A 52,842-nucleotide genomic window follows, 5' to 3' on the forward strand; every position below is an offset into this window, starting at 1 on the left:
GAGTGACTAGAGAGCCTGCTACGCGGGCTTTCTACGTCCTGATTTAATTGACGCAACATAAGTCTGCAAGTTGCACGGCGTCCCTCGATGAAGCCGTGCGGCCACGCAACGTGGTGATTGAGTGCGCGTCGAGAGGTTGGGCCGAGGTCAGGCCAGCTGGAAGATCTGACCTTTTCAACAGAATCGGCCAAATGCGGACATAAATGCGTGTCAACTCATGACTCACGGCGGCATCTGTCTGTTGAGAATCACCAACGGCCACGTGTTGGGCGGTGAGCAATGGCTCCAGGCTATCGACCGTGTGGCGTTGGCCAGTCTTCATACCGTTTGATGGGGCGATCGTGATGTCGTCCTCAGGTTCGCTGGTGTTGCGATAGAGGATTGGGCTGCGTTGGATGTTGCATTGGGATGCTCAACGACTGTTCGTTGGTATTTTGCCGCAGAACATCCCCTGAGATATCTCCCGTATATCGCTAGTCATGAAGATCGCTGCCGCGCGTAGTTCCTTGCTTATACTGAGTGCTCCCACTGAAGGGGCGCTAACAATAGGTGAGAGCTGCATGAGATCTGCTTCGAAACGTCCCAATTCGTTGCCTGAGCGAGATGGGATCACTCCAAGTCATCTACGGTTTCCCGTGGTAGGCATCGGCGCTTCCGCTGGTGGGCTCAATGCATTGAAGACTTTTTTCGAGCAGATGCCTGCCAATAGCGGCATGGCATTCGTTGTTGTGCTGCACCTCTCACCCGACCATGAAAGCGTGGCCGACCGCATGCTCCAGGCGTCGACAGACATGCCAGTGCAGCAGGTCAATGATGCGCTCCCCATTCAGCCCAATCATGTGTACGTCATTTCACCAGCCAGCCAGCTATCGATGAACGACGGCTATCTTCGGCTGACGTCTTCTCGGCGGCCATTTGGCATCCATATCGCCATTGATCTGTTCTTCCGCGATCTGGCTGATGTGCACAAGGAATATGCCTTTTGCATCGTGCTTTCTGGGACGGGTAGCGATGGCGCCGTGGGGCTGTCGCGTATCAAAGAACAAGGTGGTGTGACAATCGTACAAACCCCCACTGATGCCGAGTTCGACGGCATGCCCTTGGCGGCTATTGCTACAGGTTTGGTCGATGTGGTGCTGCCTGCGGCAGAAATCCCGCACAAGCTTGTAGAACTGTGGGAGAACTCGCAGTCCATCAAGTTGCCGCCTCCGCACGATATACGACTCCCAGCGGACATTGCGGAACCTGACCGTGCTGAAACCGAGCACGCTCTGCAGGATATCCTGCTGCTGTTGCGAACTCGCAGCCCGTGCGCCCTGCCTGTGAGGACGGCACGAGTACTGATCAGCGAGATCGATGCATCGGGGCGTTGACGCTTGACCGGACTATGGCGGACAGCACGGAAAGACGTGCGGATCTATTCATTCATTTCGCGTTTTATGCGCAGCCAATCCTCATAGGCGGCTCTACGCGTTTCATCGGCCAATGTTTTGGCTTCGGAAAAGCGCTTCCAGACGCTTTCATTTCCAAGTTCGTCCTGAATGATTTTGTAAGCAGCGTCGTCCAACTTATCCGCTTGTCGAAACATGGCCGTATTGGCAGCGATCTGCTCATCCCATTGGCATTCATTAGACAGGTGCTTAACTCTGCTCATTTTGCTGTTCCTCTTCCCAAATTACAGCTGACGTTTTTCGCCAGCAGACCCCAGTCACTCCGTTTTATTCCGCCATGGGTCTTGAGAAGCGTTTAAGCGGTGGGCGACCCGGTTTGGGGATAGGGGCAATGCCGGCATCACAGCTCGCCTATTGCCAGGCGTCGGCATTAGTCATCGTCTGCGCTCGGATCACGAAAGACTTGGGCCGCCCTTGGAGCAAGTACTCGATTACAAAAAACTCCACCTTACTCATGCGTACAATTCCTTGGCTTTGAGTAGGTGATGTTGGGCGACAAAGAAGATTCAAAGAATTGGCTGACCAGTCTTAACGATTCGCTCAACGGCCCCGTCCAATTTATTGCCTATGCAAACTTCCATGCCGCCGGTCACCCGGCGGCGTTATGTCCCGAAACGGTCGATGGTCTGCAATAGTTCCTACACGAGTACGCGAGCGTCGGTTGTGTCGTCGGCCTCAGGTACAGGCGTGTGTGGTTCGCCCGGCGTCAGGATGACTTTCCTGCAATCCTACGCTGGAACGCTGCCGACCTGCGAATTGGTCACGGTCTGCTAGGCAATGAGCAGAATGTCGGATGGTTCGAAATCCTACGCTTCCGCCACTAATTTTCATTAAAGCCCTGATATTTCAGGGCTTTTTTGTATCTGATCGTTTTCAGCCCATACCCTAGCCCATACTTCGGGCGCTGGCTTTCAGTGAGCGTCACTGGATTTTTCTGCCCAACGGTCTCGAACCTCTGGGCGTGCGAGCGCGTTTTTCAAAGCAACCCGCAAGCATCAAGGCTGTAGCGCTTCACTGGGCGAAGGTTATGGGTCGACCAGTGCTACGCTAGATCACCTAGCACTGGTAATTACCTTACTGTCTGTTAGGAGCGCTTGGAAAATTCCGCAATCCAAGCTTGAAGCGCTGTGAGGTCAGCCTCAAAAATTTAAGGTCAACGGCGCTGCTAGGCAGTTCGTCCGACTGGGCATGCTCGAAGACTGAATAACGTGTCATCAAATCATCGATGAATACGCAGTCCTCAATGCTTACCTTGGCGATTTTATGTAGCTTCCCCTGAGTATTGATTGCACGACGGAAGCGGCCTACCACATCCGCAAGCAAAATGAACTCGACGGTTTTCTCCACAATAATCCTGAAATCACTGCAAGCGCTTTTCGCTAGGATTTCGTAGCTATCGACTTCGGCGTTCTCTTGATGCTTCGTCAGGTGCTTAACCGTGTGGTCGATCAGGTATTTCACAGCATTAGCTGGTTTGGCGTCGCGGGCACTTTGGGTCGCCACGATACCGGCGGTTTTGTCCATCCTGCGAAGCGAGATCAGCGTTGGCTTGATAGTAGGAACGTCGGGGATTTTTGACAATTTGTCAGTGACAGAATCCACTAGCGAAACCAGCGAAAGTCTATGGGTGAAAATGATGACCTGCCTCGTATGCGACAACTGCACGAGGCGCTCCACGACTTTCTCTTCGAAATCCTGGTCTAGTGATGAGATCGGATCGTCAAAGATAAAGGGGGCCAGCTGATTAGAACCTGTGGTATCCGCCAAGAACGCGGCGAGTGCAGCTATTCGAGTCTCGCCCTCACTTAGAATGTACTCTGGACCATGCGCACCGTGAGCCCCCACCAGATTCAAACCGAAAGTGATTTTTCCCTTGCCCCCGGATTTGCTTTGCGGTGAAACGGGGATGCGGTGGCCGCCCAAAAGCTTAAGTTCTTTAACAAACCGAGCCTGATAGCCAGCATCCAGTTCGGTTTTGGCAAGCTCATTTTTCTTCGTGGTGAGCGAGTTGGTCGCAGCCGAGCGTGATGCTTTGTCTAGAGAGGCAACTGCTGTGAGGCGGGTTTTCTCGGTGACAATCGAGGATTTGTTCTGATGAAGCCATTGCTTCGCCTGAAGCGTGAGGACGCGCTGATGCATGGCCTGGCGGTGCTCATCTTTCTGAAGTGCAGCGAGGCTTGCCTCTTCAGTAGCCAGGGTCGCGGACTTCGTTTTCACAGCCTCATTGATCTTCGACCAGTCAAAAAGGTGCTGACCATCGAGGGGTACACCCTTGGCAATTTGCTCGATCCGCGTCCTCAGTAAGCTGAACCAAGATTCAGCTTCCGCCTTTTCGAAGCCCAAGGTGGATATTTGCACGAGCCAATCAGCCTGGGAGGGAAGGGCGGGGACACGACGCCTGCGTTCGTTTAAAGCTGTTTCGGCTGTCTTTGCCGCGGTCTCTAGGCCGTCGGTGACAAATTTTTCAAATCCGGCCAGTCGTGCCTTCGCTGCATCGTCTAGAGCTTGATGGCAAAGAACGCATCGTGAGTCATCTGACACGTTCGGGAATGCGGACTCAGGATACGCCGCGGCAGCGGAATAAGCGCGAGCGTGCTCCCACATCTGCTGCCACGTTGCCGAGCCGACACCCTCCAGTTCTGCTTTCCCGAATATAGCGGCCGCAGCCTCTTCACTTGCTTTACGTGACTTCACGGCTTTTTCATTCAGGCCGACTAGCTCAAGCGCGGCAGCATCATTTGAACCTAATTGCAGCGTGGACATCGATGTTTCGATGCTCTTCAGAGCTGTTTTCTCTTTGCCAATCGCCTGGATTCGACCAGAAATATTTTTCTCGGCAAGGAGTGCTTCCTTCTCGATCCTTTCACGGGCAAGCTCCTCGGTATATGAGCATTCTTTATCAATGCTTGACGACGGGGTCGTGCTTTTGAGGGCCTGCAACCATTTCGCTTCGGCCGTGACCGAAAGGGCACTTGGCAGGGTTGGGAGGGCCCCTTTGAGTTTTTCTCTTTCTCTGGTCAGCTCTGCGTTGACTGCATCGGCAGTGGCGATGAGCGCCGACACAAATTTCATGCGACTCGGTTCATAGCAAGCTTCAGTTCGCCCCATGTATTGTTGTGCGGCCTTGCTGTCGAACACCTGCGCTTGACGCAACGCTTTGTGGGGGCCGCTTGGAATGTCCCACTGGACGTCAACGGATTTCCCGTCAATTGATACTTTGAATTGAGCACGGCAATCCGTAGGGTTGGGATCGAAGACGTTGCCCCGTATTTCATCCTTGGATCGTGAGCCGCAAATCTGCTTTAGCAGCCGGGCAAAGCCGCTTTTACCAGTGCCATTCTGGCCGTAGATGACAGTCAGGTTCGAGCTACCAAACGGGAGATTGGCCCCGGCTTTGATGGCGTTGAGACCATGCACCTCCAGGATTTCATCAATCCTCACTGGCGGTCGGGTTGCGGCCTGGGAAAGTGTGCCAGGCACTACGCTTAGAAAACCTGGGTCAGGCTGGCCCTTAGCTTCCAGCTGGCAGAGTCTTGACAGCTCCTTAATTTTCCCTTCATTCAGCTGGCGCTTCGTGTCGATCATCATACGCGCAGCAGTCTGCAGCCACTTCGGACGACCATTTAGCCAAGACTGTTGCCGCTGACCGAAAACTGACCCAGTAGAGGCTGTTCTGCCGACTGAAAACTGACCCAGGTGTTCAACTGCTTCTGCTCACTTTTCGAGCAGGAGAACACAGGGTGATCAGCATGGAAATGTTGGGAAAAATCCGGCGGATGTACTTCCGCGACAAGCTCTCGCTGCATCAGATAGCCAAGCGTACCGGGTTGTCGAGAAACACCATCCGAAAGTGGGTCAGAGCGCCCGAAGCCACTCAGCCGGCGTACCAGCGGTGCGCAATTTTCAACAAACTCAGCCCATTCCACGACACGCTAGAACAGGCGCTGAAAGCCGATTCGTTTCGGGCAAAGCACAACCGCAGAAGCGCCAAAGCACTTTTCGAACAGATCAAGGCTGAGGGTTATGACGGCGGCTACAGTCAGCTCACGGCGTTTGTACGCTCTTGGCGAGGCGAGCAAGGCAAGTCTTTACGCGCTTTTGTACCGCTGACTTTTGCCTTGGGTGAGGCCTTTCAATTTGACTGGAGCGAAGAAGGTCTGCTGATCGGCGGCCTGTTTCGACGCATCCAGGTCTCCCACATGAAGCTGTGCGCCAGTCGCGCGTTCTGGTTGGTTGCGTATCCCAGCCAAGGCCACGAGATGTTGTTCGATGCCCACACCCGCTCTTTTGGTGCGCTTGGCGGAGTTCCGCGTCGCGGCATTTACGACAACATGAAAACGGCTGTCGACAAGGTCAACAAAGGCAAAGGCCGCACCGTCAATGCCCGGTTTGCTGTCATGTGTGCCCACTACCTGTTCGACCCGGACTTCTGCAACGTCGCCTCGGGTTGGGAAAAAGGCATCGTTGAAAAGAACGTCCAAGACAGCCGTCGGCGCATTTGGATCGACGCTCAAGACTGCATGTTTCACACTTTCGAAGAACTGAATATCTGGCTCGGTCAACGCTGCCGGTCGCTCTGGCGCGAGCTGGTGCATCCGCAGTACAGCGGGCTGACGGTGGCCGAGGTCTTGGAGCTGGAGCGGGTTGAAATGATGCCGATGCCGACAGCGTTTGATGGCTACGTCGAACGTACCGTGCGGGTCTCCAGCACCTGCCTGATCAGCGTGGCGCGAAATCGCTATTCAGTGCCATGTGAGCGCGTCGGCCAGTGGGTCAGCAGCCGTCTGTATCCTTCGCGAATCGTGGTCATCGCCGATGAAACGGTGATTGCCAGTCACGAGCGCCTCTTTGATCGAGACCAGGTTAGTTTTGACTGGCAGCATTACATCCCGCTTATCGAACGCAAGCCCGGTGCACTGCGTAATGGCGCGCCATTTGCCGATCTACCGAAGCCGCTACTGCTTCTCAAACGGGGACTGAGGCGTCACACCAACGGTGATCGAATCATGATGCAGGTACTGGCTGCTGTGCCTATCGCCGGTCTCGAACCGGTGCTGGTGGCGGTGGAGCTGGTACTTGAGTCGGGAAGTCTGAGCGCCGATCACATCCTCAATGTCCTTGCCCGCCTGACCTCCACTGCACCACCTCCCTGCGTGGAAACCAGCCTGCAACTCAAAGTGGCGCCTGTTGCCAATACGGCGCGCTACGACCGGCTCCGTACGACCGATGAGGAGAATCGCAATGCGTGACTTAATGACAGAACTCAAAGAGCTGCGCTTGCACGGCATGGCCGGTGCTTGGGAAGAACTGGTCTCTCAAGGAACAGCCTCGACGGCTTCATCGAAATGGCTGCTGGAACATCTGCTCCAGCAGGAGCAGGCGGATCGCGCGGTGCGCTCGGTGAACCACCAGATGAACATGGCCAAACTCCCCATGCACCGTGATTTAGCGGGCTTTGACTTCAGCGCTTCCAGCGCTGATGCCCGGTTGGTAAGCGATCTATCCAGCTTGGCGTTCACTGAGACCGCGCAGAATGTCGTGTTCATCGGCGGCCCTGGAACCGGGAAAACACACCTGGCCAGTGCCTTGGCGGTATCCGGAATTACGGCCCACAACAAACGCGTGCGCTTCTTTTCCACGGTGGATCTGGTGAATCTGCTGGAGCGTGAAAAGTACGATGGCAAGGCAGGGCGGATCGCACAGGGACTGCTTCGCACAGACCTGGTGATACTTGATGAGCTGGGGTATTTGCCCTTCAGCCAGAGTGGCGGCGCTCTGTTATTTCACCTGCTGTCCAAACTGTACGAGCACACCAGCGTGGTTATCACCACCAACCTTAGCTTCTCAGAATGGTCGAGCGTATTTGGTGATGCCAAGATGACTACAGCGTTGCTGGATCGGCTGACACACCACTGCCACATCGTCGAAACGGGCAACGAGTCTTACCGCCTTCAACACAGCACCTTGGCCGCCCAGACAAAGATCAAATCACGAGAACGAAAGCGCAAGGATGGAGATGATATCGAGGACGATCAGCCGTTTTGATTCGCGTCATAAACGCCCTGCTGCATGCCTACATGTGGTGGGGCTTGATGCATCGTCAACCGGAACACGGCTGCTAAGCTTATCCACAATTGCTGGGGCAAAAATCAGCAATCCGTCCTGGGTCATTTTTCAATCGGCAGGGTGGGTCAGTTTTCAATCAGCGCCGACAAGCCAAGACTCAAAATCGTCCATCACTACCGGTTCTTGCTCAAGCGTCGACATGCTTCCTATCCCACGGCTAAATCTGTGAGATTAGGCGTAAGGTGGCTTTTGGCCAGTATTTGGCTGCTGGTTTGGCGACTAAAATGTAACTTGGAAAGACTCGCGTTCAGAAATAGCTTCCTAGGGACGCTTTCGCCGTTTGCACCCGCCATATGTTAATGTGCCATCATCAGACTATTTCAAGGAAAGATCTTATGGGATGGAAAGGCACGCTCAGGTCAATGCAGGCTTCAGCACGTCGTGCGGAGCGCAATTCACATCGCCGGCAGCGCGAATTGGAGCGCCAACACAAAGAGTACGCGCGCATGGAGGCCCTTGAGCAGGCAGCCTATGAGGTGGAGGTTTACGAGAACCACGTCGAGGTCTTGCTTTCGGTGCACAAAGATTGCGGTGATGTCATTAACTGGAAGTCCCTGCTGAACAGTGTTGAGCCTAGGGAGCCATCTCTGGACGTTACCGCTGAAGCAGCAGCATCTGATGCACTAGCAACCTATGCGCCTAATTTTTTGGCCCGCCTACTCAGACTCGAAGCCCGACAGCGCAGAGCCCTGAGTCGCAAAGTGGAAGAGGGGAAAGCTGAAGATCTGCGGCGTTTTCAAACGGCACATTCCGATTGGCGCCAGGCTCATGCCAACTGGGCTGATGAACGGGAGCTGGCGCACCGCATTATTAACGGTGACAAACAAGCCAAACTGGATGCGATCGAAGCGTTCGAGCCATTCACCGAAATCGCTCATCTGGGCTCGGGTATTGAGTTGATTGTCCATGAGTCCGGCTTAGTGGAGGCCCGGCTGGCTATTCATGGCACGCACGTTATCCCGAGCGAGATTAAGTCACTCCTGAAAAGCGGAAAGCTGTCCACTAAGGCCATGCCGATCGGCCGTTTCAATGAGCTGCATCAAGACTACGTATGTAGCTGCGCGCTGCGTGTAGGTCGAGAGCTGCTGGCGATCCTGCCTGATGATTTGGTGATGGTGACGGCACTCGATAACGTGCTCAACAGCTCCACAGGCCATTTGGAAGAGCTACCGATCTTGAGCGTAGCTTTCTCCCGAAACACGCTGGATTCGCTCAACCTTGATGCCATTGATCCGTCTGAAGCAATGAAGAACTTTGTTCACAGCATGGCCTTCAAGAAGACCCAGGGTTTCTCAGCCGTCGTTGCACTGGATGCCAGGAGTTTCAATCTGCAACGCGCTTGAATGCAAGCCCGGTGCAGCTAATGTCACAGCTAGCTGCGTCGGTACCCTCAGGAGGCCTTACCTCGTTCACCCATTGCCTGGATCGGCATCTCGTAAAATGCACGGGAGACCAAAGGCTCATTACTACTCCTGCTAGAAGCGCTATCATCCCGCCACCAGCTCAAGTGGGGGCCCTCTTGATCGGGCATTCGCCTGCACCCCCTGAGCATCTGAGACAAGGAAGGTTGCGCATGGACGAGCTCGTTCAACACGTCACCCCACAAGAAGAACCAAAGCCGAAAGAGTTCAAGATCCTCGCTACCTTGGTATCAAAGCTCAACCTTGCAGACTTCCAGAATGCGATTCCGGTTATCCATGAGCTACGCCTCTCGAACGAAACGAGTGAGCGTTACCTCAACGCTACGCTGACGCTGACCTCTTCACCGGAAGTGTTCAAACCGAAAACCTGGCGTATCGAAGAGGTAGCGCCCGAGTCGTTTCGATCCATTCCTGGCCTAGACCTCATTCTGGATGGGCCTCTGCTGAGTAGGCTCACAGAAGCCGAAATGTCTACGTTCTCCTTCACATTGGAGGCGGATTGCAACGAGGCGGAAAACGGTCGCAAAGTGATTGCTCAGCTCGAGCAGGTCGTTGAGCTACTGCCCCGCAATCAGTGGGGTGGGTTAAGGCATATCCCAGATATGACAGCTGCGTTTGTTCAACCGAACGATCCGGCTGTGGAGCGGCTGCTTAAGCAGGCTGCTGAATTGATGCGCTTGAGTGAAAAGTCGCCCGCTTTGGATGGTTACAGCGGTGGGCCCAAGCGGGCTTGGCAACTGGCGTCAGCCGCATGGGGCGCAGTTGCACGCATGAAACTGGATTACTCCTTGCCGCCGGCCAGTTTTGAGCAATCCGGTCAGAAAGTGCGTAGCCCGAGCCAGATCGCAGATTCCGGCCTGGCCACTTGCATGGATCTGACCCTCTTCCTATGTGCAGCATTGGAGCAGATCGGCCTTAACCCGGTAATCGTTTTTACTCGCGGTCATGCTTTCGCGGGGGTTTGGCTGAAACCAGAAGAGTTCACCACCACCTTAATCGACGACGTTTCGACTGTGAGGAAGAGGGTGAAGCTCAAAGAGCTTGCTCTGTTTGAGACTACGTTGCTCACTCAACCATCGATCCCTCCCTTCGCCTATGCAGTTGAACGTGGAGCCAAGCAGATCGATGAGGAGGCTGAGTCCGAATTTGAAATGCTGCTTGATGTACGGCGTGCCCGCCTGCAGCGCATCAAACCGTTGGCCAGCTCCGAAGCGCAGATTGCCCGAGTCGTTACGACTGATTTGGACGATGGGCCAGGCCTTCTCATTGAAGATGGCGATGATATCCCCGATGAGATCGTCAACGTTGAAGTCGAAGACATTGCCAAGCTTAGCCCCAAAGACAGGCTAGAACGTTGGCAGCGAAAACTGCTTGATCTCTCGTTGCGTAACAATTTGCTCAACTTCAAGTACGGGAAGAAGGCGCTCAAGCTTGAGGCCCCGGATCCTGGCGCTCTCGAAGACATTCTTGCCAGCGGACAGTCGCTGAAGCTTCTGACGCGGCCTGACCTCATGGATGGAGCTGATCCACGTGAGAAAGAGCTGTATGAACAGCGTGAGCGTGAGGATGTTCGCCGGCGTCATGCAGAGGACGCCCTGAAGCGTCGAGAGGTGTTTGTAGCTCTCACCAGCCGTGAGATGGACGTGCGCTTGACCGAGCTCTATCGCGGCGCTCGTACAGCACTGCAAGAGGGTGGCGCCAACACGCTGTTCTTGGCTGTCGGTTTCCTGAAGTGGACGCGAGAAGATAAGGCCGGTCAAAAGTACACTGCGCCCCTGGTGCTGATACCAGTCAGCCTTGAGCGTAAGAGTGCGCGTTCTGGTTTTTCGATCGTGCTCCATGACGATGAGCCTTGCTTCAACCCTACGCTGATCGAGATGCTTCGACAGGACTTCGAACTGGGCCTGGGGTCGCTCGAGACCGAGCTACCTCGTGATGACTCGGGGTTGGACATCGTCGGCATCTGGAGGCGAGTAGGTCACGCTATCAAGGACATTCCTGGATGGGAGCTGTCCGAAGATGTGACCTTGGCCATGTTCTCTTTTGCCAAGTACCTTATGTGGAAGGACTTGTCAGAGAACGCCCATCACCTACGGCAGAATTCTGTCGTTCAGCACCTTCTTGATACACCTCGGGACTCGTTTGCATCGGGTACACCATTCCCGGATGCAAAATTCCTGGATCGTGATTACGGCCCTGCAGATGTGTTCTGCCCACTGCCATCTGATTCGTCCCAGCTTGCCGCGGTCATGGCTGCATCCAAAGGAAAGGACTTTGTGCTGATCGGGCCACCTGGTACCGGTAAAAGCCAGACGATTTCAAACATGATTGCTCAGTCGATCGCTCAGGGTCGGCGTGTGCTGTTTGTCTCCGAGAAGATTGCCGCTTTGGACGTCGTCTATAGGCGTCTTCGTGAAATCGGCCTCGGAGAGTTCTGCCTCGAGCTACATTCCAGTAAAGCCCGCAAGGCTGATGTATTGGCTCAGCTGCAGTCAGCCTGGGAAGCTAAAGGGGAGGTGGATGTGGATGCGTGGGAGGTCGAGGCTCAGCGGCTGGCCTCTATTCGCGACAGCTTGAACATCTATGTAGAGCGTCTCCATAACCGATACCGGAACGGTTACTCCGTATACGATGCGATCGGTACCGTTACCTCCGGTACTGACGAGCCAATAGCGAGCTTGAATTGGCTGTCGCCTGAAACTCATGACCAGAAAGCAATGCTGGACATTCGTGAGCTCGGCGACCGTCTTGAGGTTAACGCTCAAGAGGTGGGTTACGAAAATCTCGGCGGCCACGCTCTTTCCGGGATCGGTCAAACAGAGTGGTCTCCGCATTGGAGGCAAGAGTTTGTTCAAGCAGCTCGTGATGTGCTGCCTTCGGTTCTAGAGGCACAAAAAGCGATTCATCGCTTCATCGAATTGGCAGGGCTGCCGACAGTTCCCCACACACCTTCGCCTCTTGAAGGTCTGTCGACTCTTTCTTCGGTGCTGCCCACCGCAGCTGGTCATGACTGGCGCTTCGCTTTGTTGCCGAACGCTCGATCAATTGCACAGCGCTTAACGGATGGCTGTAACTGGATTGAGGAGCACCGGGATCTTACTTCCAAGCTGTCTGCTATCTGGCCTGCCAGAGTCGCGGGTGATGCCAGGCGTGCGATGGATTTGCTGAGTCAGCGCAGGTCGACTATGGGCTCCCTGGGTGCTGCTTGGGCTCCAGCCGTAGTGGAAACGCTTCAAGATGCGCTTTCAAAATTCTCAACAATCAAAGAGCTCTCTGATCAGCTCTCCGTAAGCTATAGCGAGTCGGTAGAAGGGCTCGAGGTCGAAAACCTGCACCAAGACTGGCTAAAGGCTGACGATGCCATCTGGCCTAAATCCTGGTTAGGCAAACGACGCGTTACGGCCTCACTTGCTGCTGTGCAGGCCGCTCCTGGAGAAGCGGACGTAGCGAAGGATCTTTCGACTTGGATCGAAATCCGTGCCGTCAGAAAGTCGATTGACGAACTCCAACCGGGAGCCCAGTGCGCCGATGTTTGGAGTGGGGCAAAGACCAACCCTGGCCACCTATCGCGTGCCATTGCCTTCCAGATCGCTTTGTCTAATCAGTTGAGCAATTCCGGGTGGCACGACGAGGGGTTCGAAGCCATCGAGCAAGGGCAGCTTGGCGAAGCGCTGAAGGCTCAACTATCCCGCATGCGCGCTATTGTTCGCCTCGACGGTGAGTTGGCGGAGTTCACAGAGCTTGCGAGTCAGACTGCGGAGCTTTGGAAGGGCCTCGCTACTGAGACCGAAATACTTACGGCAGGGTTGCAGTTCCAGTCTGAGCGACGCGAGATTGAAGAGCGTGGGCGTCTAACCGATGACCATCCTCTTGTGGAGGAGGGACGTTGCGGGAACGTTTTGAAGAATGACGTTGTTCTGCTCAAGAAGCGGGGCATCCTGGAGCGAGATTTGGCAGACCTTTCTGACCTGCGAGAGGTTGTTCCACTTTGGAATGATTTGAAGACAAAGGTGGACGACGCACGTCAGGCTGTGCTGTTCCAGGGCCAGATTGCGGTAGCTTTGGCCAAGCTAGCCGAGAGCCCGGAGCAAATTGCAGGGTTCAAAGGGCCACTCAATGCGTTGCTTGGCGACGGGAATGCTTTGCTCGAGCCTGAAGGCTCCATCATTCAGTCGGGGATTTCCCTTCGTGACAAGCTGAAGAATGTGGAGGCGCGGTCGGCTCACTTGACGGCCGTTGGCCAATTCACCGAGATAACGGTAGCAGCGAACTCAGAGCTTTCGCTCGAAGAGCTCAAGCAGAACTGTGAGCTGATGGTGGCTTCCGAGCCTCGCCTGAGAGCCTGGTGCGCCTGGCGCAAAGTCCGCGATGAGGCGTATGCAGTTGGCTTAGCTCCGATCGTGGAAGCTATGGAGAGCGGCGCCATCACCGCGGGCAAGGTGCGTCGTGTGCTTGAAGTGAACTACGCTCGCTGGTGGCTTAACGCGACCGTCGACAACGAGGCCGTCATCCGCACCTTTGTCAGCGCTGAGCACGAACAACGCATTCGCGATTTCCGAGCGTTGGATGATAAGTTCATCGCCTTAACTCGTGACTGGCTGCGCGCGCGTCTGTGCTCTGAGCTGCCTAGCCAGGAGAGCGTAACGCGTTCATCGGAGTGGGGGTTGTTGCGCCATGAGATGAACAAGAAGACTAGGCACATGCCACTGCGCGAGTTGATGAGCCAAGCGCCAGGTGCACTAACCAAGCTCACACCGTGTCTGCTTATGAGCCCGCTGTCGATCGCCCAGTATCTGCCATCTGATACGACACCGTTCGACTTGGTCATCTTCGATGAGGCATCCCAGATTCCTGTGTGGGATGCGATTGGGGCGATGGCTCGCGGTCGCCAAGTCGTGATGGTGGGTGACCCGAAACAGCTGCCGCCGACATCGTTCTTCGGGCGTGCTGAGTCTTCATCGGAAGACGAAGACACTGAGGCAGATCTGGAAAGCATCCTGGACGAATGCATCAGTGCAAACCTCCCGACTCGCAACCTTAACTGGCACTACCGTAGCCGTCACGAGAGCCTCATCGCATTCTCGAACCAGCGCTACTACAAGTCGGAGTTGGTTACATTCCCGTCGCCATTTACAACCGACAAAGCAGTCAAGCTGCATCCCGTTGCCGGTATCTATGACCGAGGCGGTTCGCGCACAAACCGCATCGAGGCACAGGCGCTGGTAACCCACCTTGTCGCTCGGTTGAAATCGCCAGCCTTCCGCGAGTCTGGCCACACCGTAGGTGTTGTGACCTTCAACGGCGAGCAGCAAAAGTTAATTGAGGATCTGCTCGACGAAGCCTGCCGTAAGGATCCGTCCCTGGATAGCTACTTCTCTGAGTCGCTGCTTGAGCCGGTGTTCGTGAAGAACCTCGAGAGCGTACAAGGCGATGAGCGAGACATCATTTACTTCTCGATCACCTTCGGTAAGGACGCAGCCGGGCACACCTCGATGAGCTTTGGCCCGATGAACGAGAAAGGTGGAGAACGTCGACTCAACGTAGCCATCACTCGAGCACGTCAGGAGCTTGTCGTGTTCTCGACCACTCGCCCCGAACACATGGATCTGTCTCGTACCAAGAATGAAGGTGTACGCGATCTGAAGCACTTCCTGGAGTTTGCTGAGCGAGGGCCGCAGGCCCTGGTTGAAGCTGATCGAGGAAGCGTTGGTGGCTTCGATAGCCCATTCGAGAAAGCAGTTGCGGCTGAGCTTTCCAAGAAAGGCTGGCAGGTCGTTACCCAGATCGGCGTGTCGTCATTCCGCATTGACCTCGGCATCGTGCACCCTGATTCGCCAGGTCGATTCCTTGCCGGCGTTGAGTGCGACGGTGCTACCTACCATCGCAGCGCGACCGCTCGTGATCGAGATAAGCTTCGAGAATTCGTTCTGCGTGGGCTGGGTTGGGAGATCGTGAGGATCTGGTCGACGGACTGGTGGATTGACGCTGCGGGCACTGCAGAGAAGGTTCATCATAAACTCATGGCTTTGCTGGAGTCATCGCGTGCCAAGCAGGCTGCAATCGATGCTGCCGAGGAAGCAGAGCGACTCAAAACCGACGCTGCCGTTGCCGAGGTGATTGAGGTGGTGGAGCAAGTGAGCCAAGTGATCACGGGCGAGGAGGGTATTCCTGTGGCCAATGACCCGACTGGCGCCTTCCAGGAGCTCAAATACGCGAAGGTGGCCACCGTTGAGGCCGCTGCTGAATACGTAGCCTATGTACCGGCAGACTACCCAGTCTATCGTGAGACAGATCCTACTCAGGCCGTGGATGGCGTGAGCCCTGACCATTTCTTCAATGCCGCCTACACGCCGATTCTGCAGAGCATGATCGCCCACGTTGTAAACGAAGAAGGCCCCGTACTCGACAGCGTGCTGTCCCGACGCATCGCCCGGGCACACGGATGGGTTCGTACAGGAGCGCGTATTCGTGATCGCGTTGATCAGATCGCGCGTGCTCACTTCAGGTCTCATGAGGAAGAGCAACTGGGGACCTTCTTCTGGCCAACCAACCTCGATTCAGCTATTCCGCCGTCCTGGTGACGATGACTCCGTGCGCAGCCTGGCGGAAATCTGCCTGCAGGAGTTGTCTGCGCTTGTGGGTGAGATGGAAGCAAAGGGGCATGCGGCTGAGGCCTTGATCCACGCCGTCGCCAAGGAGGCGGGTGTTATGAAGCTCGCACATGCTGGCCGCTCGCGAATCGAGAAGGCCATTCGTCATCACAGGAATGATTAGATTAAGGTGCCCATGGTTTGATTGTTCAAGCCATGGGCTACTTAAGGGAATTGCGTTGGAGGTTTACCTGACTAATGTAAGAAACGGATTGTCCGCCGGTGACTCTTGGGATATCGCTGCCTTACCGCGCAGGAGGTAGCCATTGAGTGAGCTCGTTTTGCGAGGACCTTTAACCTTGCAGGTCCAAATGTTCTGGCCATTAGGCTTTTTAAGATGGACATCCAGTTTCTCAAATTGATGTTGTAGAACACGCCAGGAATCGCTCTTAGGGGACGCTTCGGCCGAGTCTGGATGCTCAGCTACGTAGCGTTGGAAAATGCCCGGCGTTACTAGGAAAAATGTGCCGTCCACGGTATGGACCATGGCCTTGCTGTCGTTGACCACTAAGCGATGACTGTGAACTCCTTCGCGCAGCCACTCGATGAAGGCTAATCCCACGTCGTCTTGACACGGCGAAGCGGAAGACCGCAGGCTTTCCGCAGTTGGTCGAGCTTGGAGTTCGGCCGGCTCCTGCAGCATGTCCATCAGATCGTCGAGATAGGCGAAGTCCTCAGTTAGCGCCACAGCGGTGTGCTGTTGTTCTGCAGCTGCGATCTTTGGCCGAGCTATGGCTGACTCCCTCGCTTCATCGGTCGGCAGGGACGGTGCCACGGTCAACTCAATAGTGCCACTGAAAACTTCGGGTCGGAGTTCATCGGCCCAGACCAGGCTCGGCTGCAGGCAGAGGAAGGTGAAGCGATGCTGCCAGTCACCGTCCGTGACAGTGGCGTTCCAAACAGCTTTGCTTTCCGGTGTCGCTTCCACCAATCCATGTGACTGCAGCTCATCGAACAAGGCGATGTTGGAGGTGGGGATACCGTCCACAGCCTGGGCCAGTAGATGTGCGCGCAGTTTGTCGGTCGTGGTCTTGCTGACCAGCCATAGGTGGTCTTCAGTTAGCCAGCCGGCTGCGCCGGGCTGGTTGAGCTTGAACTCGTTCTTGACCAGATGGCGCAGTCCCGTGAGCAAGTGGTGCTGCAGGGAGTGCTTGGGCGCCTGCAAGGCCTTCGCGGGATTAGCACCGATGTTCTGTGCGGTGGACACCCGGTCAGCTTGCAGCACCAGTTCCCCGAGAATCCCTGCGTGCTCGTAGTGGTCGGCGAGCAGGAACAGCAATTGACTCCATAATTCGGAATAATCGCTTAGCCAGTCGAGCAGGGCGGGCGATAGGATCTGCGTATAGAGCAACCCCGCCGCGGCACCGTGCAGCTTGTATTCGCGGCCTGGGTGGTAGCGGAAACGGTAGGGCTGGCACAGCGGTCCGTGCCAGGGGTGCCAGCGCGCTGCGTTCTGGTACTCCACCTGCAAATCGACGGCGATTTTGCCGATGTCATGGAGCAGGGCACCGTAGGCAATCGCGGCGCTCCAGGCATCGGCTTGTGCCGCGTGGTCTTCTGGCGCCGCACCGCTGGGGAGGAGGTAGGATTGGCGTAGCTTCAAGCAGCAGGCCACGAGTTCCAACCCGTGATCGAGCATGCCCCCGGGATAGGCGTGATGATGGCTTTCGCTCGCCGGGAGTTGCTGTACGAAGCTGGCGTAGCGGCGGATGGGCTCTAGGTAGAGCCGATCAAACTGCGCTTCGGAGAGGGCCGTGTACTGCCAGATGCGTTCGAGCAGCTTTCTCCGGTGGTCGGCGGCGAGTAGCGATTCGGCCGACCGGGGAAGCATGAAGCCCTCGACGAAGGGAGTGGGAGTGAGTTCTGCCGCCTCACCTTTTCGAAATCTAAACCACGAGCGTTTCATCGCATGACCTGCTGTTCGTTCGGGAGGTCCTTTTGCCTTTTCGGATAAGCCTCTTACCCTTGCGCCCCCTTCCATTGCCGCCGTTACCCTTTACCGCCTTGGCCTTTTTTACGGGAGTGATAATTCGAAGCCAGGTCCATCGGAATCGGTGGCCGATCGGAATAGCGACCCCTTTGTCCAGGGCGTAGACTGGCCGGCATCATTGCTAGAGTAGGGGCGCGGATGACGTTAAGTGATGCAGTGTTGATCGTGTTACTGGCCGATCGGATTCATGGCACGGATACGGCCATCCGATCTGCAGCCAAGCGCTGTGCGAAAAAGCTGCCCCGCAGCCAGCGCGATATCGTGTTCAAGATTGGAAACAGCGCAAATCCGCGGCAACTTGTGGCGCACCTTTGTCAGCACTTGTCTGATTGAGTGACCAAGCGAGGTCGTTTTAACCGAAACCTTGCAAGAGCGCGTGCGCTTTAAGTAAACCTTCGGCTAAAACCGCAGTCTCAGTTATTATCCCTGCACTTGTCCCACGCTTAGGAAAATTATTCATGTCCAAACTTGCCGAGTTCAAAGCACTGGAAGCGCAATTGGCCGCGCAGCTGCAACAGCTGGATGCCATGAAAAACGACTCTGGTTTGAAGCAGGAAATCGAGTTTGAGCAGAAACTCAAAGCGTTGCTGGAAGAGTACAGCATGGGCCTGCGCCAGGTGATCAGCATTCTGGATCCGTCCAAGGGTCTGAGCGTACCGACCGCGAGTGCGTCCAGCAGCAGCCAGCGTAAGCCGCGCGAGGTGAAACGCTACAAGCATCCGCAGAGCGGTGAGGTTGTGGAAACCAAGGGCGGCAACCACAAGATCCTCAAACAGTGGAAGCAGGAGCACGGCTCGGACACCGTTGAGAGCTGGGTGCAGTAATCGCTGACTTATTGACAGCGGTACAAGTCACGCAGCAGACAAAATAAAGGCCCCGGATAGGGGCCTTTTTGCTGGGTGAGAGCAATCATGCGGTGAGTCGAGCGGACGTATCCGTGGCTTGATCAGACTGCAAGGCCAACAGGTACTCAGAGGCTTCCCGGGCCTGACCACTGGCGCGGAAAATGGCTCGTTTGTCTTCCTTGAGTATCTTCAACCAGGACGCCAGGTATTCCTCGTGACGCAACTCGCCCGTGGTACCGGTGAGTGCGCAGAGAAACGCGGCGCCCATTTCTGCGACCAGTTCCTCGAAGGCATACGCCGTGGAGCCGAATGCATGCCCGCCGGTGATACCTTCACGGTTCAGACGCGACCGGTGGCCCGACCAGTGTGTCAGCTCATGCAGAGCCGTTGCGTAGTAGCTGCCGACGTCTTCGAACTGCGCCTTCGTAGGTAGTTGGATCAGATCCCGAATCGGCTGATAGCACGCATCATCGCTGTAGCGATGCTCGATGCGCGCACCGCTGGCGACCAGCAGTTGCTCTGCTGGTTCATGATCGATGAAGGTCGCGGGGTCAGTGTGCTCGGTGGAGGCTGGCTCCTCGTCAGGCAAGCCTTCGGTCTGCTCAATGTTGAACAGGCAGTGTGTGCGCAGAATCGCGAACTGCACCAATTTGATGTTGCCCTGCTCATCGCGAACGACTTGGCCGTCCTCGTCATGCGCCTCCTTGCTCATCGGTTTGTACAGCACCGCGAGGGTGGATTGCTCGCCCTTGCGCACATGGCCGCCAGCCTTGCGTGCTTGATTGAAGGTCAGCCAGCGATCCTTGGTGAACCCTCGCAGGCGGGCCTCGGCCCACAAGAGTGGAACGTTGATGCCGGCGTAAGGCCGCCGGGTAATGGCGTTGATGGGGAATGGGGAGTCAGCGCTCGAACCTGCGGTAGTCCAGGGTTTGATCCAAGGGATCACGCCTTGGCTCAGGGCACTGACGATCTTGTTGGTGACGTCCAGGTAGATATCGGACATGGCGTTCTCCGGTTGTGAAGGGGGAACACCTCCCCACCGGGAAGGGTTCCCGGTGGGGTAGAGGGGCAGTGACGGTGCTGAGTGGGTCAGAGGGCAGCGATGTCTACCGCGCTCTCATCAGGCAGTCGGACGAGCAAAAAAGCTGGGCCGCTGTGTGGGGTGACGCGAGCCAGCTGAAGCTGCGGCAAATGAGCAACTACTGAAGTGCCGTTGCTCTGCAGCTCGAGCTGCAGTGCTATGGGATGGTGCAGGGCAAGCGGTGCAGACGTTAGCGCGCTATTGAGCAGTTCTGCCAAGCGCAGTGTGGACTGACCAACCGGCTCCTCGCCTGTGGCAGGTTCAATGAACTGTCGCCAGACACCTGGGCTCAGCACAATGGCAGTGGAGAGGTGGTTCATCCTGGACATGGTGGCCTCCGGTTAGCAGATTCCGCGTCACCTTTCTGAGGTTTGGTGTGGATTTGCCGGATCCGATCAACCCGCCGAGCAGAGAGCGTCCGTCCATTAAAACGCGCCTGAACGTGGGGTCAATCTCCGATCCTGACCTCCTTTGAACGGCTCTATCCAAGGCGTTCAAAGGAAGACTATCGGCCTTGAATTCCTGACCAGTGGCGATCTCCAGTCAGTCTGAACGTAGTGTGTAATGCCTCCCGAAAGGCCCGCTAGGTGCCTCTCGGGAAGCGCGAGGTGCTCGCTTTTAGGTTCAAGGTTTTCCCGCAGGATCAACCTCGGCGGCCAGGTACAGGTGGGTGGAGGTAGCCTCCACCCCCAGCGAACCTGCAGTGCCGCGAAGGCTGGCGAGAACGGGATCGTCAATGTCAAAGTACTCGGCAAAATCATCGCCACCGAATTCATCGCGGGCATGATTCCACCAGGTGTCGAAGTCGTCGACGGCAGGGTTGCAACCGGTGGCATAAGCCACGCGTTTGCGCCCACCGCCATCCGGCTTGCATTCGCCAACCTCTGACATGAGGTAGACGCCGTGGTCTTTGACCAATATGACTCTGCAACCGTTGATACCGGCCTCTGCTAATACGGCGTGAAGTTCAGTGCCTGTAAAACTCAGCATGATGAGATCCTCCAAAATGTGCGGAGGAATGCCACCCATGCGGGAGAATTCCCAGCACTGGTATGGATTGGGTTTGGGGGGCGTCAAAGACGCGGGCTCAATGAGCTATGGGGGATTGGAAGGCGTTCATCACCGGGGAACGGTGACCATGCGAGCTGCCGAACGCGAATCGCATTTGGGGATAACCATCACGTGTGTGACGTAGCCTCAAAGGTTATGGCTACCTGGGATGCTGGAAAACCAGCGATTGCACAATTGGTTTAACAAGCGAACCGACATAGCGTCAATGGTGTTTTTCGCATGGGTCGAGCGAACCAGTGCACTGAGCGCCACCGGTGATAATCGGCGACTGGCAGGTGATCAACGGTCATGAAAATCAGCAGCAGAAGAGTAAGCTAAAGCTTGGATCCAAGTTGGCGGTAACCAAATGGCCCCGAGCGAAATGACGGGAGAGGAGCCAATCAAATGTTGACTACAGCTTCTTCAACCTCCAGTCGGACAAGCATCGGCAAGCATTGCATACACGCTGCGGTTGGTGCTGGCCGGATGGTCAAGCGACTCGAAACGACGCTGCTGCATTCCAGTGCATTAGCTTCAGTGCCCTTCAAGTATCGGCAATTTGGCTTGCAGATTTTCAAGTTGCTCATCTTGCTTGCGGTTGCGTCAGTTGCACTTTTCTTAGCGCTTGGAATGCTTGCGCTTTGGACAATCGCAGCATTGCCAATAACTGCACCTGACAATGAGCCTGATATTTTCGAAGTGAGTCACCCTCGCCATCGTTTCAAGTATCCTGAGATGTATGACGATCACGGATCACTACGCTGATTTTTACTTGAGCTTTTGAATACCTTCGACAACTTGAGATGATCCTTTCCCGGCTTGAAGTTTGGCGCTTTCCGCGCCCTGAGTAAGCAAGCTTTGAACGTTGCTGCCAACGTTGTAACCAGCCCAGCTCATCGCGCCGAGGAAAAACATTGGCAGCACCACGAACATTGTGCCCATAACGTACTCGATCACCTGCGCGGTAACCGTCCCGTCCATGAATCCTGCCGTCGGTAATGACAAAAGCAGCTGGTCGGTGGCGGAGACTTGGTTGTACAGCGTTTCCAGCATGCTCGAATCGATCCAGCGCGCAAGCTCCCACCAGAACGTCAGCATGTGCAGGGTGAACAGCGCGAACGTGATCGTCATGAGCGCCTTGAGCTGGTAAGTGCTGATCAGCAGTACCAGCGGCAAACTGATGATCGTGCCCATGATCAGGAAGGCCTGAACCATCGGCAAGGCCGTTCGCAGCGCATTCATCGCCGGGAAGTTGCTGAACGAGCCCAGGGCCAGGCCGGTGTTTGTCGCCAGATTGTTGAGGCCTTGCGTCAGTGAGCCGCCCCGGGCACTGCTGCCATAGTCCTGGAACACCTGTCCGGGCGCCATACTCAATGACTGCTGCCGCGGGCTCACCAGCTCCCGTAGAGTAGCGTTTTCGATCTCGCTGGCACTCCGCCCGGTCAGCCAGCCCCGCAACTGCGAAATCAGCGACGGATCGACCTCGGCGACCAGGCGATCACGCAGCCCGACCGTGGCATCGCTCCACCACTGTTTGCAGGTGGGGTAACCCGCGTCGTTGTCGAGCCGAGGCAGGGAGGTATCCCGGGTCTCGTCGTATGGCCAGTCGACCCTAGGCGTTCGCGAGCGATCGGTGTCGTAGTAACCCGGTCTGTTGAGCAAGTAGGTCGAGCCGATCCAGGACGCATCGTAGCTCTGCGATTCGTCCAGCTCGGGACGATTGGTGAACAGCCGCGAGCGCGAAAAGCCGTAGCAGTCCCGGGTGAAGTCGGCGACCTCCTGCAGCAGCACCTGGTCGTTGATGCGCGAGCTGTCGATCTCCATGCGCATCGCGCGGATGTCAGGCGCGCACGGAATCGACGCGGTGGCAGCGGCGGTGATGCCTTTGCTCATGGCATGCACCAGGAACCACCACACCGGCACGTTTGCTGACTTCTCACCGATGGTGTTGAAGGTCGTGCCCCAGGCCGTGTCCGCGGGCTTGGCCATGGACACCCCACAGCGCTGGTTCGCCGCATCATCGAAGGTCACCGAGGACAGGTTCAGCGGGAAGAACGGCATGCAGCCAAACAGGATGACCACGTAGCTCATCCACAGCCGGTTTTCGACCCGAGGGATCGACAGCAGGCCCTTGTTGCCTTCGTCAGCGCCCTGTTGGCGGGCCGACAGCCATTCCTGCAGGATGATCGCGCCGAAGGGCGCGGCGAACAGCCCCGTGTCGGCCAGCGTGTTCCAGATGCCGTTGTTGATGATCCAGGCCAGCAGCGACAGGTAGTACTCGAGGTAGCTGTTGGTGCTCATGTTCATGGCTACCCCTCACACGCGAGACAGTTCGACTAGGATGATCGAGCTGAAGCCGATTAATCCCAGACGCTTGACGCGTTGCTGGTCCACAAGCGCGGGCCGCAAGCGCAACGCCGCGGTCCAGTCGGCGAGGATCAGGGTGTACTGCAGGACGCGCCAACAGGCGAAGTAGGGCGTAGTCCCCCGCGCCTGCGTAAACCAATCAAGCTGGGAGCCCGGCAGTTGCAGTGCCATCAAGGCAATCACCAGAATGACCACTATGGCGCCGAGGATCAGCAGTGCATGACAGATCGTTGACCTCACCGAGAGCGGCATCATGGTGTGCTCCTCCCTTGGTCCGCCCGGTGCAGTCGATCCGGCTCAGGATCGCGCTGATCGATACTGCGCGAGGCGTCGGCGCCGCCGACATGTCGATCGAGCACCAGGCTGGCGGTGTTGGTGGCCAGCGACTGGCGTACCTGCAGCTCGGTTTGCAGCAGGCGGATCTCGCGCTCCAGCGTTTCGACATTACCGTTGAGGGCGGTGGTGGCAGGCTGCGCCGACGCGACATTGGGCTCATGGCTGCCGGCCAGCAGCGTGCGCTGCAGCAGCATCGCTTTGTAGATCACGCTCGATAACGCGGTCTCGCTGGCCAGGCGTCGGGCCAGCAGGTTCTGGTCGGGATCGTCGCGCAACCCCTCGATGACCCCGCGGGAGACCTGCAGCAAGGGGCTGGAAACTTTGCCGAGGTTTTCCGGCGTGGGCTGTTCCGAGCCCGACAACATGCGCTGCAGTCCCTCGAGGTGCTCCGTATAGGTTTCCTGGATCAGTGGTGACAAACCTGTGCCGGCGGTCACACGCAGCGTTTCGCAGTCGTCACAGGTCTCCACCTCGGTTTCACCGAGCACGCGGGTGGCCCATTCGGAGGCCTCCTCGGGGCTCGACCAAGCTTGGCAGATTGCGCCATTCTGGCACCCAGACCCGACGGCCGACGTTTCCCCAACGGCTCGGTTGTGTAGCAGGTTATAGCCCGCCTTGACCACGTCTGAGGTCAACCGGATAGGTTGCTGACCGTTGCCCCCGGCTTTCTGTCCACCGACCCAACTGACACCGTTGTTGCCGTTGTTCGATTCGGTGTCCTTCACCGCCATCACGGCATCACCGTCGGACCGCTCGAGGTTTTGCTGCATCTCCTGGTTCTGCGCCAGCGCGCCCCAGCCGGCCTGGTCGACTTTGTCGGCCATTTTCGCGGCCATTGCCTGGCAGGTGAGCTTGGAGCGGTCGAAGTCGATGCGCCCTTGCAGCACACCATTGCTCAGCAACTCGTACAGCCCGGGGTTGGCGCGCTGAATGATCATCGCCGGTAGCGACATCACCGCCTGCGTGGCGTTCTGTATGACATTGCCCATGATCTGCTGGAAGCCCTGGGTGGCACCGTTGAGCTGGTTCTGCAGGGTGTTCGAGAGGTTCATGTTTCCGCACATCATGTTCGCCCGCCAGGACATGCCGACGCCGAGGCCATTGGGGCGGTAGAGCGAGGAGGGCGCTCCCGCCGCTGATCCGCCGCCGATGGTGTACATCACTCGGTCATCCAACACTTCGGCCTGTTGGCCAAGGTGGTAGCCGCTTTCGGCGGCGTAACCCGCGGTACACACGAGGAAACACAGCAACCCGATTGAGAGGGTGTTCATCATTGGCCTCCATCAAAGTCGATGCTGAACAGGAAGGTCTGACCCATGCGCTGGCAGCAGCGGTAGGGGCGCCAAAGCGACCAGGCATAGGCGCCGTCGTTGTTCTGGACTGTCGAGCTGGGGAAGATCGCGCAGGTGTTCTGGACCGTCGGGACCAGCAACTGCCAGCGGTGGTTATTGACGTTGTTCTCCATGACCTGCTGCGGCGGCCAGTAGCCGGGAGCGGGCAGCGGCTGCAGCGGCCGGTAAACATGCGGCTGGCCAGCGCGCGTGATGAAGTCGCTGGCGCGCTGAGCCATGACGGCAGCCGCCTTGAAGTCGTCGGGCTGCACCAGAAAACCGTGGCGTGGATAGACGCTGCCCCACATGTCCCCAAGCGCTTGGCTGCCAATCTCGCGCATGCCCGGTACGAGCGCCTGCGGGTAGACGGATTCAGGGATGGTCTGGCGCCAAGCCAAGGGGTCGAGCGTGCTGAGGTAGTAGGGTGAAAAAGACACGGCCCCACTCGGGCACGCATAGCCGAAACTTTTCGCCAGGGCAGTCAGCGCCGCGCCGCCGGGATGCCCGATGCCGTCGACGTTCTTGAAGCGCGGAAGGTTATCGCGCTGCAGTGAGGGCGTGATCAGGTTGCCGCCGCCCTGCGACGCCGGCGTCGGCGCCGCCAGTGCGGACATCTCGCTCCAAGGATTACCACCGGTGTTGGAATAACTCGACACCACCAGTTCGGGAATGAAATGGCGGACCTTGGGTGAGGTCCGCACGGTGCAGCCAAAGGGCGTGCAGAGTAGCCAATAGCAGATTCCGACGACTCGGTACTCCAGGCACTGCAGCGAAGTGACGGAGGCGATGATGGCGGGAGTGGTCAGTGCCAGGCACTGCTCAGCCACGACGAGCAGAGCGGCCACAGTGAAGGTTCGGCCGCGCTCTGTCCTCCTGGCCTTTCGGTATCTGCGTTGGGTGGCGGCGGTCACATTCATGGGCAGCGCTCGGCAGGTGGCAGCGGTGGGCATCCGTGCGCCAAGTGTCAGCATCCCGGATCTAACTCAGGAGGAGGACGGGCAAACCGAGTCCGGGGTGATCGGTTTCGTCCGTCGCCGGGTTGAGGGGGCGAATGAGGCGAAACGACCGATGGAGTGAAAATGTAATCCTGTCGAATTTTGCTAAGGGAAAGGGCTTTGACTATGGCTGGCTCTGGGCTGTTCAGGACATACCGCGCAGGCGATCGATCTCTGCGGCGACCTGCAGGGCGGCCTCCAGCTCGGACTGTTGGTACTCTTCCATCAACCGCCAGCGCTGAGCTTTCTCCTCGGGCTCGGTCATGGCCAGGGCGAGGTACAGGCTCGGCGGCACCGCGCGAAACAGTGTCTCCAGGTTCTTCGACAGGACCACGCCCTCGGTGTACTTGCCCGAGGCCTTGCTCGCGGACAGCAGCAGCGCTTTCTGCGCCGGCGTGAGCTTCTTGAAGCGGGCGATCTCCTCGATTTCCGCCGGCGGCATGTTCAAGCAGATCCACCACTCGATCATGTTGAGCATGGTCTGCGCCGCGTCGGGGAAGTCGGCCAGGTTCTGCGTCGCCAGCCAGAACCATGCGCCGAGCTTGCGCCACATCTTGGTGCCCTTGACCACAAAGGGCGCCAGCAGTGGATTTTTGGTGATGATGTGGCCTTCGTCGGTGACCATGATGATCGGGCGCCCCAGGTACTGGTCGCGTTCGGCGAGGTTGTTCACCGTGTTCATCAGACTGATGTAGCTGATCGACATCTGCGCCTCATAGCCCTCACGGGCATAGGTGGCGAGGTCGACGATCGTCACATCGCTCTCCGGCCAGGGCGTGCCGGGTCGGTCGAAGAGGGCGCCCTCGAAGCCTTGGCAGAACAGGTCGATGGACTCGGCCATCTCCTGCGCTCGCTCACGGCGCTTGTCGGGCAGGTGGACATCGCCGGCGACCTGGCGCAGCGCATCACGGACGTGGCGGGTCATGACCTGCTGCTTGGTGGCTGCGCAGTGCCGGGCGGCATCGAGGATGCACTCGCGGATCAGGCTGCGGTCTGCTCGGGTCAGGCGTGCCTCTTCCTTGGCTTCGCCACCGGTGATCATCAGCCGCGCGGTGATCTCCAGCTCGCCCAGCACGTCGCGCTGCTCATCACTATCCGGTGCGACTTCATCCAAGTCTTCGGTCGACAGGCTGGCCACCTGGTCAGGGTGCTCGATCAGCCGCCGGGCATCGGCAAAGGGCGCCAGGCTCAGACCACTGCCGGGTTTGAGCTGGACCTTGTTCACGGACAGCCCGAGGGTGGCGAAGTAATCGCCCTGCAGGCCGAAGGAGTTGCCGGCTTCGACGATGAACAGCCGCGGCCGGTACACGGCCATGACCTGCATCAGGATTGAGACCAGGGTGGCCGATTTGCCGGCGCCGGTCGGGCCGAACAACAGCAGGTGGCCATTCATGGAGCGGTCGAAGCGCGACAGCGGATCGAAAGACAACGGCGCACCGCCGCGGTTGAAGAAGGTAATGCCGGGGTTGCCGGTGCCGATGCTGCGCCCCCAGAGGGGCAGCAAGTTGGCGGCATGCTGGGCAAACAGCAGTCGGGTGTACCAGTTGCGCGTGTCTCGTGCAGGGTTATAGACCATCGGCAGCCAACGCAGGTAGCTGTTGCACGCGGCCACTTCATCACCCTCGCGCACCGGTTGCAGGCCGGCCCCGAGCAGCACATTGGCGGCCTGGATTGAACGCTGGCGCAGTTGCTGTTCGTCGGCGCCACGCAGGTACAGCGCCAAGGTGCCGCGGTACAGCTTGTGCTGGCGGCCGATCAGCGCGCGGGCCTCTTCGACGTCCTGGCGGGTCTGGGTCGAGGCGAGGTTCTCGCCGATGGCTTTGCGCGCTAGGCGGTTGAGCTGCTCCTCGAGTACATCCTGGGGCGTGATCACCAAGGTCAGGCTCATGACCGCCTGCTCGGGCAACTGATCGAACAGGGCGTTCAAGGCTTCGCCCTTGCGCGTTTCACCGGTCAACTGACCGATATGCGGCGGTCTGCGCAGCTTGTCGACCACTATCACGGTGTGGGGTTGTTGATCGAAGTACCAAAGGCCCTGGTCGTTATCGGAACGCGGTTCGTGGAAGAACAGCCGCTCGGCGAAATCGTGGTCGAACGGCAGCGATAGGTCCTCGCCGTCGTCCGTCTCCGGATAGGGCACGCGTCGATAGAACGCTGCGGGGGATTCGCCGGTGAGGGCAGGAGCCGGGTTGAACCAGGGTAGCAACCAGGCGTAAAAGTCGCGCCCGGTCAACCGCCGAGGGCTGACCCCGCAGGCCTGCAACGAGGCCACCAGGCGATCGCAGGTGCGACTCAGCAGTTGAACCGGGCTTTGCCCTTCATCGTCAGCCTGGTCCCCGAGCCGGCGATAGACCACCAGCCGAATTCGCCGGTTGCTGCCACGCCAGGGCAGGTGAGACACGACATGGTCGTCAAACAGCCCGCCCGGTTTGGCGATGGCGTGGAGGTGACACTGCATCGACGCGAGGAAGGCTCCGGTAAACGGCGTGCCTTGTGCCCGAAGGGCGATGTAGCGCTCCAGGCGTTCGAGGTACGGGTAAAAGTCACTGTCGTCCTGGCAGAAGAACTGCACCACCCAAGGCGCCTGGTCGAGTTCGTCGAAGCTGTCCTGCAGCGCATCTTCCAGGGCGTCGCGCGCCGCCATCAGCCACTCGGGTTCACGGCCTTCGGTCCCGATCGGCTGCAGCTCGAACACGGCGCCTACGGAGCGATTGTCGTCGAGCAGAAAGCACTGTTCCTCCTCGAGGTATTCGACCCAGGGCAAGTGGTCGGCGAAGCTGGGATTGTGCGCGTACTGCGCCGCTTCATCGGCGCAGGTTGCCCGCCGACGCTGCGCCGCACGCCAAGGCTTCCAGCGCGGCGGGTCGCGATTCGCGTCATCGGCCATCACAGATCATCCAGGCGTTCGCCCGGCAGCGCGTACTGGACCTTCTCGTACAACGGAAACACCGTCGAGTAGCCTGGCACCGGTGTCTGCTGGGTACCGGTCAGGTGCGGGTAGATGTACATGACCAGGTCGGGATTGGGCAGGCGCGGAAACTGAGCGCGGATCTCGTTGGCGGCGGTGCGGGTGTAGGCGTTCTGGTCGTTGATCAGGTGCTCGGGATCCAGCACCGGACGGCGTAGTTCGCTGCGGGCCTCCTGCAGCTGTTGCTGGGCGCCGACCGAGCCGCTGCCGTTCCAGATATCCAGCATGGTTTGCTCGCCGTGGGGCAGCATTTCATCCTTGCTGGTGGAACAGCCAGCCAGATGCAGGCCAAGCAGCAGGCTAATCCAGATCCAGTACCGAAACGGATGGGCTTTCATGATTCACTCTCCGACCTTTGGGTTCGTAGTCGATGCTGATTTCGTGATCCAGGTGCAGAGCCACCTTGGCCCCAGGCGGGACATAGATGGCGGCGAAGGCTTCGCCGTAGAGCTTGTTGATCCAGTCACGGATGTCGCCGATGCCACCGCTGATGACCGAGTTCAGAGCGCTGGTGCCGCTGTTCTGGCTCAAAGCCAGGCTGCCGCTGGCCGAGTTGATGAACGAGGTGTTGGTCTGCTCGCTGCCCAGCGCCGCGGCAAAGCCGGCGCCAGCCGCGGTGATCAGGCTCTGGCTGCCCAGGTACTGCTGGGCGTTGGAGCGGCGCTCGCCGGAGATGCAGGGAATACCGTAGGGATCGGAGATATAGCCCAAGCCGCCGCGGATGTTCTCGGTGTCCGAGGTCTGGGTGCTGCTGCGATTGCGGCTCACGACTTTTTGCGGTTGCGGCACCGTGCGGACGGTGCCGTCGCTGAAGACAAAGGTGATCGACTCGACCTGGCCGCGCACACAGGACAAGGTCCAGTCGCCTGAGGCGCTGCCGCTCATGACCGCGCCGACCACGTCCGGCAGGTCGATGCCGTTGGCGGTGAGGTTGTCGGGTCCCACCAGTACCTTGAAGGGGTAGGGATCGTTCACCGTGCCGTCCACCGGTACGCGGCCAATCAGGGCTGTCATGGCGATCGAGCCCATCAGCGTCGAGTTCTCGGGAATGGTGTAGATGGGCTTGGCCCCTTCAGTGCGATCCTTGGCGTTTTCCAGGTCGCGCTCGCCTTTGGCGACGGCGCGCAAGTGGTCCTGGCTGCGGTCGATGGCGCTGTTGTCCAGGCCGTGCAGGTCCTTGAATTTCGACGTCAGTGTCGACAGTGGACCGTCGGTTTTGGTGGCGTCCTCCTGGCCGGTGCGCGCATTCGACGGTTCGACCCACTGCACCGCATCAATTGATGTCTGTGCGTTTGAAAACTGTTGCTCGTCACCTGGCTCAAGACCAAAGCCCGCAGGTACATCCGACTTCTCACCCGGCTTGCCGGTGAGCTGGTCCTTGAGCCTGGACAGCAGCCCCTGGGTCTCGCGGTGCTGCTGCTCGGCCTTCTGCCGAGCATCATTGGCCTGCTGGCGCTGTTCGGTGACCTGCTGGGTGACGCTGCTCAACGTGCTCTGGATGCGGCTGTCAATGTTGCCTTCGCGCGTGCGCAGTCGGTTGTTCTCGGTCTGCAGCGTATCGTTACCTTTCTTCAGTGACAACATCTCGCTGCGCATCGCCTTGACCTGACCGATCAGGGTGGCCACCGTGTCGCGTGGCGTGTCGCCAGCGATGCCCAAAGCTTTTGCCTGTTCCGCAGTTAGCGCTGTCTTATCTGGATCATGGGCCGGCTGGCCGTCTGGAGCGACCACCCAGGATTTGCCGATGATCAGCACAATGCCCAGCAGCACGCCGGGTACCAGCCACTTCAGCAGGCTGTTAGCTTTCATGATCGGCAGCCTCCGGCGTTGGCGGGGGCAACAGCAGGGCATGCTTCAGGTCGCCGCCGCGGGTGACTAGGTACGCCACAGTGGTGTCCTCCGGCGTGCGGGCATGACCGAGGTACGCGTGCTGAAACGTTGCGGCGTACAGCGTGGCTTGCAGATGACGCGGGTCCAGCGAGACCTTGCCTGGTCCGCGGTTCACGATCTTCACTGCAGTCACCCAGTAGTCACCCAACCGCCAGGCCGCGAGTGCCTTGATCGAAACCCGTTCGGTAGGCAGCAGCGTACTGAGCCCAACAGAATCGCCCAGCGGTACCCTACGAACACCGGGCAGCGGCGCCACCGTGCGCAGAGGCGCATACAGGTTCTGCGCCGCAAAACGGGTGAGCACGACCGGCACCGGAGTCGCTGCCGGTGCTGACCCCTGTGTTGTTTCCAAGTCCGGTTCCTGAGCCTGGGCGACGATCTTGATCGGCTCAAGCGACTCGCTGCCCTCGAGCGCTTCGATGTCGATCAGGATGATATCCCCCGACTTCACCGACTGCAGCTGCAGACGGGTCGGGGGAATAGCTTCCGCTGCACGCAGGTACACCGTTCCCCCAACGGACTGCACCCGCAGCTTGTTGGCGATCGCACTCGGCAGTCCGATACGGACATCTTCATCCAGCATCAGGATGCGCTCCTGGCCCACCGTGAGCGGGATGGCCAACGGCAGGCGATCCCAGTATTTGACCTCGACGGCGCCAGCGGTTGAACACCAGCCGGCGACCGACACCAGGATCAGGATCAAGACACGCATCATTACGCACCTCCAGGCAGCGTCAGCTTCTGCGGTGTGCCTTCGTAGCAGTCCAGGGCCAGGCCCCACTTGTTGTGCTCAGGGTCGACGTCGAAGCGCACCACGCGCAACGGATAGCGCACGACCACGCGCTTCACCGGCTCGGCGGCGTAGTACTCGTCGGCGTTGAGGTCGAGCTTGACCAGCCAGCTGTGCTTATCCAGCTGTTTCACGCGCAGGTCGGGGTCGTCGCTGTAGCCGCGGCCCAGCACCTCGTATACCCCACGCACCCGGCCGCGGAGCTCGCCGGCGGCCTTGCGGTATTCAAAGTCGCCATCGAAGAAGGTCTTGCACGCCGGGGTGAGGTAGGGCTGCAGGGCGAAGATGGCGCGGTGATAATCGGTCTCGCCGTCAGTGGGCCAGCGGTTGAGCTGGCCAAAGATGTACAGGGCAAAGGCGTAGATGTTCTCGGGGGGCACGTCCCACCATTTGCGCGTACTGCCGGAACGCAGGTCGGGTGGCACGTGAATGGTCAGCTCAGAAGGCGCGGATTGCCAGCCGTACCAAGTCCCGGTGCATAGCAGCGCGAGGATCGCCACGGCTATGCGCAGGCTAAAGATATGCGCTTGCTGCGCATCGACCTTGTTGCGAAAGCGGCTCATGCGGCGGTCCTCACATGCCGGTGTGTACGGCGGACGGTCCAGGGACCGGAATGCAGGATCAACTGGTGAATGCCGATGCCCCAGTGCACCGCCAGATGCCACTGCAGGCGCCGGTACAGCCAGGTTTCGGGGCGGGCACGCTTGGCCCGACGCAGCAGCTTGCCGCCACCGAGCAACACCAGTGCCATGCACAGGAACATGCAGGTAGGCAGGGTGGCGATGGAGGCGCTGGACACCGCCAGCGGCGCGCCGAGGATCACACCCAGCACGGCACCGACCATCAGCGCGACCCACATCTCGTCGTTGGTGAGACCACGCAGGACGGCCGGGTCGCGGTTGAGGCGCTCCGGGAGGAAGGTCAACGTGCCGTCAGGCAGGGTGGCAGGGGCGTCGGACATGGTGACCTCACAGAATCGTGGCGGCTTTGGTCAGGAACCACAGGATCACCACCACCAGCAGCGCGCCGACCCCGACCACCGCGCCGAGGTCCTTCCAGGTCTTGCGCTGGTTCTGTACGTCGGCGTAGACGGTGAGCGAATGCCAGGCCACGCCCAGGAAGGCAAGGGTGGCGATCAACAGGCCGAGCAGGATGCCGCCGTCATAGGCGTAGTTTTTGATGGTGTCAATCAACCCCGAACCTTCGCCGCGAGAGGGCGCTTCCATGGTCGGCAGGTCGGCCCAGGCGAGTGTCGAGCTCAGCAGTATTAGACCGCCGAGCAGGGCTTTCGAACAGCTATCCTGCAGCAGAGTGAGCGGGTGGTGGCAACGACGGGAAAGGTTCATGGCAAGCTCTCCTGGTTACGACAGCATGAAAAACATCAGCACGATCAGGGTAAGGGCAAGGCGCAGTGTGCTGCCGCCGAGCGTGCCGAAATTGATGTTGCCGGCCGCCCAGCCGCGGTAGCCGGTCCACAGGGCCCAGGCACACCAGAGCAACGCGAGTACCAACACCGATGAGCGCCACAGGACCGAGCTGAGCTGCGGGGTAAACCCCGCCACTGCGGAAAACGCGGTGAGTTGGGCGTCAGTCATGCTCATCGGACGGACTCGAGTGAGGCACCTCAGCGCGATAATCACCGGTCAACTCGGCCAGGTCGGCAGGCTGCGCTCGGGTGGGCGAAAGGTACTTGTAGATGCCTTGGCGCACGCGCTGCAGATCCGCTGCGAAACGTGGGTAGTCGAATTGATACCGAGCCGTATCGACACCGATCTGGCTACTGCGCGCTCTATCAGCCAACTGTTCGATGGCAATGATCTGCCGCTGCACTAGGCCCAGGTCCGAGCGTTCGCGAACGTCTTGAGCTGTGGCCGTGAGTGCAACCATGCAGGCAAACAATAAGGGGTAGGGAGAAAGCATCATGGCGAAATCCAGCCGGGAATCTGACCTTCACCTTGATCATTCAGGCTGGTATCGGCATGAGCTAAAGGGAATTTCGAGGGCTCGGTTTTAAGAGGAGAAGTGACGAACAAAAGTCGGTTGCTTGGATGACTCCAAACCGGAGTTTCAGCACTGGGTCACGAATGTTGTAAAAACAGTCGTGACACACTCAAAGATACTTTTTGAATGTAGCCATCGTGATGGCAACCATGCATCCCAGCAGAGCCGCACATGGGAGCAGCACCCAAGTGGGATTGAGTGACCAAGGCAAGGAGAGGTAGATCACCCAGGGGCTGACCATCAGCGGCAGTAATGTCCGCTTTGCTCGGTGGTAAACAAAGCTGCTCTCGTGGTCCGCCCCAAATTTGCGCAGGTCACGGCGCATCAAACCATCGACAGCGCCGGTGATCACGGCGAGCAGGAACAGGGGCATGGCCAGGGTGAGGACGGCCAGGCGAACGACAAAAGTGAAGACCGTGAACAGCGCTGCCATCAGGTAGTCCTGTATCACGACGTAGACCTGGGCAAACTGACCCTGGAGCGACGCCTCGCGACTAAGCAACTTCAACTGTGCGTCGGATTGTGCCCATCCGGAGTGGACCACAACCCATTCATACAGGTATTCAAGTATTTTGGCGGTCGCTTGCGCCGGTTCTTGTACTAGCAGTGAACTCTTGAAATGGCCGCTGAGCCAGCCCAGCTCACTCAGCCACATGGCATGGCTGTGGTGCCAGCCCTGGTCTGGCCAGAACCACAACATGCCCACGAACTCCAGTACGATGGAGAACAGCAGCGAAGCGAACAGCAGGCCGAGCAGCCGTAGGCACAATTCGACCGTGCCGAATACGAGCCCCGGACGTCGCGGTGCAGAAGGCGGACTGGCTGGGATGATGGGCATACAGGTTCCACAGGATTCGGTTGCTTGCGAGGTATTTACGAGGCGCGTCTACGCCCAGGCGGTGGCATCTCTGGATCGAAGTCGACGGTCGGTGCTCCTCCCGCGCTGGACCACCAGTTACCCGCATTGGCGTTGTATGAGTCGCGCATGCGTGCGGCCAGGGTCTGCAGATCCGCCGGCATCGCATCGTCGCTGGCCGGCATCGGCAGTGGCATACGCACTTTCCACAGCTGCCCGCCTTCTTGGAACGAGAACATCTGGCCTTTCGGCAGGGCGATGATGTGCGCCGGTTCGATCAGCGGCACGGCGGTGGTGGTGACGCGGTCCTGGGAGGAGGAGGTGAAGTCCGTACGGGCATCGGGATCCGCGGTGTCCGTCGCCCCTGAGACCAGAGTGCGGGTCTGCACGTTGACCTTGGGCAATTGATTGGTCAGCAGTTCCGCCGTCGCGGTTTCCCGAACACGGAGCATCTGCAGGGTGTTGAAGTTGCCGATGACCTGGCCGGCTTTGGCCCGGCTGCCAATGCGCGCCTCGATGTCACTCAAAGTCTGGGTGTAGGCAGTCACCTGGATACCCGCACCGCCGCCCTTGTTGATCAGTGGGATGAACTCATCGCCCATCAGTTCGTTGAACTCGTCGGCGTGCAGGTTGACCGGCACCTTGTCCACCGCGCTGGAGGAGCCCGGCAGGCCATGGTCGATGCCGTGCTTGTAGATATGCCCGGCGACGGAGACCAAGTCGGCAAACATCGAGTTACCGACGGCGGCGGCGACTTCGGCATCGGACAGGGCATCTAGGCCGACGTAGACGATGCCGCGCTTGCGGATGATTTGTAGCCAGTCGAAGATCGGCCGGGGATCGTCCAGGTCAGTATAGTTGGGGGCCAACAGTTGGGCCGTCTTGCCGCTGGTGAGCTTTTCCAGCAATGGCAGCAGCGAGGCCACGATTTTATCGAAATAGGTGCGGTCATAGCGCACGGCCGAACGCAGGCCGTCCATCACCGGGTCGAAGATGCGTTTGGCCGCCAGGTACTGCTCGATGGCGACCACTCGCTTTTCACGGCCGATCATGTGTCGTGGCACATTCTTCTCATTGAGACGGCCCTCGATCTGCACGATCGCTTCCCAAGCCTGCGCGTCGTGGTGGGCGAAAAAGTGTTGGGCGTACTCGATGAACAGCGCATCAATGTTCACTACGTGCCGCTGGATCTGCAGGTAGTCCGGGCGTCGGCCCAGTTCGATCAGCGCCCGGGCAATGATGTTCACGAAGCGCCAGGCGAACTCACGAAACGCCGCGGAGTTGCCTTCGCCGCTCAGTTGCCCGGCGATCCGGGTGGCGACTTCGGAGATGCGGCCGAACCGGCCAATTGCGTTGTAGCGTGCGGAGATCTCCGGCCAACCCAGGTGAAAAACGTAGAATTCGTGCTCGCGACCGGCACGCCGTGCCTCCACGTACATGCGCTTGAGCAGGTCGGCGTCGCCCTTGGGGTCGAAGACAATCACCACTTCCTGAGTTGGACGGTGGATGTCCTGGGTGATGTAGACCTCGGCCAGGCGCGTTTTGCCGACGCGCGTAGTGCCCAGCACCAGGGTGTGCCCTACGCGTTCGCCCAGCGGCAAGGTGGCTTCCTGCTCACTCGGCTCGACGCCGTGCAGCAGCGGTGATCCCCCCATCGGAGGTAGCGGGCGTACCGGGTTGAGCGGACTGTTCCAAGCGGTCAGGCGGGGCAACAGCGAAAACGCAGATGGGGCCTTCTCCAGCCGATGCTCCATCCTGCGCGCCCATTGGTAGGCGGCCGATTGGTTGACATAGCGGGCCAGCGCCGGGTCCTGAGCCTCGAGCAGACGTTGGGTATGCAGGCGGGTCCAGCGAAAGCCACGGCCCATGAACAGGTGCTTTCGGCTTACCGGAATCTGGCGGCTGGTCAGCGTGTAGCGCGGCAGGCGACGAATGTTGCGCCGATAGCGCAGGACAATCCGGGCCTCGTTGAGCCGCTTGATGCCGAATGCGATGTAGGCCAGGGCCATGCCCGTACCGACCTCAGGCGACAGTGCCACCGCCCAGGGTGAGTGCAAGCACAGGGCACCAGCACCCGCGCAGAGGCCCACGGTGTACAGTTCCACCGCGGGGCGTAGCAGTGACTCCATCGTATGGTCGCCCATGATGATCCCTCACTGTTCCAGGCCGGTGGGCGTGATGAGCACCGGGTAGTGCTCCAGCTCCAGGCGTTCGGCGATGTCGTCGCCACTTACCGGCCAGATGTTCAACTTGGGGGCTGCCGCCTGGATGCGACGCAAGGCCTGGGCGTTTACGACCTCGACCGCCAGACCGCTGGCGTTTAGAGCCTTCAGGGCTTGCGCATGCTTGGACAACCACTCCAGGGAAACGGAGTCCTGCCCGATCAGGAACAGCGGGAGCAGGCCTGGCAGGTTCAACGCTCTACGCACCACGGTGCCTGGAGTGAGGCGCGCGCTGTGCACCGGCAGCACCCAGTTCAGTGCGTGTGGGTCTGGGGCCTGATCGAGGGCGGGCGACTCGAAGGCTGCATGGGGCTGGGGATTGGCGGGGGCATCGAACGCGGCGACGGACAGCCACTGACAGATGGCCAGCGCCGCTAGGCGCGAAAGACTCATGGCTGTGCCCCTCGACGAAGGGGCGTGATCGCTTGGATGCGTTGCCAGTGTCGACTGAATTGTATGCGGTAGCGCGCCGCGTGCGCGCCGCCGGCCGGCCGGTGGTAACGGCCGGCCGCCACGATCCAGTCACCTGTGTCGGCATAATGTTCGCGCAGCAGTTCGGCGGTGACGGCCAGATTCGCCCGCGGATCAAGGGCATCGCACGCGCTGGGGTAGCGGTCAGGGTGATATCCAAGATTGGTCTGTCCTAGCCCGACATCGATGCGTTTGGGATCTTGACGGGTGAGCTCTAGCTGGAGCGCGGCACAGGCCTCCTTGCGACTGGCAAAACGGCGCGATGTGCCAGCTACATTCAAGGTCCAGGGCCAGGGTATGAGGTGGCCGCGTAGCGGGATGCCGCTCTCCTGTAAGGCGATAGCGAAGAGCACCGAGACGGGGATGTCGGCCCGCGCGGCGGCCAATTGGTACGCGGGCGGAGGCAGAGATTCCGCCTGGACGATGGTCACGCCGGTCAAGGCCAGCGCAAGGATCAGTCGATGCGCTGCCATTTTCCGTCCACCTGCTGAAAGCGCGCCGGCAAGGGGCGGGTGGCACCCAAGGCAAACCACCGGCCGCGGTCGTGGTTGAGGGTGACCTGGCCGCTGCTGACCTGGGCTGGGGTAATGCCGGCGCCACGCGCCCAGTGCCGCAGACTCGCATCGTCACCCTGGCTGCCCACCAAATACACGTCCAGGCGGACGCCGGCAAGGAGCCACTGCTGGGTACTGGTTATGCAGGCCGGACAGGGTTCTTCCACGAACAGGGTATAGCGGGTGGTGGTTGGCGTTGCTGACTCGTCGGTGAGACCCTGCACTGGCAGCATCCCCGGAAACAGTCGTGCCCAAGCGGCGGTGTAGGCTTTCTGGTAAGCCAGCTCGCGCTCTGCACGTTTGGCTTCGAGGCGAACCTGCAGTTCGGCATAGCGCTGTCGCTCGTGTTCAGATTCGGCCTCGACGCCCAGGGTGGTGAGGGGGTCGAGCTGCGGCGACCAGTAGTGGCGGGGTCCGGTCTGCAGGCGTTCGAATGTGGCCCATTCGCCATCGGTTAGCCCCCAAACTTTTGCCGGGGTCGCGCCCGAAGGCTGCCGATCTAGCGGTGCCTGCTCGCTGTACTGCTGGTCTGAGCCAACCATGTTTGGTGCGATCCATCTCGGACCTGCCAGCAGGCAGGTGGGGACTAGTAACAGAGAGAGGGCGGAGAGCCGAACCATAAACACCTCTTTACGGCAGGGGCAATGTGCGATCACCATGGCCAGGGATATGGAACACGACCTGATCCTTGCGGATCGCACGCAGCTGCCAACCATTGAGGCTGTCGCCGGGCTGCAGCAGGTGCACGGTCGACAACGAGTGGCTACCGGCGGGCAGGGCTGCAACGAATCTGGCCTCTCCTCGGGTCTGGATGCCCAGTAGGGTCAACGGCGGTGCCGGGGCGTTGGCCTGGGCTTTCTGGTCGGTGGAGGCCGCCGGCTGCGCGTTGCCAGCCGCTGGCAACGCGGGTCGGGACGAGAGCTTCTCGACCGCAGCCTCTGCCTTGCCCAACCGTTGCTCCAGTGCGGTGAAGTCGGCGCGGTTCGGACCACTCGGTGCCGCTTGAACGGCCTGGAGCGACACCGCCATCGCATCTAACTGCTGGCTGAGCGTCGTCTGCGCCGACGCGTGCTGACGTTGCGCGTCGCCCAGCGCCGCCACCTGCGGTTGCAGTGTCGCGAGGGTGTTGCCGAGCGCATCGACGTCTCGCCGCAAGGCGGGCGCCGGGTCGGCGGGGGCATTGCGGGCTGCGGCTTGGAGTTCGGCCAAATGCTGGTGTTGGTTGTACGTTTCGGCAGCAAGCACGGCGATGCCCAGGCATAGGCCGCCGATCACTAGGGCCTGAAAGCGGTGGACCTTCATGGCGCGATCTCCAGTGTCGAGAGTGGCGGTTTGGGCCGTGGCGAGCGGAGGGTGTAGCAGACGGTCCGGTCGACCGGATCAATGTTGAGCCTCCAGGCCGGGCCGCCGATGATGGTCAAAGCGTCCAGCAGCCAAATCGGTCCGAGTTGTTGGTGCACGGCGGGCAGGGGGCGGCTGAACAACCGATCCACCGCTGCACTGTTGGGGCAGAGTGAGTAGCCCGAGCGTTGCAGCACGTGACGCAGTGCTTCACCCACATTCGCGTGCAGAGCCGGGGCAATCTGCACGTTGATCAGTTGATACAGCGGCTGGCGCTGGTCCAGGGGGGGCTGAATACTGGTCAGGGTGTAGCGATCCTGACGGACCCAGGCGGGTAGCGTGGGTTTCTGCTTCTGCACTGAAGCCGGCGCTGCTGCGGGAACTGCCGTTGTCGGCACCGGTGGCGGCGTGCTGCAGCCGGCCAGCGTGATCATCAGTCCGAGGGTGGAGAGTGTGGGAGCGTGCATGACCGGGTCTCGACAGAAGTTGCCGACACCTTGGCGAAAATGCGGGACGCGCCCTACTGAAAAAACGAATCTGGTCGCCCGGATTACCGCGAAGCATCCATGATAAAGGCGCCCAGTGGGGCGCCTTGGGTCAGTCTTCAGTGAATAGAGACAGCTCCGGGAGTGGCGCTGCGTCGGGGTCAAAGATCAGCAAACGGGTGTCGGCGAAACCTGCCAGCAGCAACAGCTGCAACAACACGGGTGGGACATGGTCGTCGCGCATGCATGCACTGACTTCGCCGGCGCTACAGCTGCTGCATCCTTCGGTCTCCATGCGCCAGGGTGTCGAATACAGCTTACATCCCACAGCATGGCTGTTGCGCAGTTCGAAGCACTCGAAGAAGCCCGCCGGTGACTGCTGCCAAGCGCGCTTTTGCAGGTACTCGAATTCTGTCGTTGGCAGGTGGGCAGAGCTGATCTCCCAGCTGCGGCTGTCGTGCCCCGTGGAAAAGGACAACAACTCGATCAGGGTGCGGGCTGCCTCCTCGCTGGGGAGGTCGCCGAGGTGCAGCGGGCTTCCACGGTGATGGCCGATGATCTGGTAGACCACACTGCACACCAGGCCGTCGGCCGGGCAGCGCATCCGGACAAAATTGGGCACGCTTTGGCCGTCGGTGATGAGCGCGTAATTGTCATCGAACAGGCATGGCCGGAAATTGATGGCCTCAATGGGCAGTTGGAGTTGCGCCGGGTGCAGAGGGCGGTAGCAGGGTGGACTATCACCGGCATTATTGATCTGGACAACGTGTTCATAGCTCAGATCGTGGAAGCCGCGAAGGAAAGGGTTGCGAAATGAAGAGTGCATGATCGTTCTCCAGAGGCGCAGAGGCCACCTCAAACTGACGGTGGCCTTTTGGACAGGGAAGGGACTGTTAGATCCAGCCATGTTCGGCGAGCGAAAGCGGGGTGCCTTCGCCGACGATGATGTGGTCCAGGACGCGTACCTCAACCAGTGCCAGGGCCTCGGTCAGGCGCCGGGTGAGCACCCGGTCGGCGGAGCTCGGTTCCGGGCAACCGGAAGGGTGGTTGTGACTGAAGATCACGGCGGCAGCGTTGTGCTCCAGCGCCTTGATGACGACCTCGCGTGGATACACGGAGGCGCCGTCGATGCTGCCGGTGAACAGTTCGTCAAAGCTCAACACGCGATGGCGTGAGTCCAGGCAAAGCAGTGCGAACACCTCATGTTGGTAAGGGGCGAGCCGCAGTTTCAGGTAGGCAGCGGCGTCGGAGGGAGTCAACAGCACTTCGCCGCGCTGGAAGTAGCGTTGATCCAGCAACTGCAGAGCTTGGGTGATCAGCGCATCCTCATGGGCGCGTTGGGTCAATGCCGGCTCGAGCGTGCCGACCAGGTTCAGGGCAGTGTTCATGGGCAATTCCTCGTGGGAGATGGAGCGCCCCCTGGGGAGTGCCCCAGGCAGGTGAAGTGTTGGATTCACAGACGTGTGAAGCGATGACGCGCACCGTGTAGCGGGCTGTGGCAGCTCTCGCACGCTCGGGTGGAAAAGGACTCAATACCGGCGCCGGTCTGCGGATCGAAATCGGCGCTCAGTGGCATCAGGGCCTGCAGTTCAGTGCGCAGGTGTGCGATGCGTTGCTCCACTTCAGCCTCGTTGTAATACAGTGACAGCGCGCTGAAATCGTCGTACGCAACAGCCTGCAGGCAGTCCTCGCAGAGCCAGAAGCTTTCCATGACGGCCTCCGACGTGAGTGGACAACAGGCGCTCGTGAGAGCGCCTGTTGATGGCGGGCAATTTGCCTCAGGCAGATTGACGTGCGGCGGTGGATTTACGCGAGGGGGCAGGGTCGGGTAGGCGCTGTTCGGCGACAGTGTCTGCGTCGTCCGATTCCGCTGCAGAGTCGGTAGCAGCGCTGGAGTCGGTACGAACGGGTGCTCTGTAGCTGAACTGGCCGTCGACCTTGATCCACTCGATGAAGATCAACCGGCCTTTCAGGCTGGCACCGGGTTGGCCCTGGCGCTCGCCTTTTTCGTACAGGAAGGGGTCGACCCAAAGGTCGCCAATGCGAAACGCGATGAGGACCTTGCGTTCAGCACGGACGTCATCCAAGTGTTCACGGATCAGCCGTTCGGCTTCACCGCCGGCGACCTTGCAATCAAAGCGGGTGTACTCGACGTCGTCCGAGGCACCGTGCAAGGCGGCAATATCACAGGCCATGAATGGTTGCCCGCGACGTACAGGGACTTCGCGAACGCGGTTCAGGTAACCAATGCCTTGGGTGTGCAGGTTGAAGTAGGTGGTGGGAGCATTGTTGCTTGCAGTCGTCATGGTGGATCTCCTTTTCAGCAGAAACGCGGACATCCACCGGCCCTGGCGGCTGGTGAGTTCCGCAAGGGGAGGTGCAAAGAAAGCGTGATCGGTAGAAGGGCGCTCATCACCGACAGGTCGGTGACCGTGCGAGCTGCCGAGCGCTGATCGCACTGGGGGAGAACCACCCGAAACGGGCGTAGCCTTAAAGGTTCCGGCTACCTGGGTGCTGTCAGCGACAGCGGTGTGCAGGTCATCTATAAAACGGCGCCAACGGCCCGTCAACAGTGGATTGGGGATGGTTTGGGCAGGTGGAAGTGGGTGGCACTCAGTGGATTTAGGGTGACGAAAAAATAGCCCGACGGTCATCAGGCTAGGAAAAACTAGACCACCCTCGACCCGGTAACGTGACACCGAAGTCCATCGCAAAACCTCCGCTGTCGATCCACCTGGATCAACCGACCCTTGTCGTGGCCTGGGTCGGAATCAACTGGCACGCATCCGCGCACAAAAGGTGCCCAGTGTTACGCCGGCGGGCACCGGTGCTGAGCATCGTCGCCGAAGCGGATGACCCCTGAGACCTGACACAAGCCGCACGGGTCATCCACCTTGGGGACCAGGAACGCTGGGGAGAAATCCGAAGAAGAAGTGAAATGCGGCTCCGAACTCTACGAGTCTGACCGAGCTGCCCGGAGCGAATCGGTCTGGGGTCGCCACACGGCGAGAGCCAGCTCACTACACCAGCGCGGTGGCGCGCCGTCAAGTCACGTATGCCCGCTCACGAAGGACCTGGCGGCTTGGTGCGCTTGGGTTTGGCGACCGGCTTGGTGCCCTTGCACTCCGGGTAGCGAGTGCACGACCAGAAGCTGCCGGTGCGGCCTTTGCGCTGGCGCATGGCGCTGCGGCACACGGGGCACAGCGGGCCTTTGGTCGTTGGTGGTTGAAAGGTGAGCGAGACGTGGCCACGCACCAGCCAGATCAGCCATTGCGCCTGTTTGGCGAGAAAGGTTTCGACGCTCAGCTGACCCGTCTCTATACGCTCCAGCGCCTGCTCCCAGAGTGCGGTCAGCACCGGGTCGGCGACCTCTGGGGGCACGGCCTCGATCAAGGTGTGCGCTGCCGCTGAGGCGACCAGGCTGCGTTTTTTCTTGGTCAGGTACCCGTGATCGATCAGGCCCTGGATGATCGCCGCTCGCGTGGCCTCGGTCCCGAGACCGCAGCGGTCCTTGAGATTCTGTTTGAGTCGTGAGTCATCCACCTGGTTGGCGATGTTTTTCATGGCTTTGACCAGTGTGCCTTCCGTGTAGGGCTTGGGGGGCTGCGTGCGCTGCGCATTGACCGTGGTGTCGGTCAATGCCACCGCAGCCGACTCGCACAGTGTGGGCAAACGTTGGGTTGGCTCGATGGGTTCGGTACCGTCGGCCTCGTCGATCACCGCTTTCCAGCCGCGGGTTAGGATTTGCTTGCCGCGCGCCAGCAACTGATCGTCGTAACTGTGCAATACCGCCAGGGTTTTCAGGTACTCATGGTCGGGTAGAAATTGGGCGAGATAACGGGCGCGAATCAGCGCGTAGACTGCTCGCTCGCGCTCAGAGAGCTGCGCTAGGTCAAACGTCACAGCGGTGGGGATGATGCCGTGGTGGGCGGTGATCTTGCTGTTGTTCCAGGCTCGGGAGCGTCGGCGGGGGTCAGCCACTTTCAGCCATTGTCCGAGTGAAGGAGCGGCCGCTGCCAAGGCGTGAAGTACACGCGGTACCTCATCCAGCATGCTTTCCGGCAGGTAGCCGCAGTCGGTGCGTGGGTAGGTCGTTGCCTTGTGGGTCTCATACAGAGCTTGGGCCACCGCCAAGGTCTCCTGGGCACCAAGGCCAAGCTTAGCAGAGCCGATCTCCTGCAGCGTGCCCAGGTCCAACGGCAGCGGCGGACCTTCGCACACCCGCTCGACCTCGATGCTGCGGATCTGGGCAGTCCCGTGCTGGCTCAAGCGCCGCGCTGCGCTCTGTGCGATTGCTTCGTGAACGCAGCGACCGGCTTCGTCGCATGCGGCGGTCGGTGGCTGCCAGCGCGCCTGAAAGACTACTCCATCGGCCTCCAACTGAGCATCGACGGTCCAGAACGGTTGCGGCACAAAACTCGCTATCGCCCGATCACGCTGGACCACCAGACGCAGTGTCGGCGTCTGCACGCGCCCCACCGGCAGCAGGCCGTCGAAGCCGGCGCGGCACCCGAGCAGAGTAAACAGCCGGCTCAGGTTGATGCCCACCAGCCAGTCCGCACGTGAGCGGGCCAGCGCGCAATGGTACAGCGGCAAGGTCTGCTCACCTGGACGCAGCGTGGCCAATGCCCGGCGAATCGAGGCATCGTCGAGCGCGGAGAGCCATAGGCGCAGGATTGGTCCTTGGTACTGACAGCGCTCAAGGATCTCTCGGGCGATCATCTCGCCTTCACGGTCGGCGTCCGTGGCGATGACCACCTCGGAGCAGGAGCGCAGCAGCTGCTCGATCACCTTCAGTTGGCTGGCGACCTTGGGTTTGACCACCGACTGCCAGCGGGTGGGGATGATCGGCAGGTCCTCCAGCGACCATCGTTTGTAATTACCATAAGCCTCCGGGGGCGCTGTTTCCAGCAGATGGCCCACGCACCAGGTGACGGTGACCACCGGGCCCTGCAAGTAGCCGTCGCCTCGCCGGTTGGCCTGCAGCACGCGGGCGATGTCGCGGGCTTGAGATGGTTTTTCGCAAATAAACAGGCGCATATGTGGGCCCTCTCGGTGAGGTACCGACAGGGTGGGGGTGTGGCGTGAGAGCACCAGCGAAAACCCGAATACGCCGAGATCATTTCGGTCGTGGCGGTGGAAAGTTATTTCCTTTGCGCGAGGTGAGTGGCCAGCATTTGCAGAAACTCCAAAGCAAACTTTTTATCAGCTTCGCCCAGTTCCTTGATCAGCGATGCAATCCGCTGACCCTGGTCCTGGGGGCGAGGACTGATGGCGAGCAGCAGCTCATCGGCGGGGCAACCGTACATGTCGGCCAGTTGCAGCAGCTTGTTGACGGTCAGTTCGACCACGCCACGTTCGAAGCGCGATACTGCTTCGGCGCCGATCTCCAGGCGCTCACCAACTTGCTCCTGGGTCAAACCACGGGCGCGGCGATACTTCGCCAACTGGCGACCAATGTGTTGTGGGCTAGGCTCTTTAACTGGCAACGGGGGCGCTCTCCAATTCGACCCATATGGTTGACCAGCAACCCAAATATATGAACGCCCCATAAGGTTGACTAGCAACCCTATGGGGCGTATCACCTAAACTGAGTGCAATAACCCGCCCGTCAATACGGAGGTTACGACTTGGACGGATCTAACGAGCGTGAGGCAGACGCGTTAGCGATCAAGGCCTACGAGTTGTTCATTGCAACTCACCTGGAGCCGGACAATTTGAAGGCGCGCGCCAGGTTGATCGCATGGGTTCAGGAGAGCCAGGCGCACTGGCGGGCATTCCTTGCACTGGACCAGTACCTGTCTGAGGTCACGCAGCTGCTGGATGCTGATCAGCCGGGAGAGACTTGGCGGAATTGAACGACCTGCAGTATCCAGCGTTGCGCGCCGAACGGGCAGCGAGTCCTAAGGGGTATCGCGCTGCAGGCCGTGATTTCTCTGAGACCACCCGCTCAGTTGGTCTTGCGTGGGTTCTTCTTGCTAGCCCCCTTGCGCACGGAGCCGTTGCTTTCATTGGCCTTTTCGCGCATGGACACCGAGGCCAACCGGTGGGGCAAGATGCCGATGCGCCGCGCCTCCACCTTGAACGTCACTCGCGCGTTGTCCTCGCTGTCCTCCCATTCATCCTTGACCGTCCGGCCCTCGACCAGGATGCGCATGCCTTTCTGGTACAGGGTGCTCCAGTGCTCGGCGTCGCGGTGCCAGAGCTCGACAGGGGCCCAGTAGCCGCCGCGGTCCTCATAGCCGCCTTCGCGCGGTACCGGATTGTCGAAATAGACATTCAGCCGCAACAGGCGCCGCGGTTCATCCGGGGGGCTGTTGAACTCCTGAAACTCCGGGGTGCTGCCGATGTTGCCTTCGCCAACAAAGAACGTGCTCATGCTTGCTACTCCTCGGTGGGGGAACGGGAAAGATCGAAGAGGGTCTCGGCGGCCTGCAGCTTGGCGACGCCGGTTTCGGCCTGGCGATACAGCGACTGCAGGCTACTCATCTGCAGGTTTAGAATGACGCGGTTGATCTCTAACTGGTACAGCGCCTCCCGTAGCGAAGGGGCCAGATGCGGAAGTGCCATCGCGTGTTGCCACACCTGTACCCCCATGCGCTGGAAGTCCGGACTGCGCCAGCGCAGGAAGTCAGTTCCGGAGGCGCTGCGCTGGACGACCAGTCGCAGGTCCAGCAACGAGAAGGGAGGTTGCGCCATGATGGTCAGCATCCCCCCCATCAGTCCCGCGACCCGAGTTCGCAGGCGCAGGTTCGTCTCGGCGAACTGCTGCAGTTCCCCCTTACCCTTAAAAGGCTTTAAAAGGCCTTTTAGGGAGGCACCTTGTTCGAACTCGCGATAGGCATCCGCTGACAAACGCCGGGCGATCGCTTCGGCCAAGGTCATGCTACACCGCCTTCGGACGGAACGTTCTGCGCGGGCTGAACCTCTGCCTCTACCTGATCCGGTTCCTCGCGAATCGACGCCGTGGATCCGCGCGTGATCGGTGGAGCGAACTGGGAGCGGTGGCTGCCCTCGAGAATGTTTTGCGGCGGCGTGCCGAACTTGTCGATGGCTTCGCGGGCGCGGGCGTTGTTGGCGGCCATGTCATCCCGGCTGACCCCGGCCAGGCGGTATCGCTGCGCCAGACCGAACAGGCTGCGCAGCAGATGCGCGCCACGATCGATCCAGATCTCCATGTCGCTGCGGCCGATCAAGGCGGTGTGATGGGCGAGCAGTACGCGGCGCACCAAGGTGTCGTAGTCGGTCAGCAGGTAGACCGCGAGAAAGCCGAGCTGGCTGCCGATGAACAGCGGCAAAGTTACGGGATGGATGTTGAGGTTGTCGCCGACATCGACCTGGGTGGGCAGGTCGCGCTCCACCCGGCTCAGCTGGCTGGTCAATGTGAGCATTTCCGCCTTGGCCTGCAGCAGCTTGTCTTCCAGCTGGAGCATGAACCAGTCGGCGTATGGGTCGTCCTGGCTACTCGCATGCTTGAGCAAGTTGGTGACGCTGATGTAGCCGGCCATGCCCATGATGGGATGCACCCCTTCGCGGGCCATGCGGCCCTGCCACAGCCGCGCGGCATGATGGGTATGCAAGGTGAGGGTGATGCTGCTGCGCAGAGAGCCCAGGTTGAGCTGGTAGTGATCGACCATCGCAGGTACCTCGCCGTCGGAATGACGCAGACGATGGGCTGTTCTGTGAGGTCCGGCGCGGATCAACGCGAAGGTGGAGTGCTCGCATTTTCAGGTAGTGGAACACCCTGGATTTGATGGCACCGGCATTGATTCCACTGGCGACCAAACCTAAGACGCGGCGCCTATGCCGCGACAGCGTTGCTTCAACTCTTCCAGGCACGCCAAGGTCAGTGGCGAGGCTTTGCGCTCGCCGTTGCGCCGCGGTCGCTCGCAGGGCGATTCCGCCTTTGGCTCGCGTGGGGATGTGGTCACAGGCGTCGTTGTCTCGGACCGAGCCGCCCACAAGATAAATTCGCCTTGGCGTGCACGCTTGATCAAACCCATCAGGTAGGCGACCGGTTTGCGGATCTCGCCGCGAGCGCAGCGCACCGCCGCTTCGTTGATCACGGCTTGTTGCTGTTCGGGTTCGAGCGGGCGCATCGCCTGGGTGGCCATACGCCGCTCGGTTGGGCTCAGCGGTAGGTCCTCTGGCCATTGAGCGCGGCCGAACGCCACCTGCGGCAGTACCGTACTTTTTTTGCTTTGGTCTTTCCGTACTGTACGGCCGGCGTCGGCATTCCGAATCACAGTCGAAATCGGTGTGTTGTCGCAGGATTCGGAATCAGCTGCCGAGGAAACTATGTTCCGAACGTGGTGGCTTTTTCCGCGTTCGGAATTATCCGCAGCCTCGCTGGTTAGGGGTAGCGATTGCTGTTGAGCCGGCAAAGCAGGTGAGGTGAGTTTTTCCTTATCGACCGTCGCCACGTGCGGGTCTGCGTGAATTTCCCCAATCACATGCTGCGCCACATCGCGCACACCTTTGGCGGCGTGGGTGAGGTTCTGCTGGAGCAGCGCCGCGTAACCGTCATCGAGTTCCAGCTGTTCGGCGGGTGTCAACGGGTCGCCGTGCAGCACGTATACGCAACCGCGCAAACAGCCCTGGGCATCGCGGGAGCGATCTACCAGGCTGAGCCAGCGTGTGGTCCGGAGTACATTAAGCGCACGGGCAATGGTCTCACGTGATGCCTGCGTGCCGCAGGGGCTGGTGGCCAAGTAGGGTTGTAGGTCCTGGTAGCGAGGTGTTTTTACCTGGCGTTCGGTGATCAGCCAGCGCAACACCTGCCAAGTATTGCGCTCCAGCGGCGTCAGCCGGCGATCCAGCAGCAACGCTTGGGGCAAGGGATCATTGTCGCCATAGTAGATGGTCCGTAGCGGCGCTTCCGCTGCGGGGGCCTCTATCTGGGCCTGTGTCGCCTGCCACTCCATACGACGCCGGAGCGCGTCGTAACACTGGCGCACCACATCCTGCCAGTCGACCTGATAGAAGTTCAGCATGGCGTACCTCCGTACAGTTCGATCTGTTGCCAGATCAGGGTCAGGCTGATGTGTTGCTCCTCCGCCAGCATCATCATCGCGTCCAACGGATCGTTGTCGGGATCGTCTTTGCGCAGTTGGCTCCAGCGGTTCCACACGGCGTGCTCTTGCGCTTCGCTGAGCTGAACCGGGCGACCGCGATGGGTCTCGATTTTCAGCACGCGACGACGCAGCGCGGTTTCCGAATGGTCCAGGCCAAAGCAGCGGTACATGATGCTCGAGCTTGCACCCAACTTGAGTGCCCGATTGATCAGCCGCGCGTTTTGTTCGTCCCGTTCGGCTTGGGTGATGAGACGTCGCAGTACAGCCGTATCGACCTTGACCTCCACCCAGGCGATGGACGAGTGCGCCAGGTGGGACAAGGTGGTCGGTGGCAGCGACTGCAGGACCTCGATGTCTTCATCGGCCAGCCCCAAGGCTTTGCACCGCTGCAGGCGCCCGTGGCGCAGCTCATGCAACACCTGGTTCAACATGGCATGGTTCAACAGATTGAAAGTGGTGGCCATGAGGCAGTTCCTCACGTTAAAAAGTGGGTGACAGCGTCATATCGATCAGCTGCCGGGCGTGGCGGATCAGCTCGAACAGTTGCTCCAGTTGGGCGTCGGGGAGTCGCTCAAGGCCCACGGTCAGAGAGGGGCGTTCGGCAAATGGCAGGTCATAAGTTCCGATCAGCAGCTGACCAAACAGCGCGGCCGGCAACTGCTGACGTTGTTCCCAGGCCACGTCATCTTGCAAACGCAGCAGGGCCGAGAGCAAAAGCTGAATGCCGGTGTATCGCGGGCTGAGCAGCTCGTCGTACTCCAATGACAGCGTAAAGCCGAGGCCGTCAGCTTGGGGCCTGACCATTGCACTAGCGTCGGCATATTGGGCCAGATCGGCCGCCAGCGCGGCGCAAACCTCTCGCAAACCCTCGATGTCATGCCGTGACGTGATGCGTGGAGTAAGCGGGTTCAATGGTGACTGAACGCCATCGATTCCAACCTGCTGCTTCACAGCAGTCTGGTCGTCATTCAGCGACTGGCGAATGTGGGAGAGGCGGGGCTCATTCGCCGTCGAAGCGGCGCCGCCAGTTCGCGGTTGCTCGGAATTAGCCGACCTGATGGGCGTTTTGGGTGTGGATACGATTTCCGGCGACGGAGGTGGAGGATCGTCCTGCAAGCGTTGAGGCAGAGAGTGAGCGTTACTTGATTGAGCAGGCGACACACGCTGCTCCTGGTGCATTTCCAAAGCCAGTAGGCGGGGCGTCTGCTTCAGGATCACCGCCATTTTGGCGATCAGTTCGTCCTGCAGCTCAGTCGAATCCAGTTCGGGTTTTTCCCCTTCGAATGTCGACAACACTTCTAGCCACAGCAGTGTGAATTGCTGGGCATCACCGAAATACTGATTCCAGGTCGACTCCGCTCGGCGCCGCAGGGTGATGAGCCGCTCAATGACGGGCTTGCCGAGACCTGCATAAAGGACCTGCGGGATGGCCGGGAGCAGATGTTCGAGCGCATCGAACATGCGACTGATGTGCGATTGCGAGACAGGGTAGCCACTTTGGCTCAAGCGCGCGGAGAGCTCGCGTTGGCTCAGGGGTACACCAGGCTCCTGAAACATGTCCTTGAGTTTCACCACTGCGAGGGCTCGCTCGATGAACGTTAGCTGGCCATGCAAATCGCTTTCGGCCAGGTGCCCGAGCAAGGCATGTGACTCGGATTGCCAGGGACGGAACAGGCAATGGATACGAAAGAAATGCTCTTCGCGGGTTTCCTGCCAGAGTTCACTGAGGATACTCAATCGAGTATTGCCGCCATTGCGGATGATGAAGTGCTGCTCATTCGGACGACGCGTGATGGAGGGGGGCTGGTCCAAACCGCGCTCGCGGATCGAGGCCTTGAGTTCGTCATACAGCGGGTTGCGGATGACGCGTGGATTGAACTCGTAGGGGCGCAGTTGCTCGAGAGTGACAAGCATCGGCGTATCGCCTGCGGGATCCGCCATCAGTTCGCGCCCCTGCTTCTGCGGGAAATGGGTTTGCTGCAATTTACGTGTGATTTCATCGGAGGTCGGCGGCTTCATCACATCCTCCGATCAGTCGCGATTGGATAAGCCGACTGCCGGCAGCTGACGTTGGGTTAGGCACGCTCCCTATCGGGGCGCTCAGTTGATCGGTCCACTCCGGAAACAACTCGAGAGCCAGCGCACGCATGACCTCCGCTGCGCAACGGCTATGGCTGCCGGGTGGTGGGGTGAAGTCGACGCGATGTACGGGCAGCCCCAGTGAGGCCGCATTGAGATAGGCCACTCGATCGGGAATTACTGTGGCGCAGAGGCTGACATGAGGATCGGCCTTGAACGAATCTTGTAGACTCTCGATGATAAAGCGGGTGTCGCGGCGATTGGCGTTGACCTGATTGAGCAATAGTTTCACCGACGGCAACGCCACCCCCAGGTATCGGTACGGCTCCAGTTCCTCAAACAGTCCGAGCGTGCCGCGACGCAACTCGCGCGCGGCAAGCATTTCCGGCGGGACTGGGCACAGAGCGCAATCAGAGGCGAGGAAAGCCATCTCCACCACCACGTTACGTGCGCCTTGGGTATCAACGATGAGCACATCGTAACGACCCTGGAAGGCCGGCAGCAGATTGCGCAGTCGCAAGCGGCCATCAGCCGCTTGCATCAGGAGGGTGCTTATATGCCCGGCGCGGTCGTTGGACACGATCAATTCAAGGTGTTGAATTACGGTGGCGGTGATCACCTGTTCGGGAGCAGTGAGCCCTTGCGAAATGAGTTCGTAGCTGCCGGCGTCTCGGGGTTCGCACAAGGCATAGTAACTGGACAGCGTCGGTTGACTGTCCAGGTCCAGCAGCAGCACGCGCAAGCCTGAGTCGGCGAGTAACCCACCGAGATTGGCGGCGATGGTGGTCTTGCCCGCGCCGCCCTTGGTCGAGATCAACGAAAGGACTTTCATGACGCTAGGCTCCCGTCGACAGGCGATCCTGAACCCACTGCTCTATCTCCAGTGAGTCCCAACCGACGGCACGCGTGCCGATACGCCGGCATTGCGGGAACAGTCCGGCCTTCATCAGGTTGTAGATATGCGAGCGTTTGAATCCGGTTTTTTGTTCGACCTCATCACGACGCATGATGTGGCGATCGGCTGGGCTGATAGGTTGCACGGTGTCACTCCTTAGCGCCGGCTGGCACGTGATGGGATGTGACAGTTAGTGAAGGCCGGCAGAGGAGAGAAATCATTGCCAGGCAATGGCATCCATTGCCTGGCAATTCAACCTTAGGACTGTAGGGATTGGGCCAAATGACGGCGAGCTTGTGCAAATTTCCGATCAAGGGTGCGTTTGCTCAGGCCAGGAGTACCGGGGAACTGCTCAGTAATGGCGTCGACAACGGCCGCCTGGTTTTTGTAAATCGATCGCAGCTGGCCGCTTCTGGATTTGCCCAGCATGACCGTCAACAAGGCACCAATGATCATGTAGTGCACCAAAGCGGACGCTTCAGAGGGCACCTCAAATGCACCGCGCTGGACGGACAATTCTTTCTGGTTGAAGGCGGGGGCCGCCGCTTCGGCGACTGCCGAGTACGTTTGGCGTAGTTTATTTATCTCGCGAAGGTCGGCATCACGCTCCGCTTGTAGGGCCAGGTGTGCAGTCAGACTGACGCATTCGGAGTGGTCGACATCTTGTGAAAATAGGAACGCTGGCTTTTCTTCCGGATAGTTGCGCGCAAACCAAACTCGCAGATCAGAATGGCGGATGGACCAATAGATACGTTCAGCCTTGTCGTTCGAGGTAATTGGACGTCCAAGGTAGGTTGCGGGTAACTCGCGACAGACGATGGCATCGTATATACGTTCGGCGTAGGCGTGGAGAAAGGGCCATTGCGGGAAATGCTTGAGGAGACTACCGGGGTGAGAGAGATCTACCTACAAAATTTCGCCTTGGTGGTCGGTAAGGTCGCTCCAAAGAATCGCGGCATCGATAGGGTGGTAAGAGCTTCTGATCGAGACCATGACAAACAGCCTCCTGCTGAATTTGTCGTAAAATCGCTGGCGGGGGCTTCATTCTAGGCCACTGTCTAGCGAACCAGAGTCCAAAATAATTTTTGGATCCAAAGAAGGTGACAGTGTCATCTGCAAATAGTTCGAAGCAGATTCCGATAAATAGGAGCTCTCTGCATTGATGTGCATGGCGTTGATACAACAAAAAACTGTATTGTAATGGGCATTTTCCTAGGCGCTGTAGGAATATTAGGCTATACCCTATATTTCACCGCACCATTTTTCTAGCATTGGAGGCGTCCATGAGGCTCGGTACTACATGTGCAATATTTATTTTTGCTGTAACGCTACTTGGATGTACAGGTATATCAAAACAATCAGTAACTGTTAATTTGATGGCGACCCAGAAAAACCCCGGCCAAATTGGTACAACCACGTTGACTGGCATGGGAAATCAAACTGACTTTGATTTTTACATCAGTGGAGTGCCTGCTGGCACGACGCTGCCCTTGCGAATTTACTCTTTTATAAATCATGGAAGCTGTCGGCAGCCCGGTAATGTTGCATTCGCCATGAATGATAAGGTCAATAC

Annotated in this window: 50 protein-coding genes and 2 pseudogenes; 11 read left to right on the plus strand and 41 right to left on the minus strand. The window is 59.4% G+C overall.

From position 1 onward, the window contains the following. Positions 1-560: 560 nt before the first annotated feature. Positions 561-1,217, plus strand: a pseudogene (locus D8U69_RS10875) (chemotaxis protein CheB); the annotation flags it as partial. Positions 1,218-1,417: 200 nt separating this feature from the next. Here the strand turns inward: D8U69_RS10875 and D8U69_RS10880 are convergent. From D8U69_RS10880 to D8U69_RS10890, 3 genes and pseudogenes are all read right to left on the minus strand, one after another. Continuing rightward, positions 1,418-1,654, minus strand: coding sequence for a hypothetical protein (locus D8U69_RS10880; protein WP_130905572.1), 237 nt, complete (start codon positions 1,652-1,654; stop codon positions 1,418-1,420). A gap of 64 nt (positions 1,655-1,718) precedes the next feature. After that, positions 1,719-1,907, minus strand: a pseudogene (locus D8U69_RS29760) (DUF6555 family protein). A gap of 618 nt (positions 1,908-2,525) precedes the next feature. Beyond that, positions 2,526-5,039, minus strand: coding sequence for an AAA family ATPase (locus tag D8U69_RS10890; protein ID WP_347238263.1), 2,514 nt, complete (start codon positions 5,037-5,039; stop codon positions 2,526-2,528). A gap of 161 nt (positions 5,040-5,200) precedes the next feature. Here D8U69_RS10890 and istA point away from each other — a divergent pair, with 161 nt between their 5' ends. From istA to D8U69_RS10910, 4 genes are all read left to right on the plus strand, one after another. Beyond that, on the plus strand, positions 5,201-6,700 hold the full coding sequence (istA, locus tag D8U69_RS10895; protein WP_130907291.1) for an IS21 family transposase: 1,500 nt from the start codon (positions 5,201-5,203) through the stop codon (positions 6,698-6,700). Continuing rightward, positions 6,693-7,496, plus strand: a complete 804-nt coding sequence (istB, locus tag D8U69_RS10900; RefSeq protein ID WP_130907292.1) for an IS21-like element ISPsy20 family helper ATPase IstB — start codon at positions 6,693-6,695, stop codon at positions 7,494-7,496. The genes istA and istB overlap by 8 nt, the downstream gene beginning before the upstream one ends. A 416-nt stretch (positions 7,497-7,912) precedes the next feature. After that, positions 7,913-8,920 carry a hypothetical protein gene (locus tag D8U69_RS10905; protein WP_130907293.1) on the plus strand — a complete coding sequence of 336 codons (1,008 nt, stop codon included), beginning with the start codon at positions 7,913-7,915 and terminating at the stop codon, positions 8,918-8,920. 230 nt (positions 8,921-9,150) lie between these two features. Continuing rightward, on the plus strand, positions 9,151-15,579 hold the full coding sequence (locus tag D8U69_RS10910; RefSeq protein WP_347238264.1) for a DUF3320 domain-containing protein: 6,429 nt from the start codon (positions 9,151-9,153) through the stop codon (positions 15,577-15,579). Between the two features lie 256 nt (positions 15,580-15,835). Here the strand turns inward: D8U69_RS10910 and mobH are convergent, their stop codons facing one another. Continuing rightward, positions 15,836-17,554, minus strand: a complete 1,719-nt coding sequence (gene mobH / locus D8U69_RS10915) for a MobH family relaxase (protein WP_130905570.1) — start codon at positions 17,552-17,554, stop codon at positions 15,836-15,838. Between the two features lie 222 nt (positions 17,555-17,776). Between mobH and D8U69_RS10920 the strand changes: the two genes are divergently transcribed. Beyond that, a complete protein-coding gene (locus D8U69_RS10920) occupies positions 17,777-17,971 on the plus strand; it encodes a hypothetical protein (RefSeq protein ID WP_130905569.1) in 195 nt (64 codons plus the stop codon). Positions 17,972-18,096: 125 nt separating this feature from the next. Beyond that, the gene (locus D8U69_RS10925) at positions 18,097-18,462 is read left to right on the plus strand and encodes a histone-like nucleoid-structuring protein, MvaT/MvaU family (protein ID WP_130905568.1); all 366 of its coding nucleotides are present in this window, start codon (positions 18,097-18,099) and stop codon (positions 18,460-18,462) included. A gap of 85 nt (positions 18,463-18,547) precedes the next feature. Here D8U69_RS10925 and D8U69_RS10930 read toward each other — a convergent pair whose 3' ends face one another. The 3 genes from D8U69_RS10930 to D8U69_RS10940 all read right to left on the minus strand — a co-directional run bounded on the left by D8U69_RS10930 (position 18,548) and on the right by D8U69_RS10940 (position 20,554). Next, positions 18,548-19,486, minus strand: coding sequence for a zincin-like metallopeptidase domain-containing protein (locus tag D8U69_RS10930; protein ID WP_130905567.1), 939 nt, complete (start codon positions 19,484-19,486; stop codon positions 18,548-18,550). Positions 19,487-19,572: 86 nt separating this feature from the next. Further along, the gene (locus D8U69_RS10935) at positions 19,573-19,893 is read right to left on the minus strand and encodes a hypothetical protein (protein ID WP_241667853.1); all 321 of its coding nucleotides are present in this window, start codon (positions 19,891-19,893) and stop codon (positions 19,573-19,575) included. A gap of 295 nt (positions 19,894-20,188) precedes the next feature. Continuing rightward, the gene (locus D8U69_RS10940) at positions 20,189-20,554 is read right to left on the minus strand and encodes a DUF3085 domain-containing protein (protein WP_130905566.1); all 366 of its coding nucleotides are present in this window, start codon (positions 20,552-20,554) and stop codon (positions 20,189-20,191) included. Positions 20,555-21,019: 465 nt separating this feature from the next. On the opposite strand from D8U69_RS10940, the gene D8U69_RS10945 reads away from it, so the two are divergent. Next, a complete protein-coding gene (locus D8U69_RS10945; RefSeq protein WP_130905565.1) occupies positions 21,020-21,379 on the plus strand; it encodes a hypothetical protein in 360 nt (119 codons plus the stop codon). 3 nt (positions 21,380-21,382) lie between these two features. Here the strand turns inward: D8U69_RS10945 and D8U69_RS10950 are convergent, their stop codons facing one another. The 26 genes from D8U69_RS10950 to D8U69_RS11075 all read right to left on the minus strand — a co-directional run bounded on the left by D8U69_RS10950 (position 21,383) and on the right by D8U69_RS11075 (position 44,710). Then, entirely contained in the window at positions 21,383-22,921 is a 1,539-nt protein-coding gene (locus D8U69_RS10950; RefSeq protein WP_130907294.1) for a conjugal transfer protein TraG N-terminal domain-containing protein, read from the minus strand. Between the two features lie 9 nt (positions 22,922-22,930). Then, complete coding sequence (locus D8U69_RS10955) at positions 22,931-23,236, minus strand: hypothetical protein (protein WP_130905563.1); 306 nt, start codon at positions 23,234-23,236, stop codon at positions 22,931-22,933. Further along, entirely contained in the window at positions 23,233-24,588 is a 1,356-nt protein-coding gene (locus tag D8U69_RS10960; RefSeq protein ID WP_130905562.1) for an integrating conjugative element protein, read from the minus strand. The genes D8U69_RS10955 and D8U69_RS10960 overlap by 4 nt, the downstream gene beginning before the upstream one ends. Further along, complete coding sequence (locus tag D8U69_RS10965) at positions 24,588-25,565, minus strand: TIGR03756 family integrating conjugative element protein (RefSeq protein WP_130905561.1); 978 nt, start codon at positions 25,563-25,565, stop codon at positions 24,588-24,590. Before D8U69_RS10965 ends, D8U69_RS10960 begins: the two co-directional genes overlap by 1 nt. Positions 25,566-25,788: 223 nt before the next feature. Further along, the gene (locus D8U69_RS10970; protein WP_130905560.1) at positions 25,789-28,530 is read right to left on the minus strand and encodes a conjugative transfer ATPase; all 2,742 of its coding nucleotides are present in this window, start codon (positions 28,528-28,530) and stop codon (positions 25,789-25,791) included. Beyond that, entirely contained in the window at positions 28,530-28,949 is a 420-nt protein-coding gene (locus tag D8U69_RS10975; RefSeq protein WP_130905559.1) for a TIGR03751 family conjugal transfer lipoprotein, read from the minus strand. The genes D8U69_RS10970 and D8U69_RS10975 overlap by 1 nt, the downstream gene beginning before the upstream one ends. Then, complete coding sequence (locus D8U69_RS10980; protein WP_130907295.1) at positions 28,912-30,420, minus strand: TIGR03752 family integrating conjugative element protein; 1,509 nt, start codon at positions 30,418-30,420, stop codon at positions 28,912-28,914. Before D8U69_RS10980 ends, D8U69_RS10975 begins: the two co-directional genes overlap by 38 nt. Further along, complete coding sequence (locus D8U69_RS10985) at positions 30,410-31,216, minus strand: TIGR03749 family integrating conjugative element protein (protein WP_130905557.1); 807 nt, start codon at positions 31,214-31,216, stop codon at positions 30,410-30,412. The genes D8U69_RS10980 and D8U69_RS10985 overlap by 11 nt, the downstream gene beginning before the upstream one ends. After that, complete coding sequence (locus D8U69_RS10990) at positions 31,216-31,854, minus strand: PFL_4703 family integrating conjugative element protein (RefSeq protein WP_130905556.1); 639 nt, start codon at positions 31,852-31,854, stop codon at positions 31,216-31,218. Before D8U69_RS10990 ends, D8U69_RS10985 begins: the two co-directional genes overlap by 1 nt. After that, positions 31,851-32,252 carry a TIGR03750 family conjugal transfer protein gene (locus D8U69_RS10995; RefSeq protein WP_130905555.1) on the minus strand — a complete coding sequence of 134 codons (402 nt, stop codon included), beginning with the start codon at positions 32,250-32,252 and terminating at the stop codon, positions 31,851-31,853. Before D8U69_RS10995 ends, D8U69_RS10990 begins: the two co-directional genes overlap by 4 nt. 7 nt (positions 32,253-32,259) lie before the next feature. Then, complete coding sequence (locus D8U69_RS11000; RefSeq protein WP_130905554.1) at positions 32,260-32,637, minus strand: TIGR03745 family integrating conjugative element membrane protein; 378 nt, start codon at positions 32,635-32,637, stop codon at positions 32,260-32,262. A 15-nt stretch (positions 32,638-32,652) separates the two neighbouring features. Next, on the minus strand, positions 32,653-32,892 hold the full coding sequence (locus tag D8U69_RS11005) for a TIGR03758 family integrating conjugative element protein (protein WP_130905553.1): 240 nt from the start codon (positions 32,890-32,892) through the stop codon (positions 32,653-32,655). Next, positions 32,879-33,214 carry an RAQPRD family integrative conjugative element protein gene (locus D8U69_RS11010; protein WP_130905552.1) on the minus strand — a complete coding sequence of 112 codons (336 nt, stop codon included), beginning with the start codon at positions 33,212-33,214 and terminating at the stop codon, positions 32,879-32,881. The genes D8U69_RS11005 and D8U69_RS11010 overlap by 14 nt, the downstream gene beginning before the upstream one ends. Before the next feature lie 187 nt (positions 33,215-33,401). Then, positions 33,402-34,130 (minus strand): TIGR03747 family integrating conjugative element membrane protein, encoded by a 729-nt coding sequence (locus D8U69_RS11015; protein WP_130905551.1) that lies wholly within the window; start codon positions 34,128-34,130, stop codon positions 33,402-33,404. Positions 34,131-34,165: 35 nt separating this feature from the next. After that, on the minus strand, positions 34,166-36,292 hold the full coding sequence (gene traD, locus D8U69_RS11020) for a type IV conjugative transfer system coupling protein TraD (protein WP_130905550.1): 2,127 nt from the start codon (positions 36,290-36,292) through the stop codon (positions 34,166-34,168). Between the two features lie 9 nt (positions 36,293-36,301). Next, positions 36,302-36,763, minus strand: coding sequence for an integrating conjugative element protein (locus tag D8U69_RS11025; RefSeq protein WP_130905549.1), 462 nt, complete (start codon positions 36,761-36,763; stop codon positions 36,302-36,304). Further along, the gene (locus D8U69_RS11030) at positions 36,760-37,314 is read right to left on the minus strand and encodes a transglycosylase (RefSeq protein WP_130905548.1); all 555 of its coding nucleotides are present in this window, start codon (positions 37,312-37,314) and stop codon (positions 36,760-36,762) included. Before D8U69_RS11030 ends, D8U69_RS11025 begins: the two co-directional genes overlap by 4 nt. After that, the gene (locus tag D8U69_RS11035) at positions 37,296-38,015 is read right to left on the minus strand and encodes a TIGR03759 family integrating conjugative element protein (RefSeq protein ID WP_130905547.1); all 720 of its coding nucleotides are present in this window, start codon (positions 38,013-38,015) and stop codon (positions 37,296-37,298) included. Before D8U69_RS11035 ends, D8U69_RS11030 begins: the two co-directional genes overlap by 19 nt. 10 nt (positions 38,016-38,025) lie before the next feature. Continuing rightward, complete coding sequence (locus D8U69_RS11040; protein WP_130905546.1) at positions 38,026-38,697, minus strand: hypothetical protein; 672 nt, start codon at positions 38,695-38,697, stop codon at positions 38,026-38,028. Continuing rightward, on the minus strand, positions 38,694-39,203 hold the full coding sequence (locus D8U69_RS11045; protein ID WP_130905545.1) for a PilL N-terminal domain-containing protein: 510 nt from the start codon (positions 39,201-39,203) through the stop codon (positions 38,694-38,696). The genes D8U69_RS11040 and D8U69_RS11045 overlap by 4 nt, the downstream gene beginning before the upstream one ends. A 130-nt stretch (positions 39,204-39,333) precedes the next feature. Continuing rightward, the gene (locus tag D8U69_RS11050) at positions 39,334-40,047 is read right to left on the minus strand and encodes a hypothetical protein (protein ID WP_130905544.1); all 714 of its coding nucleotides are present in this window, start codon (positions 40,045-40,047) and stop codon (positions 39,334-39,336) included. Between the two features lie 67 nt (positions 40,048-40,114). Beyond that, positions 40,115-40,609 (minus strand): JAB domain-containing protein, encoded by a 495-nt coding sequence (locus D8U69_RS11055; RefSeq protein ID WP_130905543.1) that lies wholly within the window; start codon positions 40,607-40,609, stop codon positions 40,115-40,117. 65 nt (positions 40,610-40,674) lie between these two features. Further along, entirely contained in the window at positions 40,675-40,932 is a 258-nt protein-coding gene (locus D8U69_RS11060; RefSeq protein WP_130905542.1) for a hypothetical protein, read from the minus strand. A gap of 67 nt (positions 40,933-40,999) precedes the next feature. Continuing rightward, a complete protein-coding gene (locus D8U69_RS11065; protein ID WP_130905541.1) occupies positions 41,000-41,527 on the minus strand; it encodes an STY4534 family ICE replication protein in 528 nt (175 codons plus the stop codon). A 757-nt stretch (positions 41,528-42,284) separates the two neighbouring features. After that, the gene (locus D8U69_RS11070; protein WP_130907296.1) at positions 42,285-44,261 is read right to left on the minus strand and encodes a DNA topoisomerase III; all 1,977 of its coding nucleotides are present in this window, start codon (positions 44,259-44,261) and stop codon (positions 42,285-42,287) included. Positions 44,262-44,365: 104 nt separating this feature from the next. Continuing rightward, the gene (locus tag D8U69_RS11075) at positions 44,366-44,710 is read right to left on the minus strand and encodes a helix-turn-helix transcriptional regulator (RefSeq protein WP_130905539.1); all 345 of its coding nucleotides are present in this window, start codon (positions 44,708-44,710) and stop codon (positions 44,366-44,368) included. A 141-nt stretch (positions 44,711-44,851) separates the two neighbouring features. Between D8U69_RS11075 and D8U69_RS11080 the strand changes: the two genes are divergently transcribed. After that, positions 44,852-45,079, plus strand: a complete 228-nt coding sequence (locus D8U69_RS11080) for a hypothetical protein (RefSeq protein ID WP_130905538.1) — start codon at positions 44,852-44,854, stop codon at positions 45,077-45,079. A gap of 92 nt (positions 45,080-45,171) precedes the next feature. Here D8U69_RS11080 and D8U69_RS11085 read toward each other — a convergent pair whose 3' ends face one another. The 8 genes from D8U69_RS11085 to D8U69_RS11120 form a co-directional block, all read right to left on the minus strand. Continuing rightward, entirely contained in the window at positions 45,172-45,600 is a 429-nt protein-coding gene (locus D8U69_RS11085) for a single-stranded DNA-binding protein (protein WP_130905537.1), read from the minus strand. Between the two features lie 5 nt (positions 45,601-45,605). Then, entirely contained in the window at positions 45,606-46,106 is a 501-nt protein-coding gene (locus D8U69_RS11090) for a DUF3158 family protein (RefSeq protein WP_130905536.1), read from the minus strand. Next, positions 46,103-46,858 (minus strand): PFL_4669 family integrating conjugative element protein, encoded by a 756-nt coding sequence (locus D8U69_RS11095; protein ID WP_130905535.1) that lies wholly within the window; start codon positions 46,856-46,858, stop codon positions 46,103-46,105. Before D8U69_RS11095 ends, D8U69_RS11090 begins: the two co-directional genes overlap by 4 nt. 150 nt (positions 46,859-47,008) lie before the next feature. Then, a complete protein-coding gene (locus D8U69_RS11100; RefSeq protein WP_130905534.1) occupies positions 47,009-48,214 on the minus strand; it encodes an STY4528 family pathogenicity island replication protein in 1,206 nt (401 codons plus the stop codon). Next, positions 48,208-48,759: a DUF2857 domain-containing protein gene (locus D8U69_RS11105; protein ID WP_130905533.1), complete on the minus strand. Its 552-nt coding sequence runs from the start codon at positions 48,757-48,759 to the stop codon at positions 48,208-48,210. The genes D8U69_RS11100 and D8U69_RS11105 overlap by 7 nt, the downstream gene beginning before the upstream one ends. Positions 48,760-48,775: 16 nt before the next feature. After that, the gene (locus D8U69_RS11110; RefSeq protein ID WP_130907297.1) at positions 48,776-50,314 is read right to left on the minus strand and encodes a ParB family protein; all 1,539 of its coding nucleotides are present in this window, start codon (positions 50,312-50,314) and stop codon (positions 48,776-48,778) included. Beyond that, positions 50,292-51,206: a ParA family protein gene (locus D8U69_RS11115; RefSeq protein ID WP_130907298.1), complete on the minus strand. Its 915-nt coding sequence runs from the start codon at positions 51,204-51,206 to the stop codon at positions 50,292-50,294. The genes D8U69_RS11110 and D8U69_RS11115 overlap by 23 nt, the downstream gene beginning before the upstream one ends. 4 nt (positions 51,207-51,210) lie before the next feature. After that, positions 51,211-51,414, minus strand: coding sequence for an AlpA family transcriptional regulator (locus D8U69_RS11120; protein ID WP_130905530.1), 204 nt, complete (start codon positions 51,412-51,414; stop codon positions 51,211-51,213). A 137-nt stretch (positions 51,415-51,551) separates the two neighbouring features. Between D8U69_RS11120 and D8U69_RS29470 the strand changes: the two genes are divergently transcribed. Both D8U69_RS29470 and D8U69_RS29595 read left to right on the plus strand, forming a co-directional pair. Beyond that, on the plus strand, positions 51,552-51,845 hold the full coding sequence (locus tag D8U69_RS29470; protein ID WP_177434562.1) for a hypothetical protein: 294 nt from the start codon (positions 51,552-51,554) through the stop codon (positions 51,843-51,845). Positions 51,846-52,552: 707 nt separating this feature from the next. Continuing rightward, positions 52,553-52,842 (plus strand): hypothetical protein (locus tag D8U69_RS29595; protein ID WP_130931660.1); only part of this gene is annotated, 290 nt, incomplete at its 3' end.

This window comes from Pseudomonas sp. Sample_16, assembly GCF_004307665.1.
Classification (GTDB): Bacteria; Pseudomonadota; Gammaproteobacteria; order Pseudomonadales; family Pseudomonadaceae; genus Aquipseudomonas.

What these genes read in the sequence shown, in the direction of transcription:
- D8U69_RS10880 (WP_130905572.1), bottom strand. Translation starts at nt 1,654, where the DNA reads ATGAGCAGAGTTAAGCACCTGTCTAATGAATGCCAATGGGATGAGCAG.
- D8U69_RS10890 (WP_347238263.1), bottom strand. Translation starts at nt 5,039, where the DNA reads ATGATGATCGACACGAAGCGCCAGCTGAATGAAGGGAAAATTAAGGAG.
- istA (WP_130907291.1), top strand. Translation starts at nt 5,201, where the DNA reads ATGGAAATGTTGGGAAAAATCCGGCGGATGTACTTCCGCGACAAGCTC.
- istB (WP_130907292.1), top strand. Translation starts at nt 6,693, where the DNA reads ATGCGTGACTTAATGACAGAACTCAAAGAGCTGCGCTTGCACGGCATG.
- D8U69_RS10905 (WP_130907293.1), top strand. Translation starts at nt 7,913, where the DNA reads ATGGGATGGAAAGGCACGCTCAGGTCAATGCAGGCTTCAGCACGTCGT.
- D8U69_RS10910 (WP_347238264.1), top strand. Translation starts at nt 9,151, where the DNA reads ATGGACGAGCTCGTTCAACACGTCACCCCACAAGAAGAACCAAAGCCG.
- mobH (WP_130905570.1), bottom strand. Translation starts at nt 17,554, where the DNA reads ATGAAACGCTCGTGGTTTAGATTTCGAAAAGGTGAGGCGGCAGAACTC.
- D8U69_RS10920 (WP_130905569.1), top strand. Translation starts at nt 17,777, where the DNA reads ATGACGTTAAGTGATGCAGTGTTGATCGTGTTACTGGCCGATCGGATT.
- D8U69_RS10925 (WP_130905568.1), top strand. Translation starts at nt 18,097, where the DNA reads ATGTCCAAACTTGCCGAGTTCAAAGCACTGGAAGCGCAATTGGCCGCG.
- D8U69_RS10930 (WP_130905567.1), bottom strand. Translation starts at nt 19,486, where the DNA reads ATGTCCGATATCTACCTGGACGTCACCAACAAGATCGTCAGTGCCCTG.
- D8U69_RS10935 (WP_241667853.1), bottom strand. Translation starts at nt 19,893, where the DNA reads ATGTCCAGGATGAACCACCTCTCCACTGCCATTGTGCTGAGCCCAGGT.
- D8U69_RS10940 (WP_130905566.1), bottom strand. Translation starts at nt 20,554, where the DNA reads ATGCTGAGTTTTACAGGCACTGAACTTCACGCCGTATTAGCAGAGGCC.
- D8U69_RS10945 (WP_130905565.1), top strand. Translation starts at nt 21,020, where the DNA reads ATGTTGACTACAGCTTCTTCAACCTCCAGTCGGACAAGCATCGGCAAG.
- D8U69_RS10950 (WP_130907294.1), bottom strand. Translation starts at nt 22,921, where the DNA reads ATGAACATGAGCACCAACAGCTACCTCGAGTACTACCTGTCGCTGCTG.
- D8U69_RS10955 (WP_130905563.1), bottom strand. Translation starts at nt 23,236, where the DNA reads ATGATGCCGCTCTCGGTGAGGTCAACGATCTGTCATGCACTGCTGATC.
- D8U69_RS10960 (WP_130905562.1), bottom strand. Translation starts at nt 24,588, where the DNA reads ATGAACACCCTCTCAATCGGGTTGCTGTGTTTCCTCGTGTGTACCGCG.
- D8U69_RS10965 (WP_130905561.1), bottom strand. Translation starts at nt 25,565, where the DNA reads ATGAATGTGACCGCCGCCACCCAACGCAGATACCGAAAGGCCAGGAGG.
- D8U69_RS10970 (WP_130905560.1), bottom strand. Translation starts at nt 28,530, where the DNA reads ATGGCCGATGACGCGAATCGCGACCCGCCGCGCTGGAAGCCTTGGCGT.
- D8U69_RS10975 (WP_130905559.1), bottom strand. Translation starts at nt 28,949, where the DNA reads ATGAAAGCCCATCCGTTTCGGTACTGGATCTGGATTAGCCTGCTGCTT.
- D8U69_RS10980 (WP_130907295.1), bottom strand. Translation starts at nt 30,420, where the DNA reads ATGAAAGCTAACAGCCTGCTGAAGTGGCTGGTACCCGGCGTGCTGCTG.
- D8U69_RS10985 (WP_130905557.1), bottom strand. Translation starts at nt 31,216, where the DNA reads ATGATGCGTGTCTTGATCCTGATCCTGGTGTCGGTCGCCGGCTGGTGT.
- D8U69_RS10990 (WP_130905556.1), bottom strand. Translation starts at nt 31,854, where the DNA reads ATGAGCCGCTTTCGCAACAAGGTCGATGCGCAGCAAGCGCATATCTTT.
- D8U69_RS10995 (WP_130905555.1), bottom strand. Translation starts at nt 32,252, where the DNA reads ATGTCCGACGCCCCTGCCACCCTGCCTGACGGCACGTTGACCTTCCTC.
- D8U69_RS11000 (WP_130905554.1), bottom strand. Translation starts at nt 32,637, where the DNA reads ATGAACCTTTCCCGTCGTTGCCACCACCCGCTCACTCTGCTGCAGGAT.
- D8U69_RS11005 (WP_130905553.1), bottom strand. Translation starts at nt 32,892, where the DNA reads ATGAGCATGACTGACGCCCAACTCACCGCGTTTTCCGCAGTGGCGGGG.
- D8U69_RS11010 (WP_130905552.1), bottom strand. Translation starts at nt 33,214, where the DNA reads ATGATGCTTTCTCCCTACCCCTTATTGTTTGCCTGCATGGTTGCACTC.
- D8U69_RS11015 (WP_130905551.1), bottom strand. Translation starts at nt 34,130, where the DNA reads ATGCCCATCATCCCAGCCAGTCCGCCTTCTGCACCGCGACGTCCGGGG.
- traD (WP_130905550.1), bottom strand. Translation starts at nt 36,292, where the DNA reads ATGGGCGACCATACGATGGAGTCACTGCTACGCCCCGCGGTGGAACTG.
- D8U69_RS11025 (WP_130905549.1), bottom strand. Translation starts at nt 36,763, where the DNA reads ATGAGTCTTTCGCGCCTAGCGGCGCTGGCCATCTGTCAGTGGCTGTCC.
- D8U69_RS11030 (WP_130905548.1), bottom strand. Translation starts at nt 37,314, where the DNA reads ATGGCAGCGCATCGACTGATCCTTGCGCTGGCCTTGACCGGCGTGACC.
- D8U69_RS11035 (WP_130905547.1), bottom strand. Translation starts at nt 38,015, where the DNA reads ATGGTTCGGCTCTCCGCCCTCTCTCTGTTACTAGTCCCCACCTGCCTG.
- D8U69_RS11040 (WP_130905546.1), bottom strand. Translation starts at nt 38,697, where the DNA reads ATGAAGGTCCACCGCTTTCAGGCCCTAGTGATCGGCGGCCTATGCCTG.
- D8U69_RS11045 (WP_130905545.1), bottom strand. Translation starts at nt 39,203, where the DNA reads ATGCACGCTCCCACACTCTCCACCCTCGGACTGATGATCACGCTGGCC.
- D8U69_RS11050 (WP_130905544.1), bottom strand. Translation starts at nt 40,047, where the DNA reads ATGCACTCTTCATTTCGCAACCCTTTCCTTCGCGGCTTCCACGATCTG.
- D8U69_RS11055 (WP_130905543.1), bottom strand. Translation starts at nt 40,609, where the DNA reads ATGAACACTGCCCTGAACCTGGTCGGCACGCTCGAGCCGGCATTGACC.
- D8U69_RS11060 (WP_130905542.1), bottom strand. Translation starts at nt 40,932, where the DNA reads ATGGAAAGCTTCTGGCTCTGCGAGGACTGCCTGCAGGCTGTTGCGTAC.
- D8U69_RS11065 (WP_130905541.1), bottom strand. Translation starts at nt 41,527, where the DNA reads ATGACGACTGCAAGCAACAATGCTCCCACCACCTACTTCAACCTGCAC.
- D8U69_RS11070 (WP_130907296.1), bottom strand. Translation starts at nt 44,261, where the DNA reads ATGCGCCTGTTTATTTGCGAAAAACCATCTCAAGCCCGCGACATCGCC.
- D8U69_RS11085 (WP_130905537.1), bottom strand. Translation starts at nt 45,600, where the DNA reads ATGAGCACGTTCTTTGTTGGCGAAGGCAACATCGGCAGCACCCCGGAG.
- D8U69_RS11090 (WP_130905536.1), bottom strand. Translation starts at nt 46,106, where the DNA reads ATGACCTTGGCCGAAGCGATCGCCCGGCGTTTGTCAGCGGATGCCTAT.
- D8U69_RS11095 (WP_130905535.1), bottom strand. Translation starts at nt 46,858, where the DNA reads ATGGTCGATCACTACCAGCTCAACCTGGGCTCTCTGCGCAGCAGCATC.
- D8U69_RS11100 (WP_130905534.1), bottom strand. Translation starts at nt 48,214, where the DNA reads ATGCTGAACTTCTATCAGGTCGACTGGCAGGATGTGGTGCGCCAGTGT.
- D8U69_RS11105 (WP_130905533.1), bottom strand. Translation starts at nt 48,759, where the DNA reads ATGGCCACCACTTTCAATCTGTTGAACCATGCCATGTTGAACCAGGTG.
- D8U69_RS11110 (WP_130907297.1), bottom strand. Translation starts at nt 50,314, where the DNA reads ATGAAGCCGCCGACCTCCGATGAAATCACACGTAAATTGCAGCAAACC.
- D8U69_RS11115 (WP_130907298.1), bottom strand. Translation starts at nt 51,206, where the DNA reads ATGAAAGTCCTTTCGTTGATCTCGACCAAGGGCGGCGCGGGCAAGACC.
- D8U69_RS29470 (WP_177434562.1), top strand. Translation starts at nt 51,552, where the DNA reads ATGACGGCGAGCTTGTGCAAATTTCCGATCAAGGGTGCGTTTGCTCAG.